The organism is Bacteroides mediterraneensis (genome assembly GCF_900128455.1).
Taxonomy (GTDB): Bacteria; Bacteroidota; Bacteroidia; order Bacteroidales; family Bacteroidaceae; genus Phocaeicola; species Phocaeicola mediterraneensis.
On the sequence record NZ_LT635783.1, the window covers coordinates 3,724,929 to 3,782,599 of the forward strand.

At 43.3% G+C, this 57,671-nt stretch carries 51 protein-coding genes, 2 tRNA genes and 1 rRNA gene (2 of these 54 cut by a window edge); 14 read left to right on the forward strand and 40 right to left on the reverse strand.

What is annotated here, in order from left to right; all coding sequences use genetic code 11:
- Together recO and BQ7480_RS15920 are read right to left on the reverse strand one after the other, a co-directional pair.
- On the reverse strand, positions 1-459 hold the 5' portion of the coding sequence (gene recO / locus BQ7480_RS15915; RefSeq protein WP_072543619.1) for a DNA repair protein RecO. The gene continues 267 nt to the left of window position 1, outside the view; only the first 459 of its 726 coding nucleotides appear in the window; it begins with the start codon at positions 457-459; its stop codon lies off the left edge, out of view.
- A 21-nt stretch (positions 460-480) separates the two neighbouring features.
- Positions 481-1,008: a hypothetical protein gene (locus tag BQ7480_RS15920; protein ID WP_072543620.1), complete on the reverse strand. Its 528-nt coding sequence runs from the start codon at positions 1,006-1,008 to the stop codon at positions 481-483.
- Positions 1,009-1,430: 422 nt separating this feature from the next.
- Between BQ7480_RS15920 and BQ7480_RS15925 the strand changes: the two genes are divergently transcribed.
- The 4 genes from BQ7480_RS15925 to BQ7480_RS15940 all read left to right on the forward strand — a co-directional run bounded on the left by BQ7480_RS15925 (position 1,431) and on the right by BQ7480_RS15940 (position 6,765).
- A tRNA-Glu gene (locus BQ7480_RS15925) sits at positions 1,431-1,502 on the forward strand.
- A gap of 43 nt (positions 1,503-1,545) precedes the next feature.
- Positions 1,546-1,800, forward strand: a complete 255-nt coding sequence (rpsT, locus tag BQ7480_RS15930) for a 30S ribosomal protein S20 (RefSeq protein ID WP_072543621.1) — start codon at positions 1,546-1,548, stop codon at positions 1,798-1,800.
- 163 nt (positions 1,801-1,963) lie between these two features.
- Entirely contained in the window at positions 1,964-3,928 is a 1,965-nt protein-coding gene (gene gyrB / locus BQ7480_RS15935) for a DNA topoisomerase (ATP-hydrolyzing) subunit B (protein ID WP_022354673.1), read from the forward strand.
- A 158-nt stretch (positions 3,929-4,086) separates the two neighbouring features.
- Positions 4,087-6,765, forward strand: a complete 2,679-nt coding sequence (locus BQ7480_RS15940; RefSeq protein ID WP_072543622.1) for a 4-alpha-glucanotransferase — start codon at positions 4,087-4,089, stop codon at positions 6,763-6,765.
- Between the two features lie 79 nt (positions 6,766-6,844).
- On the opposite strand, the gene trxA is transcribed toward BQ7480_RS15940, so the two are convergent.
- The 23 genes from trxA to BQ7480_RS17990 all read right to left on the reverse strand — a co-directional run bounded on the left by trxA (position 6,845) and on the right by BQ7480_RS17990 (position 33,235).
- The gene (gene trxA, locus BQ7480_RS15945; protein WP_072543623.1) at positions 6,845-7,324 is read right to left on the reverse strand and encodes a thioredoxin; all 480 of its coding nucleotides are present in this window, start codon (positions 7,322-7,324) and stop codon (positions 6,845-6,847) included.
- A 456-nt stretch (positions 7,325-7,780) separates the two neighbouring features.
- Positions 7,781-10,156, reverse strand: coding sequence for a phospholipase D-like domain-containing protein (locus tag BQ7480_RS15950; RefSeq protein WP_005675369.1), 2,376 nt, complete (start codon positions 10,154-10,156; stop codon positions 7,781-7,783).
- On the reverse strand, positions 10,143-11,657 hold the full coding sequence (locus tag BQ7480_RS15955; protein ID WP_005675368.1) for a hypothetical protein: 1,515 nt from the start codon (positions 11,655-11,657) through the stop codon (positions 10,143-10,145). The genes BQ7480_RS15950 and BQ7480_RS15955 overlap by 14 nt, the downstream gene beginning before the upstream one ends.
- 23 nt (positions 11,658-11,680) lie before the next feature.
- Complete coding sequence (locus BQ7480_RS15960) at positions 11,681-14,614, reverse strand: type I restriction endonuclease subunit R (protein ID WP_005675367.1); 2,934 nt, start codon at positions 14,612-14,614, stop codon at positions 11,681-11,683.
- 20 nt (positions 14,615-14,634) lie between these two features.
- Positions 14,635-15,726, reverse strand: a complete 1,092-nt coding sequence (locus BQ7480_RS17630) for a restriction endonuclease subunit S (protein WP_083581854.1) — start codon at positions 15,724-15,726, stop codon at positions 14,635-14,637.
- A gap of 1 nt (position 15,727) precedes the next feature.
- The gene (gene xerA, locus BQ7480_RS15975) at positions 15,728-16,714 is read right to left on the reverse strand and encodes a site-specific tyrosine recombinase/integron integrase (protein ID WP_005675365.1); all 987 of its coding nucleotides are present in this window, start codon (positions 16,712-16,714) and stop codon (positions 15,728-15,730) included.
- 102 nt (positions 16,715-16,816) lie between these two features.
- Positions 16,817-18,259, reverse strand: a complete 1,443-nt coding sequence (locus BQ7480_RS15980; RefSeq protein WP_005675364.1) for a Fic family protein — start codon at positions 18,257-18,259, stop codon at positions 16,817-16,819.
- Between the two features lie 11 nt (positions 18,260-18,270).
- The gene (locus tag BQ7480_RS15985) at positions 18,271-19,377 is read right to left on the reverse strand and encodes a restriction endonuclease subunit S (RefSeq protein ID WP_072543624.1); all 1,107 of its coding nucleotides are present in this window, start codon (positions 19,375-19,377) and stop codon (positions 18,271-18,273) included.
- A complete protein-coding gene (locus BQ7480_RS15990) occupies positions 19,374-20,894 on the reverse strand; it encodes a type I restriction-modification system subunit M (RefSeq protein ID WP_005675362.1) in 1,521 nt (506 codons plus the stop codon). Before BQ7480_RS15990 ends, BQ7480_RS15985 begins: the two co-directional genes overlap by 4 nt.
- A 4-nt stretch (positions 20,895-20,898) precedes the next feature.
- Positions 20,899-22,365, reverse strand: a complete 1,467-nt coding sequence (locus BQ7480_RS15995; RefSeq protein WP_117917816.1) for a type I restriction-modification system subunit M — start codon at positions 22,363-22,365, stop codon at positions 20,899-20,901.
- Positions 22,366-22,455: 90 nt separating this feature from the next.
- Entirely contained in the window at positions 22,456-22,656 is a 201-nt protein-coding gene (locus tag BQ7480_RS16000; protein ID WP_005675360.1) for a helix-turn-helix transcriptional regulator, read from the reverse strand.
- Positions 22,657-22,815: 159 nt separating this feature from the next.
- Entirely contained in the window at positions 22,816-24,372 is a 1,557-nt protein-coding gene (gene mobV, locus BQ7480_RS16005; protein ID WP_005675359.1) for a MobV family relaxase, read from the reverse strand.
- 165 nt (positions 24,373-24,537) lie between these two features.
- Positions 24,538-25,587, reverse strand: a complete 1,050-nt coding sequence (locus BQ7480_RS16010) for a DUF6371 domain-containing protein (protein ID WP_005675358.1) — start codon at positions 25,585-25,587, stop codon at positions 24,538-24,540.
- Positions 25,588-25,599: 12 nt separating this feature from the next.
- Complete coding sequence (locus BQ7480_RS16015; RefSeq protein ID WP_005675357.1) at positions 25,600-27,063, reverse strand: DUF3987 domain-containing protein; 1,464 nt, start codon at positions 27,061-27,063, stop codon at positions 25,600-25,602.
- Positions 27,053-27,385, reverse strand: coding sequence for a helix-turn-helix domain-containing protein (locus BQ7480_RS16020; RefSeq protein WP_005675356.1), 333 nt, complete (start codon positions 27,383-27,385; stop codon positions 27,053-27,055). Before BQ7480_RS16020 ends, BQ7480_RS16015 begins: the two co-directional genes overlap by 11 nt.
- A gap of 242 nt (positions 27,386-27,627) precedes the next feature.
- Entirely contained in the window at positions 27,628-28,263 is a 636-nt protein-coding gene (locus tag BQ7480_RS16025; protein WP_005675354.1) for a hypothetical protein, read from the reverse strand.
- A 7-nt stretch (positions 28,264-28,270) separates the two neighbouring features.
- Positions 28,271-29,629 carry a tyrosine-type recombinase/integrase gene (locus BQ7480_RS16030; protein WP_005675352.1) on the reverse strand — a complete coding sequence of 453 codons (1,359 nt, stop codon included), beginning with the start codon at positions 29,627-29,629 and terminating at the stop codon, positions 28,271-28,273.
- Between the two features lie 198 nt (positions 29,630-29,827).
- Complete coding sequence (locus BQ7480_RS16035) at positions 29,828-30,049, reverse strand: DUF2795 domain-containing protein (protein ID WP_002558131.1); 222 nt, start codon at positions 30,047-30,049, stop codon at positions 29,828-29,830.
- A gap of 63 nt (positions 30,050-30,112) precedes the next feature.
- Entirely contained in the window at positions 30,113-30,682 is a 570-nt protein-coding gene (locus BQ7480_RS16040; protein ID WP_072543626.1) for a cob(I)yrinic acid a,c-diamide adenosyltransferase, read from the reverse strand.
- A gap of 28 nt (positions 30,683-30,710) precedes the next feature.
- The gene (locus tag BQ7480_RS16045; RefSeq protein WP_072543627.1) at positions 30,711-31,391 is read right to left on the reverse strand and encodes an O-methyltransferase; all 681 of its coding nucleotides are present in this window, start codon (positions 31,389-31,391) and stop codon (positions 30,711-30,713) included.
- Between the two features lie 158 nt (positions 31,392-31,549).
- Positions 31,550-32,035, reverse strand: a complete 486-nt coding sequence (locus BQ7480_RS16050; protein WP_022354678.1) for a ferritin — start codon at positions 32,033-32,035, stop codon at positions 31,550-31,552.
- Between the two features lie 82 nt (positions 32,036-32,117).
- On the reverse strand, positions 32,118-33,071 hold the full coding sequence (locus BQ7480_RS16055) for an acyltransferase family protein (RefSeq protein ID WP_072543628.1): 954 nt from the start codon (positions 33,069-33,071) through the stop codon (positions 32,118-32,120).
- Positions 33,068-33,235, reverse strand: a complete 168-nt coding sequence (locus BQ7480_RS17990; protein WP_167363327.1) for a hypothetical protein — start codon at positions 33,233-33,235, stop codon at positions 33,068-33,070. Before BQ7480_RS17990 ends, BQ7480_RS16055 begins: the two co-directional genes overlap by 4 nt.
- A 154-nt stretch (positions 33,236-33,389) precedes the next feature.
- On the opposite strand from BQ7480_RS17990, the gene BQ7480_RS16060 reads away from it, so the two are divergent.
- The 7 genes from BQ7480_RS16060 (at position 33,390) to BQ7480_RS16090 (ending at position 41,187) form a co-directional block, all read left to right on the forward strand.
- Positions 33,390-34,616 (forward strand): site-specific integrase, encoded by a 1,227-nt coding sequence (locus BQ7480_RS16060; protein ID WP_072543629.1) that lies wholly within the window; start codon positions 33,390-33,392, stop codon positions 34,614-34,616.
- A 25-nt stretch (positions 34,617-34,641) separates the two neighbouring features.
- Complete coding sequence (locus BQ7480_RS16065) at positions 34,642-35,784, forward strand: PDDEXK nuclease domain-containing protein (RefSeq protein WP_072543630.1); 1,143 nt, start codon at positions 34,642-34,644, stop codon at positions 35,782-35,784.
- Between the two features lie 262 nt (positions 35,785-36,046).
- Complete coding sequence (locus BQ7480_RS16070) at positions 36,047-38,215, forward strand: XAC2610-related protein (RefSeq protein WP_072543631.1); 2,169 nt, start codon at positions 36,047-36,049, stop codon at positions 38,213-38,215.
- Positions 38,216-38,232: 17 nt separating this feature from the next.
- Positions 38,233-39,006: a SecDF P1 head subdomain-containing protein gene (locus BQ7480_RS18045; protein WP_072546318.1), complete on the forward strand. Its 774-nt coding sequence runs from the start codon at positions 38,233-38,235 to the stop codon at positions 39,004-39,006.
- Positions 39,007-39,021: 15 nt separating this feature from the next.
- Complete coding sequence (locus BQ7480_RS16080; RefSeq protein WP_072543633.1) at positions 39,022-39,714, forward strand: SIMPL domain-containing protein; 693 nt, start codon at positions 39,022-39,024, stop codon at positions 39,712-39,714.
- A gap of 170 nt (positions 39,715-39,884) precedes the next feature.
- On the forward strand, positions 39,885-40,478 hold the full coding sequence (locus BQ7480_RS16085; RefSeq protein ID WP_072543634.1) for a DUF4377 domain-containing protein: 594 nt from the start codon (positions 39,885-39,887) through the stop codon (positions 40,476-40,478).
- Positions 40,479-40,494: 16 nt separating this feature from the next.
- Complete coding sequence (locus tag BQ7480_RS16090) at positions 40,495-41,187, forward strand: hypothetical protein (RefSeq protein WP_072543635.1); 693 nt, start codon at positions 40,495-40,497, stop codon at positions 41,185-41,187.
- An 89-nt stretch (positions 41,188-41,276) separates the two neighbouring features.
- Here BQ7480_RS16090 and BQ7480_RS16095 read toward each other — a convergent pair whose 3' ends face one another.
- The 13 genes from BQ7480_RS16095 to BQ7480_RS16160 form a co-directional block, all read right to left on the reverse strand.
- Complete coding sequence (locus BQ7480_RS16095; protein WP_072543636.1) at positions 41,277-41,996, reverse strand: hypothetical protein; 720 nt, start codon at positions 41,994-41,996, stop codon at positions 41,277-41,279.
- A 6-nt stretch (positions 41,997-42,002) separates the two neighbouring features.
- Positions 42,003-42,932 carry a relaxase/mobilization nuclease domain-containing protein gene (locus BQ7480_RS16100; RefSeq protein WP_072543637.1) on the reverse strand — a complete coding sequence of 310 codons (930 nt, stop codon included), beginning with the start codon at positions 42,930-42,932 and terminating at the stop codon, positions 42,003-42,005.
- Complete coding sequence (locus BQ7480_RS16105) at positions 42,898-43,281, reverse strand: MobC family plasmid mobilization relaxosome protein (RefSeq protein WP_072543638.1); 384 nt, start codon at positions 43,279-43,281, stop codon at positions 42,898-42,900. The genes BQ7480_RS16100 and BQ7480_RS16105 overlap by 35 nt, the downstream gene beginning before the upstream one ends.
- A gap of 158 nt (positions 43,282-43,439) precedes the next feature.
- The gene (locus tag BQ7480_RS16110; protein WP_072544091.1) at positions 43,440-44,369 is read right to left on the reverse strand and encodes a toprim domain-containing protein; all 930 of its coding nucleotides are present in this window, start codon (positions 44,367-44,369) and stop codon (positions 43,440-43,442) included.
- 166 nt (positions 44,370-44,535) lie between these two features.
- Positions 44,536-45,609, reverse strand: coding sequence for an AAA family ATPase (locus BQ7480_RS16115; protein WP_072543639.1), 1,074 nt, complete (start codon positions 45,607-45,609; stop codon positions 44,536-44,538).
- A gap of 5 nt (positions 45,610-45,614) precedes the next feature.
- A complete protein-coding gene (locus BQ7480_RS16120; RefSeq protein WP_072543640.1) occupies positions 45,615-45,902 on the reverse strand; it encodes a helix-turn-helix domain-containing protein in 288 nt (95 codons plus the stop codon).
- Positions 45,903-46,135: 233 nt separating this feature from the next.
- Positions 46,136-47,044 carry a hypothetical protein gene (locus BQ7480_RS16130; protein ID WP_072543642.1) on the reverse strand — a complete coding sequence of 303 codons (909 nt, stop codon included), beginning with the start codon at positions 47,042-47,044 and terminating at the stop codon, positions 46,136-46,138.
- Between the two features lie 240 nt (positions 47,045-47,284).
- A tRNA-Leu gene (locus BQ7480_RS16135) sits at positions 47,285-47,368 on the reverse strand.
- 134 nt (positions 47,369-47,502) lie between these two features.
- A complete protein-coding gene (gene der / locus BQ7480_RS16140) occupies positions 47,503-48,816 on the reverse strand; it encodes a ribosome biogenesis GTPase Der (protein WP_022354680.1) in 1,314 nt (437 codons plus the stop codon).
- A 32-nt stretch (positions 48,817-48,848) separates the two neighbouring features.
- The gene (gene era, locus BQ7480_RS16145; protein ID WP_022354681.1) at positions 48,849-49,730 is read right to left on the reverse strand and encodes a GTPase Era; all 882 of its coding nucleotides are present in this window, start codon (positions 49,728-49,730) and stop codon (positions 48,849-48,851) included.
- Positions 49,731-49,805: 75 nt separating this feature from the next.
- A complete protein-coding gene (locus BQ7480_RS16150) occupies positions 49,806-50,807 on the reverse strand; it encodes a beta-ketoacyl-ACP synthase III (RefSeq protein ID WP_072544092.1) in 1,002 nt (333 codons plus the stop codon).
- A gap of 108 nt (positions 50,808-50,915) precedes the next feature.
- A complete protein-coding gene (rpmF, locus tag BQ7480_RS16155) occupies positions 50,916-51,101 on the reverse strand; it encodes a 50S ribosomal protein L32 (RefSeq protein ID WP_007565939.1) in 186 nt (61 codons plus the stop codon).
- A 16-nt stretch (positions 51,102-51,117) separates the two neighbouring features.
- Positions 51,118-51,654: a YceD family protein gene (locus tag BQ7480_RS16160; protein ID WP_072544093.1), complete on the reverse strand. Its 537-nt coding sequence runs from the start codon at positions 51,652-51,654 to the stop codon at positions 51,118-51,120.
- Between the two features lie 381 nt (positions 51,655-52,035).
- Here BQ7480_RS16160 and nagA (BQ7480_RS16165) point away from each other — a divergent pair, with 381 nt between their 5' ends.
- On the forward strand, positions 52,036-53,202 hold the full coding sequence (nagA, locus tag BQ7480_RS16165) for an N-acetylglucosamine-6-phosphate deacetylase (RefSeq protein ID WP_072543643.1): 1,167 nt from the start codon (positions 52,036-52,038) through the stop codon (positions 53,200-53,202).
- A gap of 21 nt (positions 53,203-53,223) precedes the next feature.
- On the forward strand, positions 53,224-54,393 hold the full coding sequence (nagA, locus tag BQ7480_RS16170; RefSeq protein WP_072543644.1) for an N-acetylglucosamine-6-phosphate deacetylase: 1,170 nt from the start codon (positions 53,224-53,226) through the stop codon (positions 54,391-54,393).
- A 374-nt stretch (positions 54,394-54,767) separates the two neighbouring features.
- Here nagA (BQ7480_RS16170) and rrf read toward each other — a convergent pair.
- Positions 54,768-54,878: ribosomal RNA gene (gene rrf / locus BQ7480_RS16175) — 5S ribosomal RNA — on the reverse strand.
- A gap of 532 nt (positions 54,879-55,410) precedes the next feature.
- Between rrf and BQ7480_RS17840 the strand changes: the two genes are divergently transcribed.
- Positions 55,411-55,734: a hypothetical protein gene (locus tag BQ7480_RS17840; protein ID WP_139255802.1), complete on the forward strand. Its 324-nt coding sequence runs from the start codon at positions 55,411-55,413 to the stop codon at positions 55,732-55,734.
- Positions 55,735-56,685: 951 nt separating this feature from the next.
- Here BQ7480_RS17840 and eno read toward each other — a convergent pair.
- A protein-coding gene (eno, locus tag BQ7480_RS16190; protein ID WP_022353034.1) for a phosphopyruvate hydratase crosses the window boundary here: on the reverse strand, positions 56,686-57,671 show its 3' portion. Its footprint extends 295 nt past the window's final position; only the last 986 of its 1,281 coding nucleotides appear in the window; the start codon falls outside the window, past its right edge; it ends in the stop codon at positions 56,686-56,688.

Sequence of the window (57,671 nt, forward strand, 5' to 3'; positions counted from 1 at the left end):
CAAGTTGGGATAAAAGCCCAAGAAACGCGACAACCGAATCAAGAAAACCAGATGAAAATTGGCAAAGTCCGCCCGACAGGCATCCAACCAACGGATAGAAGACGACAAATATGCAAAGAGCGGCTCGTTCTTGCCTTCCTCACGCAAGGCATGTGCCAAGAACTCCGCCAAGAACATGGCGATACCCAATTTATACGGGTCGTATGGCACAGACTCCAGCGGATAAGCCAATCGGGCTTCCTTTACGGAAGGAAGGGCCGTCCGCGAACGCACATCCGCCTCCACCTCCACCAGCGAAAGAGGACGGAACAATACCCCGTTCACCAACGACTTACGCGAACGTACAGCCGGTATCAAGAACGACATACTTCCGTTTTCCCGGGTGTAAATACGCACAATATTCGATTTGTCGCTGTATTTCACCACGTGCAGTACCACACCTTCCAGCTTTTGCAACATATCTTCCAAACTAAACGTTTTTTATCGGCACCCGCACACTTCCCGGAACAACCGAATCACCTTCTCACGATCCTCCCGGCGCACCGTCAAGGTCACCCTTCCCGCTCCTTCCTCCGAAGAAACCATCAACACGGGAATGTCTTTCAGCAACGACACCAGATTCTGCTCCGCTTTCTCACTGTAAGTATCCGCATCCTCCTGTACGCAAATCACCTCTACGTCACGTTCCAACGCCACTTCGGCAAATGAAGAAAGTTCCTTGAAGACCTCTTCCAGGCTGTCATGTTCACCCCCCGTCACTACGGAAAAACTTCCGGCAGAAGAAGCCATGGCAAAAACAGGTATCTCATGCTGGGTCAATACCCCTATCGCGCGCTCCAAAAAACGGAAAGAAGCCACCGCCTCCAATGTCCGCAGACGCATATAAACCAACTCCTTACAGGATTCCAGTACCTCACATGGAACGAATTCCCCACTCTTGCCGTCCAACGACGCCATACAAACCTTTCCGTCGTAAACGCCTACAGACTTCAATTTATAGCCTTTCATTTCTCAATCTACCTTAATATAATATCTTTTAGGGGTGAAAGTTAGAAAAAGTCCTTATACTAAACAAACAAAATCCATAAAGATTTCTCTGTCCCACAGTGTGGGATACAAAAACCACAGTGTGAAATACATATCCCGCAGTGTGGGATACAAATTTCACACTGCCGTACAGAGAATAAAGAATGATGTCCGGGAAAATACACCCTAGAGATTGCATAAATTCTCCCAGACCGAACAAATCACCACAATTTACGGGCCTCTCCCAGCCCCATTCCTTCCCGTTTCGAAGGAAAATCACGTCTGAACCCACAAAAAAAATCAGGAATGTTTTGGAGTTTAGAAAATTCTTCCTACCTTTGCATCCGCAAACGAGAGATAAGTATCCTCGTAAAGAATCAGGAGGTCTTCCTGAGACAAAGGATGGCCCGTTCGTCTATCGGTTAGGACGCAAGATTTTCATTCTTGAAAGGGGGGTTCGATTCCCCCACGGGCTACATAATAAACAGAAATCACGAACAATATTAAAGATTAGTCGAGATGGCAAATCACAAATCATCTATTAAGAGAATCAGACAGGAAGAAAAAAGAAGACTTCACAACAGATATTATGCGAAGACAATGCGTAACGCAGTGAAGAAACTTCGTGCAACTACAGACAAAGCTGAAGCTGTTGCATTGTATCCTAGTGTACAGAAAATGTTGGATAAGCTGGCTAAGCGCAACATTATCCATGCGAACAAGGCTGCTAACTTGAAGTCTAAACTGGCTGCTTATATCAGCAAATTGGCTTAAGTTTACACTTGACGTAAGAAAGATATTAAGGCTGGATGTCATCATCTGGCCTTTTGTCGTATCTACCCGCCTCATGCCTTTTTCACGATTTTTAGAGTGCTGAAAATCGGTTCGTAACAGTTTTTTTAGTATCTTTGAAAGCTTAAAAAAACGAAGAAAAAACATGAGTGAAGAACTGACACAGAACAGCGGAAGCAACTACTCGGCCAGCAGTATCCAGGTACTGGAAGGACTGGAGGCCGTTCGTAAACGCCCCGCCATGTATATCGGCGATATCAGCGAAAAAGGCTTGCATCACCTGGTCTACGAGGTAGTGGACAACTCCATTGACGAAGCCCTTGCCGGTTATTGTACACATATAGAAGTAACCATCAACGAAGACAACTCGATTACCGTACAGGACAACGGTCGCGGTATCCCGGTCGATTTCCACCAGAAAGAAAAAAAATCAGCCCTCGAAGTCGTAATGACAGTCCTCCATGCCGGAGGTAAGTTCGACAAAGGTTCTTACAAGGTATCCGGAGGTTTGCACGGAGTCGGCGTTTCGTGTGTAAACGCCCTGTCTACTCACATGACGACCAACGTATTCCGCAACGGAAAAGTGTACCAGCAGGAATATGCCTGTGGAAAGCCGCTGTATCCCGTGAAGGAAGTCGGCACGACCGACATCACCGGTACCCGTCAGACGTTCTGGCCCGATGCCAGCATCTTCACCGTCACCGAATATAAATACAGCATCCTGCAGGCCCGCATGCGCGAACTGGCCTACCTGAACAAGGGTATCACCATCACGCTGACCGACAAGCGCGTGAAGGAAGAAGACGGTTCCTACAAGCAGGAAGTGTTCCACTCCGAGGAAGGAGTGAAAGAGTTCGTGCGTTTCCTGAACTCCAACAATACTCCGCTCATTGACGACGTCATCTACCTGAACACGGAAAAACAGGGAATTCCCATCGAATGTGCCATCATGTACAACACGGGATTCCGCGAAAACCTACATTCGTATGTGAACAACATCAACACCATCGAAGGAGGTACGCACGAAGCAGGTTTCCGAATGGCCCTGACCCGCGTGCTGAAGAAATACGCCGAAGAAAGCAAGGCGCTTGAAAAAGCCAAAGTGGAAATTTCCGGAGAGGACTTCCGCGAAGGGCTGATTGCCGTGATTTCGGTCAAGGTGGCCGAACCGCAGTTCGAAGGCCAGACCAAGACAAAGCTCGGCAACAACGAAGTGAGCGGTGCCGTAAACCAGGCGGTGGGCGAAGCCCTGACCAACTATCTGGAAGAACATCCGAAAGAAGCTAAAATCATTGTCGATAAAGTGGTACTGGCTGCCACCGCACGTGTGGCTGCCCGCAAGGCCCGCGAATCGGTTCAACGCAAGAGCCCGATGGGCGGCGGCGGACTGCCGGGCAAGCTGGCCGACTGCTCCAGCCGTGTGGCAGAAGAATGTGAACTGTTCCTCGTCGAGGGTGATTCGGCCGGTGGTTCTGCCAAGCAGGGACGAAGCCGTCAGTTTCAGGCCATCCTGCCGCTGCGCGGTAAGATTCTGAACGTAGAAAAAGCCATGTGGCACAAGGCATTTGAAAGCGACGAAGTGAACAACATCATCCAGGCACTGGGGGTACGCTTCGGAGTGGACGGAGAAGAAGACAGCAAGAAAGCCAACATCGACAAGCTGCGCTACCACAAGGTCATCATCATGACCGATGCCGATGTCGATGGTTCTCACATCGACACCCTTATCATGACACTGTTCTACCGCTACATGCCCGAAGTCATCCAAGGCGGGCACCTGTACATCGCCACTCCGCCGTTGTACAAATGCAGCAAAGGAAAAATCAGTGAATACTGCTATACGGACGAAGCCCGTCAGGCCTTCATCCAGAAATACGGAGACGGAAGCGAACAAGGCATCCACACCCAGCGCTACAAAGGTTTGGGTGAAATGAACCCGGAACAGCTGTGGGAAACCACCATGAATCCGGAAACCCGTATCCTGAAACAAGTGAACATTGAAAATGCGGCCGAAGCCGACTACATCTTCTCCATGCTGATGGGCGACGATGTAGGCCCGCGCCGTGAATTTATTGAGAAGAATGCGACGTATGCAAATATCGACGCATGATTCCATTTTTTCTTAATTCATTATTTTAAATCCAGCCTCACATCTTACAGAGGGAAACTCCGGATTCCGAAAGGACATCCGGAGTTTTTTTATTTGCACAACTCCATGAGATTCATTATTTTTGAGCAGAACAAATAGCCACAACTAATACATAAGATATGAAAATTACTTTTCGCATACAATACCGCACGGTCTGGGGAGAAAGCCTTTGCATCTTCCTCAATCAGCAACAGATACAACATACCGTGGAAATGACCACACGTAACGGAGAGGAATGGACGGGTGAAGCGAACTTCGACTTTCTTTCCTCTGAGCCCATCACCTACCGCTATGCCGTCAGCCTGCACGGGAAGGTGGTGCGGAAAGAGTTCGGAGCCATCCCCCACTCTTTTTACCCGGGCAACGTGCAACAACAGCATTATCTCATTGAAGACTGCTGGAGAGACCTGCCACAGAACGCTTATCTCTATACCTCGGCTTTCAACCACACATATACGCTGGAACAACCGTCCAAACTGTCCGACAATGCCGGGCGCTGCATCACTTTCCGGGCGCTCTGCCCGGGACTGCGGAACCGGAAACAACAACTGGGAGTCATCGGAAGCTGTGCCGCTCTGGGTAACTGGGAATATTGCCGCCCGCTGCGGATGAAGGAAGTGCAGCCCAATGTATGGCACCTGACGCTGGATGCGTCCACCCTGCAGTTCCCTTTTGAATACAAGTTCGTGGCACTGCAAGAAGAAACAGGAGCCGTAGAACGATGGGAAACACGTCCCAACCGCACCTTCCCTCTCCAGCCGTTGCAGCGCGGAGAGACTTATCTGCCCATGGAGACGGAAGTATTCTTTGACGACACTCCCCACCGGATTGCCGGCTGCGCCATCCCCGTATTCTCCCTCCGCTCGGAAGGAAGCTGCGGCATGGGTGACTTCGGCGACCTGAAGATGCTGATGGACTGGGCGTACGAGACCAAGCAGAAAGTCATCCAGATTCTTCCCATCAACGATACCACGCTGACGGGAAAGTGGACAGATTCTTATCCCTACAACAGCATCTCCATCTATGCGTTCCACCCGATGTACATTGACCTTCGCCAGCTCCCGCCGCTTCACAACAAGAAAGCGGCCGAAGCCTTCGAAAAGGAACGGCTCAAAGTAAATTCTTTCTCCATGATGGATTATGAACAGTCCACCCAACTGAAGCTGGACTACCTGCACCAGATATACAAACAGGAAGGAAAGAAGACACTCGCCTCGGAAGATTTCCTGGACTTCTTCCGCCACAATGAAGAATGGCTGCGTCCGTACGCCGCCTTCTGTTACCTGCGCGACTTGTACGGCACCCCCGACTTCAACCAGTGGCCGACCTACCGCACCTATCAGGCAGACGAAATAGCGCAACTGTGTACCTCCGGACACAAAGCTTATCCGCAGATAGCTTTCTATTACTACCTGCAATACCTGCTTCACGTTCAACTGCTGGCAGTGAGCACCTACGCGCGCCAGAAAGGCATCCTGCTGAAAGGGGACATCCCCATCGGCATCAGCCGCACCAGCGTGGAAGCATGGGTAGAACCTCATTATTTCCACCTCAACGGACAGGCCGGCGCTCCCCCCGACGATTTCTCGGTCAACGGACAGAACTGGGGATTCCCCACCTACAACTGGGAGGTCATGGAAAAGGACAACTACCGCTGGTGGCGCCGCCGCTTCTCCAAGATGGCCGAGTATTTCACGGCCTACCGCATCGACCACATTCTGGGCTTCTTCCGCATTTGGGAGATTCCCGACCATTCCGTACACGGACTGCTCGGCCAGTTCTCGCCGTCTCTTCCGCTCAGCGTGGACGAAATCAAGAGTTTCGGCCTCAATTTCCAGCCCGACCTCATGACCCATCCGTTCATCGACGATAGCGTATTGGAGAAACTCTTCGGCGCACAAAGCGACATGGTGCGGAACACCTTCCTGGAACCTGTGGCAGAAGGGCGCTATGCCATGCGTCCGGAATTTGACACCCAACGAAAAGTGGAAGCCTGGTTCGGCGACAAGCACGACGAAGAAAGTCTGAAGCTGAAGGAAGGTCTCTACACCCTCATCAGTGACGTGCTCTTCCTCCCCGATCACCACGACCCGGAGAAATACCATCCGCGCATTGCCGTGCAGCATGACTTCGTGTTCCAGCAGCTGAGTTCCAAGGAACAGGAGGCCTTCAATCACCTGTACAACCACTACTATTATCAACGGCACAACGAGTTCTGGTATCAGGAAGCGATGAAGAAATTACCGGTTCTCACGCAGTCCACTCCGATGCTGGTCTGCGGTGAAGACCTCGGCATGGTGCCCGAATGTGTGCCTTGGGTCATGAAACAGCTGCAGATTCTGTCGCTCGAAATACAGCGCATGCCCAAAAAGATGAACGAGGAATTCGGACACACGGAAAACTATCCCTTCCTGTCGGTATGCACCATCGGCACCCACGACATGTCTACCCTGCGTGGCTGGTGGGAAGAAGACCCGGCGCGCACCGAACGCTTCTATCACAACGAAATGCATCACATGGGAGCCATTCCGTCACCTGCTCCCGGATGGCTTTGCAAAGACATCGTATTCAATCACCTGAAAAGTCCGTCCCTGCTTTGCATACTGGCCTGGCAGGATTGGATGAGCATTGACGAACGCCTGCGCAATCCGGAGGTAGAAGCCGAACGTATCAACATTCCGGCCCATCCACGGCATTACTGGCGCTGGCGTATGCATCTCACTCTGGAGGAACTGCTCAAAGAAAAGGAACTCAACCAGACCATCCGCGAACTGATTGAAGACAGCGACAGAGAATAACAGTCCTATCTATAAACGAAGTGTCCCCGAAGCCTTTATGCAGACTTCGGGGACACTTCGTTTTTCCCACACCAGAAATTTATTTCTTGTTTCCCAACAGGAACTCATCGATGGCCTTCTTCAAGGCATCCTTCGGCATGGCACCCTGAGACACCTGCGGCGTGCCTTCTGCCGGAATAAACAGCAAGGTCGGAATGCTGCGGATACCGAAAGCGGCGGAAAGTTCCGGCTCCTTGTCTGTATCGATCTTATACACCACAATCTTGCCTTTGTATTCTCCTGCCAGTTCCTCCAGTATCGGAGCCACCATCTTACAAGGGCCGCACCAAGTGGCATAGAAATCCACGATAGCCGGCAGCTTGCCTTCGTATTTCCATTCCTTAGGATTTTTCTCGTAATTATACACCTTGGTCAGAAACTCGGCTTTAGTCAGGTGAGTCACGTTGCTCTGTTCCGCTGTACTCTCCTGTGCCTTTGACTGAGGGTCTTTTGCGGCGTTACTTCCACAAGCCGGAGTAAGCAAGGCCGCTGTCAAGAGCATCAACAATATTCTTTTCATAAATCACACTAATAATGAGGGTTATTGATTACATACTATTCTCCGTGTGCAAAAATAGCATCTTCTGTAATAAGAACAAATTTTGAATGAAACAAATTAGGAAGGGTAGTCATTTATAACGTTTGTTGAGACAAAAAATCCAGACAATATCCGACTTTCCACATGTCTTTGATATTGTCTGGATTTACAGAAAGTTCTTTCTGGCTATCTTTTGTTTAATATTCTTCCTCGTTGAAGAGTTGTGTCTCATTTGATTATCAATCAATTATATTTCAAAGAATGATTTTTAGCCAAACAAACCACGCCATCTGAGGCTATCAATGGCAAAGATATGTGTTTTTTGACAAACAAATGAAAACAAGCACAACTTTTTGCTATACACAAGGAAAAATCATTGCCCATGTTTTTTCTTTCCCTTATTTAATAGTAGTTTGTTCGTTCCAACGAACGAAATTATCAGCTAAGACTTCTAATCATATTTTCAACATGATTCATGCGAAATACATAGTCATACCTTTCTGATAAAGGTTCAAGCTCTTTTGTCAGAGTTTCAAACGAAGGTTTACCGAATAGCACAGCCAGGCTATCTACTGCTTTTTGCAAGCGTTTACCCAATATGCGTATAGTTTCAATGTGAGAAAGTCTATTAAATAAGGTCCCATATAATATTGCATATTTCATAGAACGAGACGAAACTTTATTGAAATTCTCATCTCTTTGTGCTGGAAGTTTCATTGTATTGCAAAACTTTACAAATTTTTCCAATGAGTCAAGACCAACGTTACTTATGCTCCTTTCCAAACTATCATAAAACTGTTTCTGAGAAAAGTTTCTTGATGAATAGGGTATTTGGTCAAATTTATAACGAAATTTATTAAGATAACATATCTCCATTGCAGCAAACATAGACAGAGAAAAGAAGTTTAAGTCATCTCTAGTTATAACGCCATCACCTGTAGCTTTTACCTGCTCGTATCGCTTACTTATCATCTTCTGATATTTCATTAACAAAGATGTTGATAATTCACCATAACCTTTTAACAGTTGCTTGCTGAGGAAGATATCCTCCTGTTCTTCTATTTCTCTATTATTGCTTGTTTCTGCCGAGCCTTCTTCCTCTTCATCAATGATCGCATCATCTATCGAACGAATCTTTTTTCTAATACTCTCCTCAATACATTCAATCAGTCTTGATGTACGATCTATTTGGAAAATCCTGCTACTCTTTGCATCGTCATTGTCATATTCCGAATTGTATTTTATTTCGGGCAAAGATAAATCAGATTGCCTTTTATCTTCTGATGAAACTTTAATCTTTGGAGAAACTTTTTCACCAGCATCATTAACTAAGTCCCACATTACATCAGATAGCATATCAGCAACCTCCATACCATCATATCCTTCATTCTCAATACGAGAAATGAATCTATTAAGATTACGACTCATTTTCGACGGATTTGTTGTGGCTAAGAACTCAGTCCAATTGACGAACAGCTTATTAGATATAGATTTCTTGTCTTTATCCACTAAATAACATGTATATTGAGTTTTTGCTAACTTTATATCAGTACTATATCTATTGCCTTTATCATGTTTAAGTTCACTTACAAGAGTCTCAATTCCATTGTCGATAGACAGTAGTACTCCATCAGGAATCTCCTCATTGCTATAGACATTTAATTTACCTGATTCGTAATAAGCGGATAATAGTCTTAATCGTCTTCCAGTTTCAGAAGGAGCTTCATTAGAATGTTTGGATCTATTAGTTGGCACATCTATTCTTTTCTTGGTTTTCAGACCAAGTGTAGATAGAAAATCTTGCTTTGTCGAATGATACAAGACTCCAAACTCTTCATTTATGCCTCTGTGAGTTATTGTTCCAAGTCCGGCTAATGTTGCATTTGCACTGCCAACCATACAATATTCAGCATCATTAGTCTTAAAGTGCAAAACCTTTGCATGCAATTGACGTTCATATGTTTTAAAAGCTATTTCACCCCTTTTTGTTTCGCTGAAATCATAAAAATGAATACTACTATTTGGAAGCATTCCGCTTGGTGGCAAAGCACAATCTTGGTGAATCAAAACATTCACCGTTGAGTTCGGACAAAGTTGGGATAATGTAATCAATGATTCTCCACATTCATCAAAATATGGACTGAGAAGTGTTATAGTCTGCACCTCATTTAATGGCACTAAATTTGAAATTTGTTGTAAAATCCCAGACTGAGAATCATTATACAGTAAAGCAGCATTTAACCCTTCTTGTACCTTGCACATACTATGAGGCACAATATTGAAAGAGGAATCTAAAAATGTACAATTTTCAGGAATCTCACGAAGAATTCTATTATGATCATAGTCGTTACATTGCTTTGTAAATCGGCAGAGATACTGCCAACATTCTTCAATGAGAGGACGATGCGTCGTATCAGTCTCATCTATCATAAAACCTGTAAATGCCTCATGATTTTTTCCATGTCCTGTAACTGTTAGATTACCAGTACCAAACACAACCAATACAGCGTCATCTCCTACAAAGAAATTAATCTTAGGATGAAAAGCTCCGACAGCACTTATAGATGTAATGGAGTACTCCTTACCAATATGTCTCATATAAATAGGAGATACATATTCCATAGATTTATCCATTTGATTGGTATCGGCAAACACATTTATGCTACATACTTGCTTACGATGAAGCATGTTCAATAATTGATTATCGAAATGTATCAAATCTATGGCATAAGTAGTCAATACAGCTGAATGATATTTGCCATTTTTGCCGCCGCTAGGAATATCCAATAATATTGCATGCTCATTCTTTTCCATAATTCTCAATGAATTGTGATGCTATCTCAGTTAGTGTATTATCTTCATCAAGATAACCCATGTCTTGTAAAAAATTAAATAGAGAATCAATACGTGGCGATGTTTCAACTGGATACCGCTGCTCTATTAAAACAATCCGTCCATCCTCAAGAATAAACTTTCTTAGGTCTGAATTATTCTTTCCCATTTTAGCAATGGCGACCACAGTATGCTCCTGCATTATTTGCACTATCAGAGATTCTATAAAACCGGATATAGAGAATGACAGATAACGCTCCACATAAGATCTTAACCCTTCACTGAGTATACCTCGCTGACGTTTCAAGTCATTTTCCCCTTCAAACTCCTCTATATCTTTTGTGTTATTCTCAAATTCAGTATAAAGTCTCAACATGAGTCTTATTGCATGTGCTGCTGCAGAAATATAATCTTGTTTACTGACGTAATCCCTTAATTCATCATAGATTATATTTATATTATCACTCACATTTTTCCTCCATTCGTCAAGAGAGTTATAATTCATCTCTTTCTCTATAACCGACAATAAAGATTGTTTAATATCTTGAGAAAGTAGTGCTATTGGAGGATTGTGTAATTCATGAGTTTTGTAGAGTATTAAACAAAAGAGCAAGTCAATACTATAATGCAAACCTTCACATAAATAATAGAAATACCACCCAAATGCGGCCTGTAAATTACCGTCTTCAGTTATATGCAAAAAACGATTCTTTACGAACTCCTGAATCTCTACACCATTTGAAATATCATTTAGGAGCAAATAGATTGTTTCTCTTCGCAAGGAAGAGTCCTCGTCACTTTTCGTAAGCAAATTATTTAAGAACAGCCATTCCTCAGAGCCTACAATTATGCGATGTATTGCTAAAGATTGTAAGTCTTCTATTGCTTCTTCTTTAAGACTTCCATCCAGAATACATTTAAGAAATAATTTCCGGATGTTTTCATCAATACTATTTCTGACAGCATCAGCTAACTCTTTTCCTTTGTTACGAAGATAAAATCTGCCTTCTTCAATTTTTACAAGTTCATAATAAATAAGAGAACCAAGATAGTACTGGCCAAAAGCTCCACTCTTGAATGTCCAGTACTTATCTTTAGATTCATAATCAGCACCATCTGCAATATCATAAATACCATCCTCTATTTGCTTATATCTACCTTGTGAAACAAACAAAGCTCCAACCACAGAACCAACATTCTGTTCCTTCATAATTAGTGCCATTGCCAACTCTGCACGACGTATAAAATTATATTGATGCAGAGATATTTGACCAGCAACTTCAAGTTTGTCATATTCACTAAGTAGCCAACAATAAAGGCTGTAATAGCGGATGTGACGGGTTAGATTGGTGAGCCCAGGTAACAATTTGCTATAGGTTGCAATTGAACTATTCTGGATTCCCAATGGGTCACGCCCACCTTTGAAGCCATCGTTCGATGCCCAAAATACATTTGTGATTTCAGATTGCTTATATTGTGCCATTGTACAACAGATTGAACAAAACACTAATAGTACATCTCAATATATTGGTATGCACGTTCAAATACATCATTGTCTTTTATCTGATACTTAACCCAGAGGATAGCACGTAGTTTCTTTTTGATTTCTCTGCGGGCTGTTACACTTTGGAAAGCATCATTAAATTGACGTACAATGTTAACCACTTCATTATCTATATCATTTACAACTTGTTCAACGATAATAGGTGTGTCTTCGGTCTTTATACTTTGGAAAAGGTCTGTTAAGGCGGCACGAGCTTGAGCACGTTTATCCTGAGGTTCATCCTTTTTCTTTTCTTCTTCAAGCAAGTCTTTTGCTAATGCAAGAAGTTGTTTCAAGAAATCAATACTGCTGATCAGGTTTTGTTCCATTCGTTCTCGGAGTTCATCCAATTTCTCTGCAAATTTCTTGAAGTTAGGATCACCTTTGTGCTCGCCCAATCTCAATCGAAGTATTTTCTCTACTTCAACAATCTTCTTCTCACGTGCTTTTTCATCTTCAAGGACTGCATCTATCACATCGGCATCAACTACCAAATCCTCTAGTGGAGTACCAATGTCAATAGTTTCAATGTTGCGATGTATAATCTCTATGGTCTTAGCTCCAAGCAAAGTCCAGATAAGATTACCACCACTTACAGGACGCACACTTTGATACACTTGAGCCAACCAAGTATAATCATTTTGGTATTCGGCCAAACAAGCATCGGGAGAAACTATCTCCCACGCTTTATTGAGACGGGCAAAGTGGCGGCCAAAGTTTGTCTTCACACCATCATCTTTCAAGCATTGTTGAGCAGCAGTAAGCCCCTCCCATCCACCAATAGTTCTATCAACGCCAGGGAAGAACTCAATACATTGTTGCATGAATGTAGGTATAAGACTTTTGATTTCATCGATATTCTGAACAATGGTCTTAACTGTCTCTTCATCAAAAGCAAGACTCTTTGCAACATCCTCAAATACACCAACAAAATCAACAATCAATCCACATTTCTTATTCTCATTGTAGGTACGATTGGTTCTGCAAATAGCCTGCAACAAAGTATGATTCTTCATTGGTTTGTCCAAATACATACACTGGAGTATAGGTGCGTCAAAACCTGTTAGTAGTTTGCTTGTTACGATCACAAATTTTAGCGGAGACAATGGGTCTCTGAACTGATCAAGCAACTTCTTTTCCTCATCGCGACTACGCTTATATGCCTTATATTCATCTGCTTTATCTCCAGCAGTATGCATTATAATTGTTGTTTGGTCATCTGTGCCAAGAAGAGCATCCAAAGCCTTTTTATATTTGACGCAACATTCTCTATTGTAAACAACAACCTGAGCTTTCATGCCTGTTGGTTCCACATACTCTCTGAAATGAGAGACAATATACTTACAAACGTCATTGATTCTTTTTTCTGCAGTAAAGAATGCATCAACACTTGTTCTTCTTACCAATTCATTCTTGTCTTCTTCGCTAATCTGGTCGGTAAGTTCGTCAAACTCCTTTTGCAATTTAGCATCGTCCAAGTGCATCTCGACTGGAACGGTCTTGAAATTAAGTTCAAGAGTTGCCCCATCTGCTACTGAATTTTGGAATGTATATTTTGATATGTATCCATATTTATCCTCCTCGGCACCAAAACATGCAAATGTATTATGGTCATTACGGTTAATAGGTGTACCAGTTAATCCAAAGAAGAATGCATTTGGCAGTGCTGTGCGCATCTTTTTACCGAGGTCTCCTTCTTGTGTTCTATGAGCTTCGTCCATCAAGAGGATGATATTATCACGTTCATCAATTACCTCACCATCATTCAAATCACCAAACTTAAAGATGGTGGTTATCAAGATCTTTCTTTGATGGATCTTTTCCTCCAGTTCTTGTTTTGATGATATACTATCAATGTTAGGTATCTCTGCACGAGTGAAATCACCAGTAATCTGGTCTTCCAAATCAATTCTATCGTCCACAATCACTACTGTTGGCGCTTTTAGCACTTCCTGACGACGAAGTTTTTGAGCCGCAAATACCATCAACCACGACTTACCAGAACCTTGGAAATGCCAAATCAAACCTTTACGAGGGCCAGAGCCATTTATATATGTTGACAGAACACGTTGAACAATAGCTTCGCCACCCCAATATTGTTGGTAACGACATACAATTTTAATTTTTCTGCCTCCTGAGGTTCCTGTGAAAACAGAATAGAAACGATATATATCCAATAGTCTTTCAGGAGTCATCAATGATACATAGTTATGCTCAACATCCTCCAATGTACCATGCTTACGTTCCTCATCGGCAAACCATGGGCCCCATTTGTCAATAGGGCATCCAATACCAGCATATTGAAGTTCTCTACCTTCACTTGCAAAGGTTAGAATATTCGGAACAAACATTTCAGGGATACTCTTCTGGTAATGCATAATATCAGTAGCACCATCAGCCCATGTTACAGATGCCTTAACAGGAGTCTTTGCTTCACCGATAACCATAGGTATACCATTGATGACATATACAAGGTCTAAACGCTTGCCTCCCTCCTTACTCTTTCTCGGATACTCCCACTGATTAGTTACTATGCAACGATTCTTATATTCATCATCCTTGCCTGCAAAGAAACGAATGTTGATATTATCGCCATTATCACCAAATGGGTATGAGTTTTCTTCAAATAGTAACTTGCGGAACTTATCATTAGCTGTGATTAGTTCATCAGAAGCTCCGCCACTTGTAATACAAGCTCGAAGCTTATATATAACCTGTTCTGCTTGTTCAGGAGTAATAGGATTCAATGCCAGCAGTGCCTCCATGAGCCATTCTACAACAAGAACTTCATCAGGAAGTCTCGGAACAAACTGCGGTTCCACATATATCCAACCGCATTGTCCTGCTGCATTAATGAGCATTTGCTCAACTGTATTTTCTTCGTTAAAGTATGCCATATGTTATTATATTTTTGTTTCTAATTGTAATATTCTGATTTATCGACCTGTTCTGCTATGAAAACGAATTCAAGTTGTTTGTCCATTGGCGGTAAGATACAATCAAAGTTTCTTAACTCAGTGAGCGGCATTCGTGGCATTTTAGTACCTCCAGCTATATCATTTGCATAATTAACGAACTGATTACCCCGCAACAGATGACTCAAAAATACTTTATGCAATTTACTAGGCTCTGGACGTAATGGAACCAGTTCTGTCGTTGCCATTCCAGGCTCATCTGGTATCACAACCTTGTTTAAATAAGGCCTTAATTTTGAGAATAGTACATTCCCTTCATCAAAGGATTGAACAGATAAAGCATTCTCAACATCTTCATAGACCTTCTCTATTATCCTACCAGTATTTGATTCTATCATATCAAGATTCAATAGCCAGATTTTGCCAGATAGTTGCTCTTTAGAAGGCATTTCCGGGGCGACATCTTTAATCTTAGCAGTCTTCCAACCTTTTGTATTCGTAACAGGATTACCAAACATCTCGATAAATTGCGATTTGCAACCAACAAATTCTGATTTATCAGCCTGATTGTAAATGCTGGCAAACTCTTCTTGAGCCTCAATTGGAGGAATAATGATCTTCGCATTTCCAATAGACTCCTTGTTAAGTGTCTGGCCTTTTACTGCTTGCTTTGCACCTAGTAACCAGTTCTTGTTTGCAATAAGAAAATGCAGGAAGTCGATATTGAATTTCTTCTCATCAAAACCAGCAAAAGCCATTATTGCCTCGTTGGTATATAGATCTTCTGAGGTAATAGCAGTTCTTCCTATAGAGAGCTTAAAACTCATTATAATCGTACCTTTGGGCACTGCTTTGATTCCTGAATCAGCTATTGCATAGTCTGTAATGTATTCGCTAGTATCTCCTGTATAACGCGTGTATGAAGACATGTCGGATATAGAAACCCATTTGTGGGTTCCATTATCCCAACACTCAGGATTATTGCGTGCTGGAGTCTTACCCATCGATAGCTTAAATTCATCTTTTACTAATGATTCTGTCCAACCCTTGTCATTAGTATTCTGATTTCCAAACATCTCGATAAATTGCGACATACTAACCAATGAATTTATGATGAGACAATTTCACATTATTCTGATTCACCATTGCATATTGCAATGTCGTATCGAGACTCTGATGACCGAGTAGGTGCTGGACTTGCTCAATAGGCATGCCCTTATCTATTGCCATTGTTGCCAATGTTCTACGGAATTTATGTGGATGCACTTTTGGAATATTCAAATCTTTCCCCATCTGGCGCAGTCTAATCTCCACTCCGCTAATCTGCAATCTATCATAAGGAGCCAGGAGTGAGACAAACAACGCTTCATTGTTGTCAGTACGGCTGTTTATGTATTTCTGCAAATGAATCTTTGTACGAGCATCGAAATATACCTTACGCTGCTTATCACCTTTGCCGGTAACAATACACTCCCTGTTATGGTAGTCTATATCTGAGCGATTGAGCTTAACCAATTCTCCAACACGCATTCCTGTTGATGCCAATAGATCTATCAATGCCAAATCACGCGGATTTGAGCAATGGTCCCGCATCAATTCAAGAGATTCATCAGTATATGTTTCCTTTACGGTTTTACCCACTTTTACTTTATGGATTCTTCGTACAGGACTCTTTACTATATAGTTTTCTTCTTCTAACCAAGAAAAGAAACTGGATAGTATGCGTCGAATATTATCTACCGTTACCTTGCTCGCGCCACTCTCGCTTTGATATGTATTTAAATAATGCCGTAAATCATCAGTAGTTATGTGGATAACCTCTTTACCCAACTTAATCAATGCATTATTTATAGTACTGCGATAATAGGCGATTGAATTAGGAGAACATCCTTCAACTTTCTTGGCTGAGATAAAATTCTCTACCAAAATCTGATTATTACTTTCTGCATTGACAGAATCTTTTTCAGTCACGACAATGTTACGGAAGGTGTAATCAAGCACCTTACGCAACTGGGCCAACTGCTCATTATTCAATGAACCGAGCATAGCCTGTTCTATTTCGTTAATCAAGTTCTTAACCATAATCTTACTATATTATAAAGGTTCGTCAATTAACGCGCGACTAATTATTCATGCACTACAATAATATGAACTTAGTCACTCATGAGTGACCAAGTAAAGTGACTAAGTCAATGCTCGTTTGTATTTTTGGCTCCGACTATTAGGTTTCTCGGGAATAGTCATTACCAAGAATCCTCCCTCTATAAGTGGGTCAATATAGCGATGCTTTACATTATATCTGTGTTTAAGACCAAGATGCTCCATGATTTCAGCCATACTTCGAGGAGTAGAACAAAAATCAATTATATCATTAAGTGTGTCACTTAACTTAGTCACTGACTTAGTCACATTTTCCTCATCGGTGACCAAGTTAAGTGATAAAGAAGGCCTCACTATAACCTCAAAAGCTGTAATCTTATCCACATTGAACACTGGTTCGGGATTTCCATTCTCTTGCAATAAGTTCTTTACACGCTGAATTCCACGATTGAACATGTTAACGTACTTCAATCCACGCATAGCCTCTGCAACAATTGGATTACGATAATCATTTACCGTTGGGAAGTTCTCAGGACGAGCCTCACCATACAATCCTCCAGCATTAAGAATCTCAATACGATCCTCATATTGATAAAGTCGAATTGGCATATTGGACTGGTAATCCCTATGCATACATGCATTCATCAACAACTCTCTAAGAGCCAAGTCAGGATAATTCAACACATTCTTCTCACGCAGCATGCTAATAGGCATAGGGCGAGAAGTCACCACAGCATCCCTAACAAAGTTTTCCAATTGCGGTAGCATTTTACTAAGACTTCCTTTAATCTGTCGTTCATTAACGATTTCACTACCACGGTCTTTACCTGCAAAATGAACGTATTGTACATAGCACCCATGCATATAATACTGAGGGTCTTTACCAAAAAGAATCATTGCAGCATTTGTAGGACATTCATGTGTAAGATCATACAAATGAATTGCCGCCAACTGTTCCTTGATATTACGGCTATCGCTAGCCAATACTTCGTGGTCAATTATCTGAGGAAGATATTCTCTTTTGATGAACTCCGTATCAATATCTTTTATGGTTGCGCCAAAACAAGGAGTGGCATCAAATGTTGCCATATATGAAGTTCTACGTTCAAACAAAATTCGTTCTTCCGCTTCACTGGCAATATCCCTGCGAGGACCAATACGAACAAATGTCCTACCGCGATATCGTACAGGTGGAACCAACGAAGGTGAAACTTCTGCAACAAGCAAATCTCCATCCTCATATTCAAATCTTTCCACCGACATAATAGGAAGAGGCAATATATTACCATTTGAACGTATGGCTGAAATCTTTTTTAGTAAATCATCATCAACTTTCAACCCCGATAAAGTTCCATTATCATACGCACCAAGAATCAGATACCCATTCTTCTTGGAATTAGGTAAATCGTTTGAGAAAGCACATATTGCTTCTTGAAACTTATCCATATCTCCGGTAGATGTGGTACGCTCTATTCTATATGTCTCAGTGCTCTTCAACAGCTCACGTACTTCTTCTTTTGATATCATAGTGATATATATTAGTTGTTTATCAAACTCTTTATTACTTGGTCTATTGCGTCAATCGATTTGCGTAATTCAAATTCTGATTTATCGGCCTGTTGAGCAATGCTTACAAACTTCATCTGTTCATTGTAAGGGGGCAATTCTATTTTCAATTCAGAGAATGAAGTTTGATTCAATGATTTGAATGATGTGCCAGTCCCCATTTTCTTAATGTTGTCTTCTTGATACATTAAAGCATGATAAAGAAACTCTACGTTACATACGTTATCGTGGCACTTTGCTCTACATATAGACTGATTGGTTGCACATTCTATCTTATTGATTGCCATTACTCCGATACTACCTCGACATACATACATCAAGGTATCTACTGGGATAATCTTGCATGTAGCATATCCGGCTTCTGTGACCTTCTCGCAAGTGTCATATACATACTTATTTTTCATGTCCTCTGCAGATACCCATGGCTTATCTCCATTCCAATATTCAAGATTTGCCTTAGAAGGCGTACCTCCAGTGGATACATCAGCAAACGATTTTAGCATTCTCAAAGGATACCCCTTCTCTTTGAACATCTCGATAAATTGCGATTTCACCATTTCTCGAGTAGCATTAAGAAGCTTCTTATATGATTGTTTTAGGCGATAAGCTGACATCACTTTTTGGGCAATTTCTAATTGCTGCTTAATTGGAGGCAACTCGAATTCGTAATCAGCAAGAGTACTCCAGTTTAGAAAGTAATTAACACCACCACTTTTATTTTCTTCACAATAATTCCAAAAATCATCACTTTGCATAATTATTGCTAAATATTCTTGTGTGAGAATACTTTCATCTTTAGTTTCTATTACAAAGGTCTTTTCTGAACAGATTCCATCAAAATCAGCAATACTACACTTCTTTAAATGAGGATTTCGTGTAACAAATAGAATTTGCCCTGCAGTAAAGCCGCAATAGAACATTGGTCCAATTGTTGAACCTTTTATTACACCCTTCTTTGTAACATATAACTCACATGAATCTATATGTTCACCACCTACATAATAGATTTTCTCAGTATTGAATCTATCTTCTCTTGTATATGCTCGGTGTGCAACCTCAGAAAACTTGACTATGCTCATAATAAATCTATTAAATTGGTAAATGACTCGTGTAAAGACTCTGAGTTTGACTTCCAATTTTCTAAAAGTTCAGAAATATCTTCAATATCTTTTGGATCGTTGGATTTTACATAGAATTTTGGTGAAATGCTATACTTGTTATCAGGGATTTCATTATTGTTAATAATCTTTGAACGTCCGTCAATATTGGTATATCGGGTATAAATACTCGTTATTATTGAAATATGCTCATTGGTTAAATAACTTTCAGTATTTTTCCGTTCCACTAAATCGGTAGCCTTTATTAAAAGAATTTTATTTTTCCTATCAGTTGGTTTATTTGATCGACAAATAAGAATACAGGCCTCCATTGGTGAATTAAAAAATAAATTTTTCCCAATACTAATAACGGCATCAATAAGATCGTTCTGAATGAGCTTTTGACGTATATCTTTCTCTATAAGTCTATTAAGAACACCATGAGGCAATAGAATAGCACATCTTCCATGATCATTCATAGATGATAAAATATGCTGTATGAAGGCATAGTCTGCTTTAGACTGAGGCGGTGTTCCTAAGAAATTGCGTCCCCATTTGTCGTTTATAAAAGCCTCACGATCCCATGTCTTTATAGAGTATGGCGGATTTGCTAATACGATATCAAACTTACGCAATTTGCTTCCATCGACAAAGGCGGGGTATGCTAAGGTATCTTCTCTGACAATAGAAAAGTCTTCAACGCCATTTAGATAAAGATTCATTCGAGCAATAGCACTGGTAAGTGCATTAATCTCTTGCCCAAAAACCTTTACTCCTTGCCATGGTTCACCCTTTTTGCGAAGAAAGTCCAAACATTTTACAAGCATACCACCCGAACCACAAGTAGGGTCATAGATGCTTTCGCCCGGACGAGGTTGAAGTATCTCTGCCATCAAATCCACAACGGTACGGTTGGTGTAAAACTCCTGTGCCGTATTACCAGCATCATCGGCAAACTTGCCCACAAGATACTCATATGCCTGTCCCATCTCATCTGCTGGACACGCTTTAAGCGACAAATTGTAACGTGAGAAATCTTCTATCAAAGAGGTGATAATGTGGTCGGGCATCTTGGCTTTATTGGTCCACCCATCTTTAGGGCCAAAGATACCTTCCAGGCCTCCGATAACACGTCCATCGGCATGTTCGCCAGGGTTGGCTTGTTCAATAGCAATAAAGGCTTCGACCAAACGCTGGCCAACATTCTCAGTACACTCACGTACATCACGCCAATGGGCACCATCGGGAATACGAATTACTAATTCTTGAGCTTGAGCATTGGCATACTCTATACCGCCTTCGCAAACATAGCCTTCAAACTGCTCATCGTATACGTCAGAAATTCGTTTGAAGAATAGCAAAGGGAAAATATATTCTTTGTAACCAGCAGCATCAATCTGACCACGAAGGCGAGTGGCTGCTCCCCAAAGGAACGATTTCAAGTCTTCCAATGAAATAGGCTCATCGGGATTTCTATAATATTTTACAGGTTGTTCCATAGGGTTATAAGTTTATCAGTTTTCTAAATTCTTCTTCAAATCTCTTTACCTCCTCGTATGCCGCCTTGAACTCTGCAAGCACTTCTGCATATGGACGGATTTCCTCTTTGTGATATTCCACGTATTTATTAGGAGAAAGGTCATAATCCTTAGCCGCAATATCATCAAGAGTCACCACTTTAGAAAAGTCTTCTACATCCTCGTAATTGGTGTAGAGTTCGTATAAACGATTTACATCTTCTGGAGAAAGTATATTCTGTGCACGCTTTACGGTGAGAATCTTTGTGCCATCAATCATCAGTACTCGCGCACTATGTGCAGCCGGTTTCAAACGTCTTAATATCAAGAAACAGGGAGAAAGAGGTGTGCCATAGAAGAGTTTATCGCCTAATGTCACAACAGCTTCAACCAAATCGCTCTTTACCAATTTCTCGCGAATGCGGCCTTCTTCATTTCCACGAAATAATACACCTTGAGGCATAACAACCGCCATACGACCATTGCCTGATGCCATACTTTTCACCATGTGCTGAATCCAAGCATAATCTCCACACGAATCACTGGGTGTTCCCCAAACATTACGACCATATTTATCTGAAGACCATTCTACTGAACCCCATTTCTCAAGTGAGAAGGGCGGGTTAGCTATAACGCAATCGAACTTGGCAATCTCTCCATTCTGCAAAATCTTGGGTGAACGAAGTGTGTCGCCTTGCATAATATTAAAGTCACTGGCGCCATGTAAGAACAAGTTCATCTTTGCAATGGCCGAGTTGACAACGTTCTTCTCCTGTCCGAATATGCTTCCACAGCAAAGACTTGAGTGATTCATGTGCTGTACCGCCTCAATCAGCATACCGCCACTACCACATGCTGGGTCATACACAGTCTCACCTGGTTTCGGATCGAGAATGCGTACAAGCAAGCTTACGACCGAACGAGGCGTATAGAACTCTCCAGCTTGAGCCTTACTGTCATCCGCAAATTTCTTCAGCAATATCTCATATGCATCACCCATCAAATCAGCTGGGTAATCATTGTTGCCCAATCTACGGGTGGATAGATGCTCTATCAAATCACGAATCTTACCATCAGAAAGGTTTTTCTTATCGGTCCACTTCTGTGCGCTGAACATCGACAACACGCCGTATAGTGTATCAGGATTTGCTAACTCTATACCTCGCATCGCACCAACAATTGCAGCACCAAGATTCTCGGAGCGTTCGCGAATATCACTCCAATGACAACCATCTGGAATTACAAAACGATGTTGTTCAGGCAAGGATGCATACTCCTCATCGCCACCACTTTCTTCAAGCGCAGTTTGAGTCTCTTCGTCATATACATCAGATATACGCTTAAAATAGAGGATTGGTGTTATATAATCTTTGAAGTTATCTTGACTCACAGGACCACGCAATATGTTGCATGCCTCAAACAGAAAGTTGTACAGATTCTGCACACCTTCCATTTTAAGGGTTTTCTCGTCTTTGGGAACCAGAGATTCTTCTTTATTTTTCTTTTTTGCCATAATATATTGCTATCATATGAAGATAGTGAATTATTTTGTAGAGTTAAGAAGCTCTTTTACATCTATATCGAGCACTCGAGCTATTTCTCGGAGTGTTGCCACATCGGGCTGGGATGTATTAGTGCACCATTTAGAAATGGTTGCAGGGTTTTTGCCTAAAACTTCTGCAAGCCATTTGCTAGTTTTCTTCTTTTCTACAAGAACTACTTTTATTCTATTCATGTCGTTCATGACGTAATTTTTATTGCTTTAAACGCAAAGATAATTAAAAGTCCATTAAAACCTGCAATTCCTATAATAATTCTTTTGCAAAAATGTTTTTTCCCCTTATTTGTAAAAATCAAATCGCCGCTACCACCATATTTCTTGGTGATAGCGGTCTTTGAAAAACTATCGGGCGCGTCCCTTATTCTGCTTCACACTGTATTTAGCCATAATGTATTTGACAGCATGTGAGAAGCATCTTCTTTGGAATGCAAAATCAGGTTCGTCAGGTCTGCGACCATCCCAACGTAAGTCTGATTCATTTCCTCCGCCTCCACCCCCTGATGGAACTACATAATCTCCACCTATAAGAGCTGTTGCTACAGCACATAATTCATCACGTAAAGATGGTATCGAAAGGTAGTCAAAAGTCTTCAATGCCAAATTAGACCAGTAATTCATACATTCAGTAAGAGTCTTGTTTTCTGCTTTCAACGTATGGACTTCTTTCATATCCACCAAAATGTTCTGGCGAACAGCTTCAACTTGATTAGCAGCTTCATTTCTATAAAGTTCTTCCAATTTACGCCCCATAGCGGTAAATTGCTTCTCGATAATTGTATTTTGGCGTTCCAGCCACTTATCGGTTCCAAACATTGGCGGTTTTTCTGTAATCTGTGGCGCATTAAACTCAATCTTGTAATTCTTGAACGGTCTATTCACAGAATGAATGTTTTGGATATCTTTCAGTAACGAGTCTAACTCCTGCTGCTTTATCATCAACTTGGTTTCCTTATCATCGAGTCTTTCTTGGCAATCTTGTATCAAATCCTCAATGCACGCTTTCTTGTTTTGATATTCAGCCAATACAACACGTCCTGCAGCCAAATCTTTCTCCAAGATTTTTAATTCATCGGAAAACATTTTCATTTCAGCCTCGATATTATCTTTCATGGTTTGCAATCCTCTGATGGCCTTTTCCATCTTCTTCTGCTCCTTTGCGAGTTTACGGATATAATCTCGCTTATTCAGATGCTGGATATTGCGACCTTCTACGCTGTCCCCCCTCTCCAAACCGTATTTGCTACCAACTTCTTCATAGAGTGAGGTATGCATTTCCTTGAGTATTGAACCATACTCATATTTATTCTTTCCGAATTTTGCAGACCACATCACACATTCACGGCCACTTTTAGGACGTACCCCAACAGGAACAATAAGTGCATGAATATGTGGTGACGTTTCATCAAGATGAACCTGAAAGCCGATGATATTCTCTTTCCCATACCTACGGCAACACCAATTATATACATCCAAAGCCCATTGCTCCACCTCTTTGCATCTATGTATATGGCTATTGTCCGAACCTTTATCCAATTTTAGATCCTGAGTGCCAAATGCCATTCCCAATGTACGCTCTCGATTGCCACCAAAGATGAGACGAGCACAACAATTGGGCTGAATCTTACTATCCGCTTTGAATGGACGCCAACCAAGTTCATTTAGCCGTTCTTGCAAGCGAACATCAAGTCTTTTATCCTGATAGCCCAAAGAGTGAATCTTACCATCGGGGCCAATCTCAAAATTAAGCCTCATTCTGGTTTTGTCGTAGTTATTAATAGAATCGTTGTTCTTAGAATCAATCATCTTATCATCCCATCTTCTTTCGTTTTCATTGGCTTCTGCTGCGCCAAAAGATTTGCATGCATCTAAATGCATGGCTTGTTTAATACTTTCATTCATAGATCTAATGTTTTAAAAGTTACACATTTGAGCTTGCTCATTTAGAGTTGTGTTTGCCAACCACAAATGGGAGTTTCTTGCTGCAAAGCAAAAAGTCCTTATTGTGTTATGGGTTTTATTTTAACTCCTGGAACAAGTTCCTTTACCATTTTAGTTTTGTACAATCTAAGTGGATTCTGTCATCTGCTGAGCATCTATCAACTCCAAGCCTAGAGCGTCAATGAGATTTTGTAAAAGAGGGTTCTTCTCAATCATCATTTGTAGAATCTGGTGTTTGGATGGAGAGAATAGATAGTAGTCAGAAATATCAAGTCCTTTAGATCGTTCTTCTTCGGTTGCTATCTGCTCAAGCATATCCGAGACTACAACTCTGCTACAGATTCTTGTCAGAATTATCGATTTCTCTTTCCACAATTGTGTAGCTCCCAAGTCAGGAATTAGAGTTACATCCCTACCTTTAAGACTATGAACAAATTCTTCTTTGAAGCATCCATTAATGCCGCCAGTTGCCACCCAAACATAGTTCGGGATGAAGTGACTCATGACAATAGCCGTTTTTTCGCTTTCCACCAATATGACCGGTGCATCAGGATATCTTTTCAATAGATGTTCGCCAAATAGACATTGCTTCAGATTGAAATCTTTAAGTTGTAGTTCACGATGCGCCCAGCTTACATAACTGTGGGGTTCTTTAACCCTATGCCCTGTCTCAGAATTATAAAGTATAATCTTACCAGAACGTACCTGCTCATTAGCATCAATTTGCCAAAAAACTGTCGCACCTCCCCATTTAGCCGATGTACCAACATGATATAAATGGAATACCCTTTGGGCTTCAGCTTCACCAAACACCCTGCATAAGTATTTGTATAAGGGATTCTTCTCAAAATGAGCAAGACTCGCATTAAAATACTCTAAGGGAATAAAAGAGGGTGGCACAATAATTTCTTTTTCATGAGTACTTTTCACAGGCTGTACATAATCACTAGACCGTTCTTCCTTGATGTTTGCATTGGGATTATCACGAAAGAAATCACGTGGAGTGTAATGATAACCACAACTGATTTCATGGTCACATTTCCCAACCTCATTGGGAAAACTTACAACTCCCTCTTCATCAACATATTTCACAAAACATCGAGGTCTCTCACAACTAGGGCAAGCAATCTTGCTTCCCAAACTATACTTTTGCAAATGAAATCTATACTTGCTCATGGATAGATAAGTTTATTCGTTTGCACTATGCACTTTTGCACTATGCTTTGTCTGTAATTCCTCAACTTGGGTTGAAAGTGCAATAGTGCAAGATGCATTTGATGTTTGGTGTTGAATTTTTCGATATTCGCCATGCTTGTTTTTTTTCAGAATTGGCTGCTTTGCCTGACAGAGTTTCTTTAATGCATAGAATACGGTTCTTCTGGGTATTTCATATATTTTCGCAGCAGCGATAGCATCGCTTGCTGTGAATGTATTACCCAACTGAGATAACCAGTCTTCTTTTACATCACCGATAGTATTAGACAAAAGTATCTCTTGTATCCTATGGTAAGTATCTTCATAGTAATCAACCATACGAATAGCGGATTTCACAGAAGACAGGCTTACTGGCTGCATATCTCCTTCGCCTACAGCCCATTTCATTATCTGAAATATCAACGATAAACGTCCTGCATGGCCATTAAGTTTCATGCTGCGACTCTCCACATCTGCATCATCATCAATGCTATTAACATTATCAATGATATTGTTATACCAATCATAAAAATACACCTCTGCCTCCTCGGTCATTTCCAAAACTTTTGGTTCTGCAACATTCCTTGTTTCATTAATCGTGCAGGGAATTTCAAGTACTTTGTTGAGAATAGTCGCCCATTGCCCTGCTATATCAGGTTTAGGAACACTATTATCATTTCTTCTCCATCTTGAAATCTTCCTGTCTTTTGGAAAAATGAAGATAAACCTATCAAGGAATCCGTTAGCAATGAACTCTTTTCTGAACACCTCATGTAGCATGTTGGTCTGTACCGTTCCTATTACATTAATACACGGCGTTTTAACACGAATATGACGTGATGAGGACTTGCGTAGAACTTTAATCGTACCACCACTATAAGCTGTTAGCAGAAGTTCAATAAGATTATTATTGCCATTGTATCTCTTTGCGAAATTGAATAGCCCAATTATCTCGTCTACAATTATAGCTATCCCTCGTGGATTGCGCCAATGAGCCTCTACCATTGCTTCTGGTGTGAAGTCAGATATAATATTGGTCAACCACTTGGGCACTTTCAATTTATCATTTCCTCCGTTCGCCTGCTTGGCACACTCATATTTCTCAAGTTCCTCGCTATATTTCTCGTCAAGACGATCGTCCAAATCGTTGATAGGTTTGTAAAGGAAGTTAAGAGGAGGAGTTTTACCTAAACCAGGTCGCCCAATAAGCATCATATAAAGAGATGGACTGTCTTTCCACTCATTCCTGATATTGATTTGGTACGAATTGCCAATGGCAGCCGCCATCGCAGATATAATAATGGATGCCACATACTCAACATTGAAATTTTCATAACGAGAAAGGTTCAGAATAATTTCCTGAATTTTATCAGGGAAAACATCCAACGGCAATCCTCCATCAAGATTATACTCTACCTTTGCTCGGAGCATATTGGTTAAATGCAACTTATCGACCATAACCACCTCCTCTCCGTTGGGGTAGTTCATCACTTGCCGCAAAGGCATCATAGTGAAAATTGCGCAGGAATCGGTCTACATCTTCTTGAGTATACCAATATTTGTCTCCTTGACGTGAATATCCAAGGTAGCCATTATCACGCAATTTCTTCAGATATTTTTCCTTTATACCCAATTTTGCCATCAGTGCCTTATTATCATATAGATGATTTTGGGGCATTTGATGTTGAGCCAAAGCCTTTTCATGCTTCTCTACAGTGTGGAGAATTTTCTCCAGCAATTCCCGTTCACATAGGGACTCTACATTCTTAATTTTAGCCATATACAATTTAAATTATGGCTCAACTGTCCTGATGCGCACTCGGACTTTTAAGCCGGGTTATTTTGCCATGGTACGATTGTGCACATCGTCCATAACCGCAGCGAAAGTATAGAATCCTTAGGAGGTGAAAAGTTAGGATGAATTAGACTAATGCGTTAGGAATAATGTTAGGATTGAGTTATTTTGATATTAGGATTGAAATATAACCACCTGATTATAAACAAAAAAGAGTAGTCAAGTGGCTACTCGAAAAATTTATCAATCTCTGTTGATTTTGTTGGTACTGGAAGATCTTTCCTATTTGAACGTGATTGCCCCAATCCTGAAACATCAAATAAATTATTTAGTTCCGTATCAGGGAAAAAGGCAGTTCTTCCAAATTTCCAAAATTCCCTATCATCAATATTGGAGACCGTTGGTTTATCTCCACAATATATGCGACCACACATATATGCTAAAAGAACTTTAGACTCGTTCCATATATAGTGTGTGCCATCTTCTTTCATATAACCAGCTTCTATGGCCTTTGCAAAAACTTTACGAGCCAATTCTGTATCCAATGTTTCAGAAAGAATAATTTCAGCATCAACAGATACAACTTCTTCCACATTCTTAATATTTTTCTCACGAAGAATTTCTGCACCAATGACTAATGCAGCTGCTGAAATCAGAAACATAATTGTGCCCCAAAACTCTGATGAGCCAGTTTCGTTATCGCTGACAGGGTTTACAACCCCAAGTCCAACGAGTAATAATGTGCCTACGAATAATGTAATTGCACTCGACCATAGAATTACTCTTGCATATTTTTTGAAGACGAAGGCAATTGCCAACAAAATAACGCAAAGACCAATATTAAGAAATATAATCTGCAACATACTTCATTCAAATTATTTCTAGAGTTTTAAATTCATCTTTTAAACGTGCCACCTCGGACGAAAGAGTCTCAGGCAGAAATCTGGCATATACTTTCTCTGTAACATCTGTACTGCCATGCCCTAAAAGGCGACTTACTACAGTCATTGACAACCCTTTGTTTAATGCAAACACTGCAAATGAGTGTCTAGCTACATGCATTGACAAATTAAACGGCAACCCAATCTGTTCGCCCACTACCACAAGTGACTGATTGATGCATTTAGTGGCATTATTGCGAGCTTTATAAAGGGCTTCAGCATCATCTAGGTCTAATTCTTCTTTCACAAGATTGAATACATATTTGCAGCCTTCCCGTTTTTCTTGCCACTGTCTTAAGATAGATATAGCTTGCTCTGTAAGAGGAATAACATGGCGTTTGTTTGTCTTAATCATAATTTTTCTCAACTCTTTCTTCTCAAAGTTGATATGCCCCCATTGCAATGTCATTACATCCACAACACGAAGTCCACAAGCATGGAAAGCAAAGAAAAAAATCTCTAAAAACTCTCTCCTACGTGGTTCAGGACAGGTTTTGTAGTATTCCAATAGAGCAAGTAATTGTTCTTTATTCAGGCTCTTCCCATCAAATTCACTCTCCTCTTCCGACAAAGATACCTTAGTAATAATACGCATATCCTGTATTCTTGCATTAACAGAAGGTTCCAGCATACCCATCTCACATGCGTAAGCACATGCTTTTAATATTGGTGTTAAAGAGTGATTGATTGTTGCATCACTATTCTGCTTTATCTCTCTACGCCACAAAATATATGCATCCAATAATTCAGGAGTGATATCGCCAACATAGATAGAATCGGCACGATATGTACCCTGTTTCGTGGAACGAAGGAAGGTTTGGAATATATTCATTCCGCTTTTACCGTTTTCATATCGACTACGGCCAATCTTGTTTCTTGAGTATTCTGAATAAAGACGCTCCAATGTGAACTCAACAAAATCTTTTCCTTGGTCTGGGCGCGTCAATGGCTTATCTGCAAGGAATCCCGAAATAATGTCAGCAGTGATTTGATTGGGATGCTTTTCATTATACTCTGCAAGCATAGAGTCAATCCGGTCAACACGTGCCAACAACAGTTGATTGAGACGTTTGTACTCAGATCCATAACTGACACGAATTTCTCCACGACCTTGATTGCCGTTCTGATTCCAGTCGGTTTCCTTAACAAAGACATTTGTTGTCTTACGTATAATTTGCCTATTCCAAGTATATTCCAACTCAATAGGGTAGGCTTTATTTTTGTCAGACTCCTTCGGTGTGCGGAGACGATATTTGCCCAACGGATATAATCTCTTCGGTCTTCCCATACGCTTCCTTTTGTTTTAATATTCCTGAGGATGCACAAAGGTAGTGTATTTTAGACAAACAAACTCTGTTTTCAAGAAGAAAAATTGCATTTTAGACAAACAAACCACACCATTTAAGCCTATAAAACACCAGCGGGACAAACAAATTATTTTTGCTTATCCCGCTGATATTAAATCATTTAATTTGATTTTAGCTTCTTAATATTCCTCCTCGTTGAAGAAGAAATCTTCCTTACTAGGATAATCAGGCCAGATATCTTCTATACTTTCATAAATTTCACCTTCATCTTCCATTTCCTGCAAGTTCTCGATGACTTCCAAAGGAGCCCCCGAACGCATTGCATAGTCAATTAACTCGTCTTTAGTTGCTGGCCAAGGAGCATCTTCCAGCTTTGAGGCCAATTCCAATGTCCAATACATAGTATATAATTTTAAACAGTTTTACTTCCGTTATATTGAAACACAAATGTATAACAAATTCTTTCACTCGCAACGCTTATCCCAATAAATTTCGCTTTCTTCTGTTAAATTATTTAACCTCCTTGACAAAACGAACAAATAATCAGATAATCTGTTGATAAAACACTTTACCTGCTCATCCAGTTCATAGGAAAGCGTGTCTTCCAGTGCCTGAATCCGCCGTTCCGCACGACGGCAAACCGTGCGGCAGACATGGCAGACGGAAGCTGGATAACTTCCCCCCGGCAGAATGAAACCGGATAAGGAAGGCAACGAGCTGTTTATCCGGTCGATGGCCTGTTCCAACCGATGCACGTTTTCCTCGGAGATATGACTTTCTACCGGACGGTCCATCTTTTCGATGTCCGTAGCCAGATAAGACCCTAATGAAAAAAGCTTGTGCTGCACATGACGAAGCAGTTCCTCATTTTCCGGATCACCCATCACGGAAACCAGCAATCCGATGGTAGAGTTCAATTCATCCACCGTGCCATACGCTTCCAGACGTACGTCTGATTTGGACACCCGTACTCCTCCCACCAAGGAAGTAGTACCTTTATCTCCCGTCTTCGTATAAATCTTGGTCAGTTTCATATCTTCAAGTTCAAAGGTTTTAGCAAATTCAAAGGAAATTCACGATGCGGTGTTCTTTCACACGTTCCTTATCGAAAAACACCAGTCCTACGTCGTAAAGATCGAATGTCACTCCCGTACGAGGGTCTGCAATCACTTCTTTCCACCATTTTTTCTTGTCCGGCGTGGCATAGGGTGTACCAATCACGAAGCACGTATGTTTATCGGCCAGTGGAAGCAGTTGCTCATACGCTTCTTTGTAAGCAGTGGTATGGGCGATATGCACGATTTCCGGTTTCACCCCTTCCGCAACCAGTTTCTTCATCTCCGTGCAACAGTCGCCAGTCCGGTAATCAATGGAAGGTTTTCCCGAAAGAATTCGTTTCACGGCATCTTCCGGCTCTGCTGAAAACGTATAGACCTGCATGTCGGCATGGGCTTCGGCCATATAACGGGTACTCATGCCGCTTCCCGTACCGATTTCCCACATTACGGACGGCCGCAGATAGTTGACCAGCCGAAACAGGAACTTATCTACCTTTTCCCGGTAATGAGGCAAAAAAGCTACCACTCTGCGCAAGTGATGCAACGGCCCATAGGCATAGAACGGCAAGCGCTCGTACACTACGAACGTGATAAAAAAGAAATCGGAAGGAGAATGCACTCCATATCCACGACGATGCCGGAAGCGGCGGCACCAGTTCCACCCCCTTAGTATTATATCCCCCATTTTGCTCGGATTCAATATTTATTTAACGAGGCAAAGATAAAATTTATAGTGGAAAAACAAAAAGGATAGGGAAATTATGATACAAAATATCCTGAATGAAAACCTAAATTTCATCAGGTCTTCACCCAAGATAAATATTTCATGAAGAACGCGTGCGATTATTTGCGTTGTCCCAGCTTGTCGTCCAAGTAAAGAATGCCGGCTGCATCACCGCATTTCTTAATCTTTTCAAGGATGTTCTGAGCAGTAGCTTCCTCTTCTACCTGCTCACGTACATACCCCCACAAGAAATCCTGTGAAGCCTTATCTTTTACTTCAGAAGCTACGTTTACCAGCTCATCAATCAATTCAGATACGTGGCATTCGTGCTGGTACACATGTTCAAAGACTTCCTGTACGCTTCCCCAGCCTTGCGGAACGACATCAATCTTGTCTACCTTTGCGGCTCCCCCACGTTTAGCCAAGTAATCAGCCAAATCGTATGCATGTTGCAACTCTTCCTGTGATTGCTGTCTCAGCCAAGAAGCGAAACCGTCGAAACCTTCTTTCTTCAGATAGAAAGACATAGACAAATACAAGTTAGAAGACCACATCTCGGCAGTAATCTGCTCGTTGATGGCATTTTGTAATTTTTCTGAAATCATAGTTTTATGTATTTGGTTAAGTAATTCAACATCTGCTAGATAAAGAACAAATTCAATGCCAGAAAACAGGTGTGTCAAAATGTCATCGGTTCATGTCCAATGACTGGAGCATACGGGGTTTCCCCCAGAAAAAACGGGATATCCGCAGTCTGTCCATACACCAGGCTATCGCAAAGGAGCCCATTACGCAAATACAAAGTGAGACACACAGAAAAATCATTCCGCTCCCGTCGAAGGCAAACACCTTCACCAACGGCTTCACCGCCATTGTAAAGACCGGAGAAAAGACCAGCAAGATGAATGTATGCGAACCGACATAACCCAGCGGATGTTTCACTCCCCTCGGAAGATACCGGAACACGGCCAGCAGCAGACTCATTACCAAGTAGGTCAAAGCGACTCCGGCCAGTGAAGACTTATCCAAATTCACTTCCTCGGAAGCCAGCCAGACAATGGGGAGAATTGCCCAAAAGGAAGGAGCAAAAAAGGTACGGAAATCCACGGTCGTCCGTTTCAATGCCACACCCGCCATGAAATAAAGTGCATTGATCAGGGACAGTACACCTAAAGCTGACAATACGGCATAGCACAATGCCAGCAGAATCAGTACAGACACCGTACGGTTCCATCGCCCGGCCAGTTTATCCACTCCCCAATACGTCAGTCCGCACAGCATCAGGGTATGCAGATACCAGTAAGGCCCCAGCGGATGAAGGAACAACTTATCGAGCCATAACGACACGCTCAAATGTCCCACTGATTCCCGGACGGGAAGTATGGAGGACATCACGACGTAGCTGGTTTCCATCACCGCATAAGGGACAAAAATCCACCCCATGCTCCGAAGAAACAGACGGCCTTCCTTGGCGATGTTCATTACATAACCGGAGATAATAAGAAACGCAGGCATGTGGAAAGTGTAAACCAACGACTTGGCATAGGGATACTTGTCACCGATATAAACCAGGTGAAAGACAATCATCAGCAAAATGAATATGGCTTTCAAGTAATCAAGCTCTGCGATACGATTCTTCATGGGAGCGAAAGATTGGTTTGTATATAAAAAAAGGCTGACTTGATTAAGTCAACCTCTTCGTACCCAGACCCGGTACAGCCCATAGAAACCATAGGAAAATAAAAGAATTTATCTTCCTTATTATCAATGACTTGCGTGTTTCTTATTTTCTCCATTTTTGCCATATTTTGCCCATTTTCTGTTATTCAGTACACTTTTAGTACGCTTTGAAATTCCGATTTCTTTTGTACCTTTGCAACATCGGAAAACAAAAGGAAATCAATTATTTAGTGTAATCTCCCGGTTATGGTATCTGAATCGGGATAAAACCTCTAAGCAATGGCAAAGTTAGAAAATAAAACGAAAGAAAACCCCAAATTGGAGCAAAATAAACTTTCGGATGGCAGAATCAGCCTTTATCTGGAGTATTATTTGGGCAGGGAGGAAAAGCCTGTGCTGGACGAAAACGGCAATCAGGTGTACTACGATAGCGGGAAGATGCAAGGAAAGCCAAAATTCGCAGTCAAACATCATAGGCGAAAAGAAAACCTTAGCCTGTATCTGATAGACAAGCCCCGTACCCCTGCGGAACGCCAGCAGAACAAGGAAACATTGGAGCTTGCCGTAAGGATACGCGCGGAACGTGAACAGGAGTTCAAGGAAAGCATGTTGGGGTATCGCCTGAAAAAAGACCGGAACGTGAATTTCTTGGATTATTTTCAAGCCTATATCAATGACTACACCAAGAAGGACATTCGGATGGTGCAAATCGCGCTCAGCCGATTCAAGGATTTTTTGCATGAGCATTATCCGATGTATGAGTTCAGCATCAAGCCCGAACTTATCACAAAGGACATGATGGAGCAGTTTGTGGCTTATTTGCAATCGCGAAGTGTGGGCGAAGGAGCCAAAAGCATCTTCCAGCGTTTCAAGAAGGTAATCCATTATGCGATTGACCATGATGTGATGTTGAAAGACCCGTGCAAGGGCGTTACCTGCAAGGTGGACAGCCAGATATTGCGCAAAGACGTGCTTTCGCCGGAGGAAATCCAACGGTTGATAGCGTGTCATTATGAGAACGAGACCCCCAACGTAAGACGCGCGTTCATCTTCTGTCTGTATTGCGGTTTGCGCTTCTGTGATGTGAAAGACCTTACTTACCGGAATATCGACTATTCCAACAAGAAGTTGCAGTTCGAGCAGACCAAAACCAAAGGACATTCAGCCAACAGCGGAGTGGTCATTCCGCTCAATGACGGGATTCTTTCGCTTGTGGGGACACCGCCAGATGGCAACAAGGACGCTCTCATTTTCAATTTGCCTTCTTATGAAAGTTGCTGCAAATCGGTCAAGCGTTGGGTGAAAAGAGCCGGGATAGACAAGCACATCAGCTGGCATTGCGCCCGCCACTCGTTTGCCGTGAACATCCTCAACAATGGTGCGAACATCAAGACGGTTGCCAGCCTTTTAGGGCATAGCGGACTGAAACATACGGAGAAATACACCCGTGCGGTGGATAAATTGAAGGAGGAAGCGATAAACAGCCTGCCGGAATTAAAGTTTTAACCACAAAAGACTTATCTTTGCAACTATGAACTTTGAAGCATTAGTAAAACATATCAGCACGATACAAAGCACGTTGCAGGCGCAAGCCGCACACGCTGTAAATCTTGCCCTGACCGCCCGCAACTGGCTCATGGGCTGCTACATCGTAGAGTTTGAACAGAACGGGGAAGACCGTGCCGCATACGGCGAACAACTGTTGAAGAAGCTGGAACAGCGGCTGAACGTCAAGGGGCTGAACGAGCGCAGGTTTCGTGAGTTCCGGCGATTGTACCTTGTTTACCCGCAACTGAAAGAGCCTATTGCACAATACATTGTTTCGCAAAGCCAAATTCGGCACACACTGAGTGCCGAATTCATGGAACCAATTCGGCGGTTGCCGTCCGCCGAATCTGCGACAAACATTCGGCGGATGCCGTCCGCCGAATTGAATGACGCAAAAAGATGGATGATTTCGGCTGACAGGCTCTTTAACAGGCTCACATATTCTAATCTGATGCTTATATCCACGATTGACAACCCGGTAAAAAGAGCCTTTTATGAAATGGAAACCATTCGTGGATGCTGGTCGTATAAGGAATTGGAACGCCAAATCAACTCCCTCTATTACGAGCGCAGCGGATTGTCAAGGAACAAGGAAGCCCTATCCGCCTTGGTGCAACAGCAAGCCGCGCCGTTGCAGCCCAAAGACGTTATCAACACGCCTGTCACATTGGAGTTCTTGGGATTGAACGACCGTGCTTTGGTAACGGAGAGCGACTTGGAACAATCCATACTTGACAACCTGCAACGCTTCCTCTTGGAAATGGGACACGGCTTCTGCTTCGAAGCCCGCCAAAAGCGAATCCTGATAGACGGGGATTATTTCTTTGCCGACCTCGTGTTCTACCACCGCATCCTGAAATGCCACGTCATCGTAGAATTGAAGATAGACAAGTTCCGCCACGAGTATGCCTCACAACTGAACCTGTACCTCAACTACTTCAAGGCGGAAGTGATGCAGCCCGACGACAATCCGCCCGTCGGCATCCTGCTCTGCACCGAAAAGGGCGATACGATGGTGAAGTACGCCACCGCCGGATTAGACCCCAACATCTTTGTGCGGAAATATATGATAGAACTGCCGTCGGAGGAAGAAATCAAGAAGTTTATCTCGGCTGCAAACTATTAGCAATAAAAGTACTACTGGCGAAAAGAGAAGAAATATCCATCCTTTTCTCTTTTCGCCAGCACGTTTATTACTGCCTACAAGAATAGGTTTAGGTTGGTTTGGGTATATAGACAAAGGAACAAACTAAACTTGTAGATATTTTTAAGGTGCCTATTTTCACCATAAGAGTTAATTTGCTTAAACCTAACGGGAAAGGAATTGTCTAATAATTGATTAGATTATTCCTTTTCGCTATCTTTGAGTGCTATTAAGATGATAGGTTATGAAGAAACTTCTGTTCATATGGCTTGCATGGGTTGTAATAGGCGGACTTTCTGCCCAAAACAATAAATGTGCAGATATGTCCGCATTGCTGGAAAACAAAGTATGGAAAGTGCAATTACCCCCAAACAAGCAATATGCTATGGAAATGGAATTTCGTGATGCGGGGTGGAGAAACGTCTTTTTGTATGATGGAAAAAGGAAAGAAACTTTTTATTCTTATTCTTTATACGGAGATACAATCAAAGCCTTTGAATCGAGGGAAAATTACATTATCCAAGAGCTGACTGACAGTATATTAGTCTTTCAATACCTGCCCGATACGCTGACTGTTGGTGTCGGTCCTGTCATATGTACAACAGATAATAGCTTACAAGGACAACGGAAGAATGAAAATCGCTTGGACAGCATTTGGCGTGCGGAAATCAGTTGGAACTTGGGTACTTTGGATATGTCAGGGAAACCTTTCAAAGACCTGTCAGCCATAGAGCCGCCCCGATGGGCGAAATGGAATTACGACTTGGAAAAGTATTTCGCTTCCCAAATGGTTTATCCCGAAAAATTGTTGAAGAAAAACCAAGCAGGATATTCCGTAGTGATGTTCTCTATCGACACATTGGGGCTACCGCGCGGAATCAATGTGTTGACATCCAAACATAAAGAATTTGACAAAGAAGTTGTCCGGCTGATAAAAGAATTGCCGCATTGTCTGCCGTGCAGGGACAAGAACGGCAAGCGGATGAAATGTTTCTATGCGGTATATGTTCCTTTCTTGCCCCAACATTACAGGGACAAGGTGAAAGCGGATAGCATCACGGAAGAAGAATTGAAGCATTGCTTCGTTGAATGGGAAACCGTTTCTTATTTTCAAGACGGGAAGCCGTGGTCTGCGCAAAATTACATCACCCAACACTTAAAGTATGAACCTAATTTATTGGGTGATAAACAACAAGCGAGAGGCATCTATACAGTGCGGATTAACTCGTATGGAGAAGTATATGATGCGAAAGTGGTGCAAAGCTGCGGTATTGAAGATTGGGACAACCAAGTATTGGAAATCATCAGAAAGATGCCCCGCTGGACACCCACTATCAATTATTACGGCAAAGGAGAATTTCAGAAATCTGTGTGGACTATACCCGTAATTTTTAAGAGGAACGAGAGCTTGATTGCCCATACAACAGAAAAACATCTTGAAGTCGGTGTCCCTGTATGCTACTTGAATGAACGTGGTGATACCATTGTACCATACGGTAAGTATAAATTCTGCCAAACAGATACTATACGGCACATCGGTTTTGTGTATGAGAACAAGCAGGACGCACGGATTGTTTGCATAGACAATCAAGGCAAAGAATTGTTTTATGTGTTCAAATGCGATAGCAGTCCCGACCATATCCGTGAAGGACTTTTCCGCATCATGGATGATAACGGACTGGTTGGCTTTGCCGATTCATTGGGCAATGTGGTCATTAAGCCTCAATTCAAGTTTGCCACACCGTTTGAAAACGGGAAAGCTCAAACGACAACAAGCGGAAAAGCGCATGATGACGGAGAACATTCTTTTTGGGCATCTGACGAATGGGAGCTCGTTGGGCATAATGGAACTAAAATGATGAGATATACGGCTGTCAGGAACGGTACGAACTTGAAAGGATTGCGAATCGCCCTATTTGATAAGCAGGGAAAAACAGCCCAGGAAATATCTTATTCCTATCCGTCCGACATTGAGTTTGCCGATAATCTTAATATTGGGGTTAATTTACAAGATGTCAATTTTGACGGTAAGGACGATATACTTGTCAACCTTGGTCGGTATGGTAATCAGATGATACAGTATTATGATTGCTTTGTATGGGACGAAACGAAGAAGCAATATCGTAAAGATGAGAGCTTTAAGCAGATAGAAAATCCACAAATAAACAACGAGAAACAATGCGTATTTTCTTCATCACGCATTTCGGCTGCATCTTACTGCTATAAGCGTTTTGAGTTTATTGACGGGCGTTTTATGGAAACAGCAGCTTTGACCCAAACTTTCAGGGCTTCCAAACAACCGCCTTTATTCACGGAAAAGCAATATGTAAAAAGCAAAGGCTTGGTAACATTGCACAAAGATGTTTCAGTGGACAAGATAGACCGTGATTGGCTATCAATCATAATGAAGTAACACTAAAAACAAGAGGAATGAAAGCGAGGATGCATTTTAAGTACATAGCACTTGTACACATATTTCTGTCAGTAACTGTAACAGTCATCATTTGTTGTTTTGTTTCTTGCGGAACGACAAATATGACCACATACCGTAATGGTTATATTGTGGATGCAAAAGGAAAAGTTGTGGGCTATTATGCCAATGGATACATTTTTGATAATGAAAGAAAAGTCAAAGGGAATTATTCCAACGGATATGTCTATGATGAGAACAAAGAAATAATCGCAACTTATGCAAATGGATATATAAAGTCAGCCAAGCATAGGGAGAACGGTTGGTACCGCATCATAGACGGACAAAAAGACAGCATAGCTTCCCGACCAATTGTTACTGTAAAGGAATTTGCCAGCTTACGGCTGGACAACGACTTCTTCGGAAAAGCGGTAATAACAGGAAGTGTAAGCAAGCATAAATTGCAGGCATGGGCAGATTCGACGGAACAGCTCATAGGCAAGCGGATAGGATTTGTATTCAATGATTCCGTGATTACCGCGCCACGAATAAACATGAGGTTAGAAAGTGGGAATTTCCAAATATCGAATCCACATAATTATGACATGTTATCTTTATATAAAAGCTTGTTAAAAGAAAAGAAGGATTCTTTGGATGCTTTGTTCGAAGCCAACGGATGGGAAAATGATACGCTCTTTTTTAATCGGTTAAGCCAAGAAAAACAGGACTCAATTATAAACACATTGGACTATATTGATGCCTGTTCCATTGTAAAAGGATTTGAGAACAAATAAATAAAACCAGAAGAAATGAGAATAAAATTATTTGCATTGACAATCAGCCTATTGACCACTATTTCGTTACAAGCACAGACAAATGAGTGCTACATCGAAGTGACGGGTACATCGGAAATAGAAATCGTACCCGACAAAATCCATTATCTGATTGAAATCCGTGAATACTTCGAGGAAGAATTCGACGGCAAATCGAAGCCCGAAGAATACCATACCAAAGTGCCTTTGTCAGAGATAGAGCAAGGATTGAGAGAAGCTCTTGATAAGGCAGGTATTCCGCAAAATGCTATCCGGACACAAGAAATCGGTGACTATTGGCGGCAGCAAGGGCAAGACTTTTTGGTCTCTAAAAAATTCGACATTACCTTGACAGACTTCAATCAGATTAATGAAATCGTCAAACGCATCGACACGAAAGGCATCCACACCATGCGCATCGGCGAATTGGAGAACAAAGATATGCTTGCCTATCACCAAAAGGGGAAGATTGAAGCATTGAAAGCCGCCCAACGGAAAGCTACTTATTTGGTGGAGGCATTAGGCAAGAAATTGGGCAACGTGATACGCATTGTGGAAGAAGGGAGCAGCAATGCTTTTCCATTTGCGCAAAGCAACGTTCTGGCATCCGATGCCGCTTCATTCGACAACTTCCGTACCATTAAGAAGAACTATTCCATGCTGGTGCGCTTTGAGATTGCAGATAGATAATAAAATCTGGAGTTTAGTGAGCTAAATATTCTTAAAACGGATAAATTCCATATAGTAAGATATCTATCAGAAGGGGAATTATATACCTTTGTCAGCAGTAAAACCACAAAAGTGCGATTATGAAAAGAAATGGTGTATTATTTTTACTGTTATGTTCAATCTGTTTCCTGATGGCAGGTTGTATGGATGACGATACGCCGAAAGACAAAGTGGAAACGATGGATGCTGAGGTTTCTCCCATGACCTATATTGACAGTCCTGTCATGTCAAGTTACCCGATTGAAGGCATGTGGGTAAAGGTTGGAAATGCTGATTTCGAATATATGGACTTCAACGAAATAGCCGGATTTAAGTATGACCGTGGATACGCCTATAAGTTACAGATAGAGCGGACAACCTTGGGAAATCCTCCGGCAGATGGCAGCGGATATACTTATAAGCTGGTGAAAGAACTGTCAAAAGAAGAGGCTGAAAGTACACGTGACACCATCAGTCTGTTTGTATCGGCAAAAGAAGGAATATATGATTGGAATGATTGGGGTAACAGTGACCTTCAAGCACCTTGTATGAAAATACGTGAATCTGAAAAGGATGCATGGACGAATGTTCCGTTCAATAAAATAGAAGGTTTTACTTACGAAAAAGGATATGATTATGAGCTGCGAGTAGAGAAAATAGTCCTCTCAGCCCATCCTAAAGATACAAGGTGTCAGACAACACAATATGTACTGCAAGAAATCATTTCTCAAACAAATGGTGAATAAAAATCGTTGAATTGTCATGGCTGATTTTTTAGTAGAAAAGTTTTCCTTGTTTTCCTTTTTCAGATGCGTGTTATGTATATGTATTTTCGCTTTCTTTTGTGTGAAGGCGAAAGCGCAAGAAGATAATCCGCACCATAATGTAGGTTTGACCGCAGCCTTGACTTCCGGTGACACGTGGCAGCTTGAAGCTTCTTATCACTGGTTGCCTGTACCTTATGTGGGAATTGGTAGTGGCATTGGCTTTTGGAAACAATTCAGTTCTGCTTGCGTTCCAAGTGGCAAATATTGGAAAGTCAATGAAGATTATCAGGAACTCTCAGACTTATACTTTCATCCGTCGATACTCTTGATTTCGCCTACAATCATCAAAAAAGAAGATTTTTCAGTCCACATGACTGCAGAAACAGGATTGATAATGAATATTCCATATGATAAGGCTTGCATCGACATTTGCAAAGACGAGTATTACATTCCTTATGAGCAAAAGTATATCAGTAATAAGAGAGGGAATTGGTGCTTTTATGATATTAGGGTAGGCATTGCTATAAAAATCGATCCGCTAATGATAACTGTCGGTTACATATTTTCCAATTTAGACGTTTTTGCCATGCGCAGGAATATGAAATATGACAATACATTATTGGGGTATTTTTATCCCAAAGCAGAGAAAATACACGGTAGCTACGTGACAATCTCATTTGCATTTTAGATGTTATAATGGAGCAATCTATAAGAAAAAAGGATGAAAAGTCGGAATATGAATTGAATCTTCTTACTCCGACTTTTCTCTTTTTATTTTTATGGATTAGCAATCTTGTCAGCTTCCCTTTTCAATTGCTTTGCCTGTTCATTGAGCAACCTTGCCCGTTCCAAGGCTTCCGCCTGCTTGCGGCAACGTTCTTCAAAGTTTAACACCGAATCCGTCAGGCTGCGGATGAAACGCCCGTCCCGCTGCCACTTGAATTTTTTCTCCAGCCATTCAAGGGTGGTGCCGTCTGCCTGCCCCTGCATTAGCAGGAAGCGGTATTTCATGTCGTTGTCCTGCAACTGTCCCATCCGTTCTGCCAGACGGACATTCAGGTACAGGGAAGCGGCGCAGACAATCAGACCTGCCGAAAAGAGGAACAGTCTTGGACGTACCCACGAAGCGACCCTGTTGTAAATCCGCCGGTAAAACGGTAAAGGAGCGGCTTCCTCCCTCTCCGTCCTGTAAGCGTTCAGGGTCTTGACCATTACATTGAAGCAACGGTAGGTTTCCAACGCTATTCTCTTGGTGTCCTCAATGTGCTTCTGCTGACCTTGCATCTCGTCCCTTATGTTGTCAAGTCGGCTTTGGACTGCCTGTAACTCTTTTTCGGGAATCGCCGGGTTCCTGCGTAACTCCGACAATGTCCGTTCGATGACATCCAGCCTTTCGAGCGTTTCTTCCCGACTGGCTGGCGTTACCTGCGCTTCCTGCTTCTCCTTCAGTTCCGTGACCATGGAGAGAAGCCCCTCTAAAATCAAATTTTCTTCCATATCCGTTTACAGTTTAAGTTGTCTTTTCTTTTTCTTCTTCTTTTTTCTCAGATTCCAGTCAATTTCTTCGTCCGATGGAGCAGACGGCGAAACATCAAACAGGCTGAACAAGCCGCCCATTGAAGGGCTGTCGTTCCTTTGCGGTGTTTGCTCAGGCTCCAAAATAGGTGCGGAAAATATCTGCTGCCGACTATTTTCTGTGGTATCCATTCCTGCGTTCCCGAAATGCTTATCCAGCTTGGAGAAGCTGAAGCTGCGGTCTATCTCCGAACCCTTGAACGTGTATCCGCCTTTGGAAAAGGAAATGCCCTGTATCTCGCCCGTCTGCCCTTTGCATTTGAACCGGATGGTGATTCCCTTTTCCGCCAGCCGCTCCTGCAACTGCTTCCAGTTCCGGGATTTGCCGATTTCATTTTTCACAGCCGTGTAAATCTCGTACTTCGACTTGTCCGGCTCCTTCAACCTATGCTGCTTCACCCGCTCTTTCCCCTTGGCGAAATAAAGCCCGTGTTTGGCTTTCAGCTTCTTGCACACCTGCTCGTTACGGTACATGTCGTTCCGGTCAGAAATGGTCTTGCCGTCGTTGCCTACGCGGTTGAACACGATATGCACGTGCGGATGTTCCCTGTCCTGGTGGCGCACGATGATGTACTGCGTGTCGGTGATTTTCATCTCACGCATGTATTCCTGCGCCAGTTGCACCATCTTCTCGTCCGTCAGCCGGGGCGCGTCCGCTGCCGAATAGCTCAGCGCGATATGCCCGACGGGTTTGCCCAAGCGCGGGTTCATGGAGGCTTGCGCGAGGAAGCTGCGGACGATGTCCTGCCTGCTTTCCGCCAGCACCCCGTCCGCATGGAGCAGCACCGCCTGCTGCTTGCCCAGCACATAGTCCACACAGCCCTTAAACCCGCTTCCTTTCCTTATTTTTCCAATCATCCGACAAATGGCTTATGATTTCTACTATCTTGTTCTTGAGCTTCACCAGTTCAACCGCCACCAGCGCGAAGCCCCCGGTATTTGCCCGGTGCGCCAGTTGGTTGATGTTGTTGGCTTCGCCCGCCAGCTTGCGGAGGGTGTCCGCGTCCTGCCTGTTCAGCCGGGGCGTCACCTGCGCCGCCACGACCGCCTGCCGCACGTATTCGCTGACACGCATCCCGGCTTCGCCCGCCCGTTTCCTGACAGCGTAATACTGCAATTCGGTCAGCTTCGTGCTGACCACCCTTCTCTGCTTGTCTATCCGGCTCTTTGCCGGACGACCGCCCGGTTTGTTCCTTGTATCTGTCATACACTCTTGTCTTTAGAAGTTGTCTTGAAAATTGCGACCGACGGGAGCGGTTTCCCCTTTGCCGGGGCAAAGCAAGGCAGTTTCGGTCTACCGAAACATAACCTTGCTTCCCCAGAAAACCGATGCACCGCCGGAAGCCTCGCCTCACTCCGCAGGGCTTAGATTCCCCTGCCTTTCTTCCGCTCCCGCGCCGGATTCTGTCCGTTTTTCTGCTCCTGCTTCCTGCCGCACAAGTAGTCGTTCAAGTCGGAATATCCCCGGTAGTTGTGCGAGAAATCACGCACCCGCCAAGTATATTCCGCAGCGATGGCTTGCGTTGCCCGGAAGCCTGCCGCATCGTTGTCGAGCAGGCAGTGGATGCGCTCATACAGCCCCAATGCGTCAATGGCTTTCGGCACGTTGGCGGTGGAGTTGAGTATGATGTAGTCCTGCCTGTCAAGGTTGGGCATGACGGGGCAGTTCTTCACCCGGAGCGTGAGGAACGAGAGGTAGTCCATGAACCCCTCGAACACCAGGCATTTTTCCCTCTGTTCCCCTTGTTGCCGGATGTGGGTGATGTCCTTCGGCGCGATGCAGCCCTTGAAGAAGGAGTTGCGCACCTCATAACCACCCGCCACATTCGGGAAACCGATGGCGAAGTAGGGCTTGCCGTTGTGGGTGAAGCGCAGTTCCCTGCATTCTCTTTTCGCCAGTTCGGTGTCGATGCCTCGCCCCTGCAAGTAACGGAGCAATGCCGGATGGGTGAGGTCGCGGACTTCCAACTGCCGGAAGCTCGGCTCTGACCTTTGCTGCCGAAAAGAGAAACTGACCGGGCGGACGAGCGGAGCCTGTTCCCCCATCCGTTCCAAGAGGTACGGCACATGGTCGGAGCCGTAGAGTTCCCCTGCCAGCGCAATGATGTTGCCGCCCTTGCCCAGCCCGAAATCATACCATTTATTAAGGTCGGTATTGACCTTGAAGGACGCTTCGGTTTCCTCCCGTAGCGGTGACTTGTACCAAAGGTTTGCCCCCTGCCGCTTGACGGGGGAACAGCCTAAGCTGTGCAGATAGTCTGCAATGGATATTTTCTTTGCTTCTTCGATGTTCATACCATAGTCTTTTAGAGTGTCCGTTGAAGGAATCATTGAAAAGTGGCAGTCCCGTTTAGTCCGTCATATATATGCCCGTACCATACCAAACCTGCCTGCTGCCGATACCGGGAAACAAGCAGTCCGTTCCGCTTATATATATGCCCGGACTAAACCGGACCTGCGCTTAATAGTGGAAGTCGGGATTATAGCGGTAGCCCTTGCCCTCCTTCACAATCATGCGCTTTTTTACAAGGAATTGGTTCAGCGACACGAGGACATTGCGCCCGCGCTCATAGCCGATGCTCGCGTAACCCTGCTTCAATGCCGCTATGACATTGGCATAGCCCTGCACGGTGCGTTTGCCGAAAGCGTTCTCCAACGCCGTGCGGTGCTGCTGCTCGGTCAGTTCCGTTAGCGGGAAAGTTTTGTCCGGCTTGGACTGCTGGAACACATAGCCCTCCACGACTTCGGGCAGTGCGCTGTCGTTGATGCGGAAGGCAAACGGCTCGAAGTCACGGTCGCGGATGTGCATCGCCTTCACTTCGCTGATGTTGCTGTCCTGTGCGCTCTTGGTGACTTGCAGGACGGTTTCCGCCTTGTTGTTCAGTTCCGTGCCGATATGTCCTCTCACATTATCATCCCCTTTGTTCAGGTGCAGCACGGTATGGATGTGCAGGTTGTACCCGCTTGACCAGCGCATGAGCAGGTTTATCAGGTCGGTCGATTCGCCCGGGCTGTTGATGTCGTACATCAGGTCGCGGATGCCGTCAATGATGAGCAGCCCCACGTCGGGCATGTTCTCCAGCATGTAGCCGATAATCCGCTTCCGCATGTCGGGTGTCTGTTCCCGGAGCACGATGAATACAAAATCGTCCCGGTCTTGGTCGGTAGGCAGTCCGGCAAGCCGCAGGATGCGTTCCATCACCTTGTGGCAGTGGTATTTGCTCTGCTCGGTGTCCACGTAGAGTATCTTCCGTTTGTTCGGCGGCAGGCACGCCGAGTAGTGCAGCACCTCGTCGTTGGTCAGTGCCGCCGCTACGATGGCGGAAATGTTGAACGTCTTCTTGCTCTTGGCTTTGCCTGTGGACGCGCTGAAATTGCCCAGCGTCCCAATGGTGGAGCCATTCACCCAAAGGATTTCGGGCGGCACGTCGTAGGTGTCCGTCACTTTCAGGTGGATGCTCTTCCAAAGGGCTGCGAAGTCCTCCTTCTTCATGGCGGAGGGCTGCATGGCTTCTGTCTTTCTTGTACCTTCCATAACCGTTATTTCTTTAATGGACGGTTAAGGACATACTTCTGCGCTTCCTGTTCTATCTGCCCCTTGGTCTTTACCGGGTTTTGGCGTAGCCATGCCTCCAGTTCGGACTTCTCGAAATAGAGCATCTTCCCCTGCGGCTTGTAGTGGGGAATCAGGTTGCCCGAAGTCAGCTTGTAGAGATAGCTTTTCGACAGGCAGAGGAATGCGCTCGCTTCGTCGAAGCTAAGCACATTCTTGGTCATAAACAACATTCTTTCGAGTTCTTCCACTCGCATTTCCAAAGTCTTTTCCATATTGTCTTTAACTTTTCGGTGATACAATATGAAGGTGCGCACCCTCGTTTCTTTTTTGATGGGGCAAAAATCGGCATCTTCCAAAACTTCAACACACAAGTTACGGGTAACTCACGTGAAATATTTTCTGTTTTGACCTATGCAGACGTACCGCATCGTTTTGTTAACGGGGGCAAAGTTAAGGGCTTGGAAATGAAGACTAATTGAGCTTTGTTTGACCGCTCAGACTATGCTCAACCTTTTTGCAGTTGCTTGATGTACTTGTCTATGATTTCGTATCCTTTCGGGTAGATGCACTTCACGTTGTCTGTCGCGCTCGACAAGTCGCTGCGTGTGAGGTGCTTGTCCTTTATCTTGGCAAGTACCAGCCTGTTGTTGGCAATGACGGACTGCCATTCGTAAGCGATGTAGTTGTAGCAGCTAAGCTGCATCATCAGATAAGCCAGCAGGCGGTTGTTGTTGGACTTCAAGACCCCGTTCAGCTTGCAGGCGAAGAAGTCTGAAAGGATTTTCTGTGTGACAGTTGTCGTGAATATATGCGCTTCGTTGGCGCATTCGACCAGCAGCTTGATTTGTTTCGGGGTGAGGACGGATTTGAAAGGATTGGATTTCCCCACTATTTTAATCGGCTCGGATTGTGCCTGTGCTTCTTCCTTAGGCTGTCCTTCCTGTTCGGTCGAAGGTACGGATGTTGCGGCATACTTGTTTTCTAACTGTTGGAGGTACTCCAAATATTGGGTTTGCACGACAAAGCGCACAAGGGAGGAAAAGAACGGAAGCTGTTCATCGTAACATGTAGGTGATTGCAGGTATTCATCTATATTGAAAGAGGAGCATTGAAAGGATATGTACTTTTTCCGCCCTTCAAAGGGGAGGTTTTCAAAGAATCCGCTTTCCCACAGGAAATCGGGCATCTGAATGTCGGAGCGGATATTGTGCAAAGCCCGGTTCTGTTGACATAGGGACACAATGCTTTCCGTAGCATTGAAAATCTCCTGACGGATGTGGTCTCTCATTTGTTCTTCCGTCAGGTATTCGCGTTTTAGGGCAAGCGCACTGGTTTTCATCCCATATTCATGCGCAACACATCGGTCAAGTATCTGTTGTATCTTTCTGAAATTGGCTTCTCTTATATCTTCCATACTCATTTGTGCATTAAAATCGGTTCAGGTCGCAAAGATAAGGCTTGAATACCGTTTTCAGCGCAAACAAAAGCAGGAGAAAGGAAGAAATATGCAGCATATTCGTTAAGAAAACATAAATAAGGAGTGCCAAAACCACGAAAGTACACGTTTCCTTTCTTTTCGTCAGGAAGTACGCTTTTAGTACGCCCTGGGAAAACAAATAAGGCTGATAATCAGTCGATTATCAGCCTTTCTATGTACCCAGACCCGGGGTCGAACCGGGATGGATGTTACTCCACTGGTGTTTGAGACCAGCGCGTCTACCGATTCCGCCATCTGGGCATTTGTTTTTGTTTGCGTGTGCAAAGGTAAACACATTTTTCCGAACCCACAAGCAAAAAGACATTTTTTTATTAAAAAATCCCCGGTTATCCATTCTTTCGAACTGATAACCGGGGATTTCAATCTGTTTTCATTTATTTCTGACGGATAAAAATGTTAATCGGGGTTCCCGACAATTTCCATCGTTCACGAATCTTGTTTTCCAGGAAACGGCGATAAGGTTCTTTCACATACTGAGGCAGATTGGCAAAGAACACGAACGACGGTACCTGCGTATTCGGCAGCTGGGTAATATATTTGATTTTGATATATTTCCCCTTATTTGAAGGAGGCGGATAGGCCTCAATCAAAGGCAACAGTTCTTCATTCAGGCGGGCTGTCGGAATACGGGTCGTACGTGCCTGATAAACTTCCTTCGCAGCCTCCAGCACCTTCAGAATACGTTGCTTGGTCAATGCAGAAGTAAAGATAATCGGGAAGTCCGTAAAAGGAGCCAAGCGGTTGCGGATAGCATCTTCATATCCTTTCATCACCTTAGCTGTCTTTTCTTCTATCAGGTCCCATTTGTTTACTACCACTACCAGTCCCTTCTGGTTGCGTTGTACCAGTGAGAAGATATTCAAATCCTGCCCTTCAATACCGCGGGTCGCATCCAGCATCAGAATACATACATCCGAATTTTCAATGGAACGGATGGAGCGAATCACCGAATAATATTCCAAGTCTTCACTCACCTTGTTTTTCTTACGGATACCCGCTGTATCTACCAGGTAAAAGTCGAATCCAAACTTATTATAACGAGTATAAATAGAATCGCGTGTAGTTCCGGCGATTTCGGTGACAATATTCCGGTCTTCTCCGATAAATGCATTGATGATAGATGATTTTCCGGCATTCGGACGTCCTACCACCGCAAAACGCGGAATATCTTCATCCAGAATTTCCGGCGTATCTTTCTTGAACTTGCTCAACACCAAGTCCAGCAAATCGCCTGTACCACTTCCACTCAATGCCGAAACGCAATAGGGATCTCCCAAGCCTAACGAATAAAACTCGGCCGCATTGTATTGCAAGTCATTATTATCCGTTTTGTTGGCCACCAGCAGCACCGGTGTCTTCGAACGGCGCAAGATTTCTGCCACTTCCATATCCAAGTCGGTGACGCCGTTCATCACGTCCACCACAAACAGAATGACATCTGCTTCCTCAATGGCCAGCATCACCTGCTTACGGATTTCTTCCTCGAACACATCATCCGAGTTCACTACCCATCCACCGGTATCTACCACTGAGAATTCTTTTCCCAGCCATTCCGACTTTCCATACTGTCGGTCGCGGGTTGTACCGGCCTGTTCATTCACAATCGCCTGACGCGTCTTGGTCAAACGGTTAAACAGTGTCGACTTTCCCACATTGGGACGTCCTACAATCGCAACTAAATTTCCCATAATTATCTTTATTTACGGCTTCGCAGCCGATATTAATCCAATTGATAACCAAAATTCTTCAATTCCTTATCCGAGCTTCTCCAGTCTTTGTCCACCTTTACAAAAGTTTCCAGGTAAATGGATTTCTGGAAGAAATGCTCCAGTGTCTTACGGGCTTCGGTAGCCACTTTCTTCAGGGCTTTTCCCTGACGCCCGATAATGATGCCTTTCTGCGACTCACGTTCCACATAAATCACGGCATTGATATGAATACTCTTTGCATCTTCCTTGAACTGTTCCACGACCACTTCCACTGAATAAGGAATCTCCTTGTCGTAATACAACAGGATTTTCTCACGAATAATTTCTGTCACAAAAAAACGTGCAGGCTTATCCGTCCACTGGTCCTTTCCAAAATAAGGAGGAGAATCGGGCAGCAGTTCCTTGATGCGTTTCATCACCACATCGACATTAAATTTCGCCATGGCCGAAATCGGGATAATCTCTGCCTGAGGCAACATTTCATGCCACTCATCCACTAATTTCACCAGATTTTCCTGATTGGTCAAGTCAATCTTATTGATCAGCAACAAAACAGGTACTTTCAAGGCACGTACCTTTTCCATGAACTCCGCATTCTTATCCGGTTTCTCAATCGTATCGGTGACATACAACAACACGTCCGCATCCACCAGCGCCGATTCCGAGAAATTAAGCATGGACTCCTGAAGCTTGTAATTAGGCTTCAACACTCCCGGAGTGTCAGAGAAGACAATCTGCATATCGTCCGTATTGAGGATTCCCATAATACGGTGACGCGTTGTCTGAGCTTTGAAAGTCGCGATGGAGATACGTTCCCCCACCAGCAAGTTCATCAATGTAGACTTTCCGACATTCGGATTGCCCACAATATTCACAAATCCGGCTTTGTGCATAAGTAAATATTCGTTCACAGACAAAAAAACGCATCGATTGGGATGCGTTTTTTATCTGTAGTGTTAATTCTTTCTTTATTTATTTCCATCATAACCCCACTTCACGTAGCTGGCACCCCAGGTAAATCCTGCGCCAAACGCAGTGAAGATGATATTGTCACCCTTCTTTAATTGCTTTTCATAATCCCACAAGCAGAGTGGCAACGTTCCGGCGCTGGTATTACCATAACGCTGGATGTTAATCATCACCTTGTCCAATGGAACTTCCAGACGAGAAGCTACCGCATCAATGATGCGCAGATTTGCCTGATGAGGAACAATCCAATCGATGTTGTCCTTGTTCAGGCCATTTCTTTCCGCAATCTGAGCTGTTACGTCAGACATGTTAGATACGGCATATTTGAACACCGTTCTACCTTCTTGATACAAATAATGCATCTTGTTGTCAATGGTGAAGTAAGAAGGAGGACACACCGAACCACCCGCTTTCATGTGCAGGAACGGAAGTCCCTTGCCATCCGTACGCAGGATAGAGTCCATGATACCATAGTCTTCCGTAGTGGCTTCCACCATACAAGCCGCAGCCCCATCCCCAAAAATTGGGCAAGTAGCACGGTCTGAATAGTTCACCATAGAAGACATCTTGTCTGCGCCTACAATAATAATTTTCTTGTGACGGCCTGACTGAATCATGCTGGCAGCTGTTTCCATCGCATACAAAAAACCGCTGCAGGCAGCCTGCAAGTCGAATGCATACGCATTCTTCAACCCTAATTTGTCACAAAGAATAGAAGCAGTAGAAGGGAAATGATAGTCAGGAGTTGTCGTAGCTACAATTACACAGTCAATAGAAGCCGGATCCGAATCCGTTTTCTGCATCAACTGTTTAGCGGCCTTACGAGCCAAATATGAAGTTCCCAAACCCTCTTCGTTCAGGATACGTCGTTCTTTCACCCCGATACGAGTCATAATCCACTCATCGTTGGTGTCAACCATTCTTGACAATTCTTCGTTTGTCAGGACATAATCAGGTACATACCCACCGACTCCGGTAATTACTGCATTTATTTTTTCCATCATTTCTTAATTTCGTGGCCTATAAAAAAACAGCCGGGGAGCCGAAATGGCTCTCCGGCTTTAATTTCCCTAGAACATGCAAAAGATGTTCAACAAAGCGTCAAGTTATTAAAGAGCAGCTTCTTTTTCGATAGCCAACTTACCTCTGTAATAACCACAAGCCCCACATACTGTGTGATAAACATGCCATGCGCCGCAGTTCGGGCAAATAGCCAACGTAGGAGCAACTGCCTTGTCATGAGTTCTTCTCTTCGCAGTTCTCGTTTTTGATTGTCTTCTTTTAGGATGTGCCATTTTTCTAAACTTTTATTTAATTATTATCTAATATTTTCTTCAATTCGTTCCATCTCGGATCTATCTCATGTGCTTCGGACAATTCATCTTCCAGTTCCTCGTCATCCAATCCAAAATCATCCGTTTCTTCCTCATCGGCCGAAGTACGTAAATGTTTGTTCAGTGCCCCCATCATGCTTTTATTGCATTTACCTGGAGCATGCACATGTTTCATCGGTAAACTCAATGCGATAAACTCGTACATAAACCAAGCCACATTAATGTAGCCGTCTTCTTCAGGCACAATTACCATATCCTCTTCGTCCGAAAAAGTTTCTCCCAATTTTACCTTTAAAGTATCATCGGTCACTACCGGCAATTCCATATCGTCCAGACAACGGTCACACGGCACGATTACAGAACCCTCGATATGAAAAGTGAGGACATAAACACCCATTGTCTTTCTTACGTTCAACTGCACCTGCAGTTTTCCTTTTTGAATTTCCGGGGCGTCGATATCCGTAAAGAACTGATTTGTCAAAAGGAACTCATAATCAGCTGAGCTTTCCGTCATGTTCTTTAATTCTATCTTATATGTACCAAGTTTTCCCAAGTCGCAATACCATATAAATCGGGCGACAAAGATACAAATAATAATTCATTTTATCTAGTCTTTCCGCTTTTTATTTATTAAAAATGCTTGTTTAACATACGCTATACATACCGAACCCTATTCCTCATTTTATTAAAAAAGACATCCCCCAAACCACATGCTTACGTTTTTAATCTCCACAACCCCAATAATTTGTTTCATTTTATTACATAAATACAAAAAGGATAGACTTTTAATTTAATTAACCCTTAAATCATAAATAAATATATTATTGATAAAACATTTAATTAGCAAATTAATTAAATTTGCAGCACATATAAAAGAAATCAAACCTTATTCAATATGTTAACTCAAATAATTAATGCCCGTATTTTAACTCCACAAGGCTGGTTGAAAGACGGTTCCGTACTCATCAGAGACAATAAAATCCTGGAAGTAACCAACTGCGACTTGGCCATCGTAGGTGCCACACTGATAGATGCCAAAGGAATGTACATTGTTCCGGGAGGAGTTGAAATCCATGTACACGGAGGAGGCGGCCGCGACTTTATGGAAGGCAGTGAAGACGCTTTCCGCACAGCAGTCAAAGCACACATGCAACATGGGACGACCAGCATCTTCCCCACCCTTTCCTCTTCTACCATCCCCATGATTCGCGCTGCTGCAGCCACTACGGAAAAATTAATGAGTGAGCCCGACAGCCCGGTTCTCGGACTTCATCTGGAAGGACATTATTTTAATATGAAAATGGCAGGCGGACAGATGCCGGAAAACATCAAGAATCCCGATCCGGAAGAATACATTCCACTGTTGGAAGAAACCCACTGCATCAAACGTTGGGATGCAGCACCTGAACTCCCCGGAGCCATGCAATTTGGTAAATACATCACTTCAAAAGGTGTTTTGGCGGCAGTAGGACATACACAAGCTGAGTTTGAAGACATCTATACCGGATTCTATGCCGGCTATACACACGCCACCCATTTCTACAACGCCATGCCAGGCTTCCACAAACGCCGGGAATACAAATACGAAGGTACCGTAGAAAGTATCTACCTGATGGATGACATGACCGTAGAAGTAGTTGCCGACGGTATCCATGTGCCTCCCACAATCCTCCGCCTGGTACACAAGATTAAAGGAGTAGAAAAGACCGCCTTGATTACCGATGCGCTGGCCTGTGCCGCAAGCGACAGCAAAGAAGCTTTCGACCCCCGTGTCATCATTGAAGACGGTGTATGCAAACTGGCCGACCGCTCCGCACTGGCTGGCAGTATCGCCACCATGGACCGCCTGATTCGTACCATGGTCCAGAAAGCTGAAATCCCATTGGAAGATGCCGTAAGAATGGCTTCGGAGACTCCGGCCCGCATTATGGGAGTCCTCGACCGCAAAGGAACCTTGGAAAAAGGAAAGGATGCCGACATCATGGCACTCGACCGTGACCTCAATGTACGTGCCGTATGGGCCATGGGTAAACTGGTAGAAGGTACCAACACTCTTTTTTAACCACTAAAACATTCGACAATTATGCTGACACAAATCATAAATGGTCATATTCTCACTCCACAAGGATGGATGAAAGACGGCTCCGTACTCATCAGTGACGGAAAGATTCTAGAAGTAACCAACAGTGACTTGGCTGTCATCGGGGCCACAGTCATCGATGCCAAAGGAATGTACATCGTACCGGGCTTCGTAAGCATGCATGCCCACGGAGGTGGTGGACACGATTTCACAGAAGGAACTGCCGAAGCATTCCGGGAAGCCACACAGGCACACCTTAAACATGGAGCGACTTCTATCTTCCCGACGCTTTCTTCCACCAGCTTCGAAAACATCCGACAAGCAGTGAATACGTGTGAAGAATTAATGAAAGAAGCAGGGAGTACCATTCAAGGATTGCACATTGAAGGTCCCTACCTGAACAAGAAAATGGCGGGTTCGCAATGGGAAGAGTTCTTGAAAGATCCCGATCCGGATGAATATATTCCTCTGCTGGAAAGCACACAATGCGTCAAGCGTTGGGATATCAGTCCTGAACTTCCGGGAGCACATGATTTCGCTCGGTATACGACCTCAAAAGGTATTCTGACTGCCATTACGCATACCGAAGCCGAATACCCAGAAATTAAGGCCGCTTTCGAAGCCGGATTTACGCATGCTGCACATTTCTACAATGCCATGCCGGGCTTCCACAAACGTCGGGAATACAAATACGAAGGTACCGTGGAAAGTGTGTACCTGACCGACGGCATGAGTGTAGAAGTGATAGCCGATGGCATTCACCTACCAGCCACCATTCTGAAACTGGTGTACAAATTGAAAGGCGTAGAGCAGACCTGCTTAGTAACTGATGCCCTGAAATATGCCGCATATACAGGAAATCCTATCAACGACCCAAGATACATCATTGAAAACGGGGTATGTAAACTGGCCGACCATTCTTCTTTGGCCGGAAGCTTGGCTACCATGGATACACTGATTCAAACCATGGTGAAAAAAGCAGCCATACCTTTAGCTGATGCCGTACGAATGGCTTCTGAAACTCCAGCCAACCTGATTGGTATTGGTGCACATAAAGGTACACTTCAGAAAGGTAAAGATGCGGATATCGTAATCTTAGACAAAGACATCAACGTCAGATGTGTGTTCTCTGGTGGAAAAGTCGTAGAAGATACAAATACAATGATTCACTAACCTAACCTAATTATATTATAGAAATCAATCGTAAAAAACTCTGGGCTGTGAAGTCCGGAGTTTTTTTATCTCTGAACTAAAAAATCTTTTTCAGGAACTTCAATCCGTCAGCAACAATTCATGCCTGAGCGGCATACCGATAGCATCTGACTTATTCCAGTACACAGAAAGCGGACGCACTCAACAATCCCCCGAGGCAAATGGCTCTCTATTTTCCAAAGATACGAAAACCACTCACTGGGACAAACAGAAATACAGATTTTCTGATTCGACACTCCCCAAAGCAGATGCCAATTTATTTAAAAGTATTATTCCCCGTTCCCTTACGGGCACAAAAAAAGCCCCGAGATATTGCTATCTCGAGGCTCTCTGTAAAACGGCGACTACCTACTCTCCCACTTGTACGCAGTACCATCGGCGTGGCGAAGCTTAACTTCTCTGTTCGGAATGGGAAGAGGTGGAACCTTCGCGCCATAGTTTCTTGTTTCATCCCATATATACATTATATATAAGACTACTTCTTGTACTACATCTTCGTTTGTTTATCTAAAGTCTTTCAAAGAACTATCTTTCTTTCGTGCTCCCGTTTCAGCGGGAAAGCGTTTGCAAAGGTAAGGCGTTTTTTCTTTCCCTCCAAATTTTTCCGAAAGTTTTTTTCGAAAAAGTTTCTCGGGATGACCTCGCGGGGCTTATCCGTTTCTCGCTCCCTTGCCGTCTTGCAAGGTAAGATACTCGGGTGCAGCGCCTTTGAAAGTCTGCCTCTCTTTACCAGTCTGTCATTCTCAGCGGCTCTCCCTCTCGAAAGCGGTTGCAAAGGTACGCACTTTTTCCGCTTCCGCAACTTTTACGCAATACTTTTTTTCAAATATTTTTGAAGATTTTTATAAATAGCTGAAACAGAATGTGTTGCAGGACATGTTTTTCCGACGCCTCCGGAAACGGATGGGAACATAGCTACATTATATATTTCGCGCGGGCGCGAGCGAGCGCACATACATGTACACGAAAAAGAAGAACATGTACGCGCAGAACTTGCAGCTGCACACACGAAGAAACCGGCTGAACAACCGTCATGCAACGGGAAAAACCGGTGGAGACACAGAAAAATCTATCCATACTTGGGCTGTATTTTTTCAAAGGGCGGAGAAAAAACTGAAAAGAATTCGTTTCTGCCCCCCCCAAAAAATCCATGGTCTTCCGGATCTGCTTCCCGGAAACAGTCATTTTTATGCCAGCAGGAGAACAGAAACTTCCCAGGAACTGCCAATTTTATGTCATCCAAAGGACATAAATTTCCCGGATATGACCATTTTCATGCCAATCGGAAGACGAAAAAAATAAATCTGACAACCTTTTTCTTCGCCCCGCTGGGAAATCCCGACCGGAATTCCTTTCCAGAAAGGCAGAAAATCCGAAAAAAATTTCCTGAAAAACTGGAAACGGAGCTACAGCTCCAGAACCGGTTTTTTCCATGTGGCAAGGCAAATGGCACTACGGAAATCTCCCACCGCAAGGACATTTTTGCACAGGAAGACCCGCATTTTTTATGTTTCCTTACCAGGTAATACTGACGGAAGTTTTTATTCCGCCAAAAAAATCAGAAAAGACTTCCGATAAAACAGAAAACAAAGACAGTAAAGCCTGTCCCAAAATTGTGATTTTTCCATGCAGCACAACCTGAATCACCTCGACAATTTAAAACTACAGGCACATTCTTTCCCAAGACTCATGATAGTTTTTATGTTTTTCTACCGGGAAACATACGTTTTCCCCGTCGGAAACCTACGTTTCACGGCAGGAAAACGTACGGCTCCCCTACCGTAAACATGGAAAACATAAAGGCAGCGAAAGGTTATCCTACCGACATTACTAGAATACAGCACGCATAAAGGGAAAACAAACGGACCGCTTACAAGGTACAAGGAAAGAACGGAAAGGCCGCTCATGGGAAAAACTGAAGAAACGGCTTACAAAAAACATTCAGGAAAACAGACAGATAAAGACTGTTCAAGCATCAGAAAAAAGGAAACCTCACATAAGGACATAAAAAAAGGAGTTCCGCTGAACTCCAACCTTTGTTAACCTTAAATCTAATACTATGAAAAACACAGTGCAAAAGTAAACATTCCGGTTGAAACCACAAAAGAAACAGCTGAAAAGTTATGTTTTACAACACACATTAACCATCTGACTTACTCCGATTAAATCCCTTAACAAAAGTATTAAACAAAAAGAATACAGAACCGCCTGCGGCAGTCCTGTATTTTTTTCATGGCTAAATGAATCTTTAAATTACTTGATACGCTTATAACCGTACACAGCCAAATCACCCAATTCCTCTTCAATACGCAGTAATTGATTATATTTTGCCATACGGTCGGAACGACTCAATGAGCCAGTTTTAATCTGGCCACTGTTCGTAGCCACCGCTATATCCGCAATAGTCGCATCTTCTGTTTCTCCCGAACGATGAGACGTCACCGTGGTGTATCCATGACGGTGAGCCATTTCAATGGCATCCAGTGTTTCACTCAGCGACCCAATCTGATTTACCTTAATTAAAATAGAATTGGCACATCCCATTGCAATTCCCTTCGAAAGGAATTCCACATTTGTCACAAACAAATCGTCTCCTACCAACTGGCAACGGCTTCCAATCCGCTCCGTCAGTTTTTTCCATCCTTCCCAATCATTTTCACTCATTCCATCTTCAATGGAGTCGATTGGATATTTATTGATTAATTCTTCCAAATAAGCAATCTGTTCGTCCGAAGTACGTTTTTTTCCGTTTTCACCTTCAAAAACAGTGTAATCATACACTCCATCCTTATAAAACTCGGAAGAAGCACAGTCCATTCCAATCATCACATCCTTTCCTGGCACATATCCAGCTTGCCGGATGGCTGCCAAAATAGACTCCAATGCATCTTCCGTACCTTTCAATGCTGGAGCAAATCCACCTTCATCTCCCACCGCCGTACTCAATCCGCGATCGTGCAACACTTTTTTCAGGGCATGAAACACTTCCGCTCCCATGCGCAAGCCTTCCCGGAAAGAAGGTGCCCCTACCGGACGAATCATAAATTCCTGGAAAGCGATGGGAGCATCGCTGTGTGAACCTCCGTTGATGATATTCATCATCGGAACCGGCATCACAAACGTATTGACTCCTCCGATATACCGGTACAAAGGTATCTGCAAATAAGCAGCAGCAGCTTTAGCCACTGCCAGAGACACACCCAGAATGGCATTGGCTCCCAGTTTAGATTTGGTTGACG

What these genes read in the sequence shown, in the direction of transcription:
- BQ7480_RS17990 (WP_167363327.1), bottom strand. Translation starts at nt 33,235, where the DNA reads ATGGCAAAAATGGAGAAAATAAGAAACACGCAAGTCATTGATAATAAG.
- BQ7480_RS16045 (WP_072543627.1), bottom strand. Translation starts at nt 31,391, where the DNA reads ATGGGGGATATAATACTAAGGGGGTGGAACTGGTGCCGCCGCTTCCGG.
- rpsT (WP_072543621.1), top strand. Translation starts at nt 1,546, where the DNA reads ATGGCAAATCACAAATCATCTATTAAGAGAATCAGACAGGAAGAAAAA.
- BQ7480_RS16130 (WP_072543642.1), bottom strand. Translation starts at nt 47,044, where the DNA reads ATGGAAGATATAAGAGAAGCCAATTTCAGAAAGATACAACAGATACTT.
- era (WP_022354681.1), bottom strand. Translation starts at nt 49,730, where the DNA reads ATGCACAAAGCCGGATTTGTGAATATTGTGGGCAATCCGAATGTCGGA.
- BQ7480_RS16105 (WP_072543638.1), bottom strand. Translation starts at nt 43,281, where the DNA reads ATGACAGATACAAGGAACAAACCGGGCGGTCGTCCGGCAAAGAGCCGG.
- BQ7480_RS15990 (WP_005675362.1), bottom strand. Translation starts at nt 20,894, where the DNA reads ATGGAACAACCTGTAAAATATTATAGAAATCCCGATGAGCCTATTTCA.
- der (WP_022354680.1), bottom strand. Translation starts at nt 48,816, where the DNA reads ATGGGAAATTTAGTTGCGATTGTAGGACGTCCCAATGTGGGAAAGTCG.
- rpmF (WP_007565939.1), bottom strand. Translation starts at nt 51,101, where the DNA reads ATGGCACATCCTAAAAGAAGACAATCAAAAACGAGAACTGCGAAGAGA.
- BQ7480_RS16055 (WP_072543628.1), bottom strand. Translation starts at nt 33,071, where the DNA reads ATGAAGAATCGTATCGCAGAGCTTGATTACTTGAAAGCCATATTCATT.
- BQ7480_RS16085 (WP_072543634.1), top strand. Translation starts at nt 39,885, where the DNA reads ATGGCAGGTTGTATGGATGACGATACGCCGAAAGACAAAGTGGAAACG.
- BQ7480_RS16000 (WP_005675360.1), bottom strand. Translation starts at nt 22,656, where the DNA reads ATGAACGACATGAATAGAATAAAAGTAGTTCTTGTAGAAAAGAAGAAA.
- BQ7480_RS16010 (WP_005675358.1), bottom strand. Translation starts at nt 25,587, where the DNA reads ATGAGCAAGTATAGATTTCATTTGCAAAAGTATAGTTTGGGAAGCAAG.
- BQ7480_RS16160 (WP_072544093.1), bottom strand. Translation starts at nt 51,654, where the DNA reads ATGACGGAAAGCTCAGCTGATTATGAGTTCCTTTTGACAAATCAGTTC.
- BQ7480_RS16095 (WP_072543636.1), bottom strand. Translation starts at nt 41,996, where the DNA reads ATGGAAGAAAATTTGATTTTAGAGGGGCTTCTCTCCATGGTCACGGAA.
- BQ7480_RS15995 (WP_117917816.1), bottom strand. Translation starts at nt 22,365, where the DNA reads ATGGAAGGTGTGCAGAATCTGTACAACTTTCTGTTTGAGGCATGCAAC.
- BQ7480_RS18045 (WP_072546318.1), top strand. Translation starts at nt 38,233, where the DNA reads ATGAAAGCGAGGATGCATTTTAAGTACATAGCACTTGTACACATATTT.
- BQ7480_RS16070 (WP_072543631.1), top strand. Translation starts at nt 36,047, where the DNA reads ATGAAGAAACTTCTGTTCATATGGCTTGCATGGGTTGTAATAGGCGGA.
- BQ7480_RS16090 (WP_072543635.1), top strand. Translation starts at nt 40,495, where the DNA reads ATGGCTGATTTTTTAGTAGAAAAGTTTTCCTTGTTTTCCTTTTTCAGA.
- BQ7480_RS17840 (WP_139255802.1), top strand. Translation starts at nt 55,411, where the DNA reads ATGTACGCGCAGAACTTGCAGCTGCACACACGAAGAAACCGGCTGAAC.
- BQ7480_RS17630 (WP_083581854.1), bottom strand. Translation starts at nt 15,726, where the DNA reads ATGTCGCAATTTATCGAGATGTTTGGAAATCAGAATACTAATGACAAG.
- mobV (WP_005675359.1), bottom strand. Translation starts at nt 24,372, where the DNA reads ATGAATGAAAGTATTAAACAAGCCATGCATTTAGATGCATGCAAATCT.
- BQ7480_RS15985 (WP_072543624.1), bottom strand. Translation starts at nt 19,377, where the DNA reads ATGAGCATAGTCAAGTTTTCTGAGGTTGCACACCGAGCATATACAAGA.
- BQ7480_RS16030 (WP_005675352.1), bottom strand. Translation starts at nt 29,629, where the DNA reads ATGGGAAGACCGAAGAGATTATATCCGTTGGGCAAATATCGTCTCCGC.
- BQ7480_RS16100 (WP_072543637.1), bottom strand. Translation starts at nt 42,932, where the DNA reads ATGATTGGAAAAATAAGGAAAGGAAGCGGGTTTAAGGGCTGTGTGGAC.
- BQ7480_RS15960 (WP_005675367.1), bottom strand. Translation starts at nt 14,614, where the DNA reads ATGGCATACTTTAACGAAGAAAATACAGTTGAGCAAATGCTCATTAAT.
- nagA (WP_072543644.1), top strand. Translation starts at nt 53,224, where the DNA reads ATGCTGACACAAATCATAAATGGTCATATTCTCACTCCACAAGGATGG.
- gyrB (WP_022354673.1), top strand. Translation starts at nt 1,964, where the DNA reads ATGAGTGAAGAACTGACACAGAACAGCGGAAGCAACTACTCGGCCAGC.
- BQ7480_RS15980 (WP_005675364.1), bottom strand. Translation starts at nt 18,259, where the DNA reads ATGATATCAAAAGAAGAAGTACGTGAGCTGTTGAAGAGCACTGAGACA.
- xerA (WP_005675365.1), bottom strand. Translation starts at nt 16,714, where the DNA reads ATGGTTAAGAACTTGATTAACGAAATAGAACAGGCTATGCTCGGTTCA.
- BQ7480_RS16080 (WP_072543633.1), top strand. Translation starts at nt 39,022, where the DNA reads ATGAGAATAAAATTATTTGCATTGACAATCAGCCTATTGACCACTATT.
- BQ7480_RS15950 (WP_005675369.1), bottom strand. Translation starts at nt 10,156, where the DNA reads ATGGAAAAGAATGAGCATGCAATATTATTGGATATTCCTAGCGGCGGC.
- nagA (WP_072543643.1), top strand. Translation starts at nt 52,036, where the DNA reads ATGTTAACTCAAATAATTAATGCCCGTATTTTAACTCCACAAGGCTGG.
- BQ7480_RS16065 (WP_072543630.1), top strand. Translation starts at nt 34,642, where the DNA reads ATGAACTTTGAAGCATTAGTAAAACATATCAGCACGATACAAAGCACG.
- BQ7480_RS16040 (WP_072543626.1), bottom strand. Translation starts at nt 30,682, where the DNA reads ATGAAACTGACCAAGATTTATACGAAGACGGGAGATAAAGGTACTACT.
- BQ7480_RS16150 (WP_072544092.1), bottom strand. Translation starts at nt 50,807, where the DNA reads ATGGAAAAAATAAATGCAGTAATTACCGGAGTCGGTGGGTATGTACCT.
- BQ7480_RS15955 (WP_005675368.1), bottom strand. Translation starts at nt 11,657, where the DNA reads ATGGCACAATATAAGCAATCTGAAATCACAAATGTATTTTGGGCATCG.
- BQ7480_RS16115 (WP_072543639.1), bottom strand. Translation starts at nt 45,609, where the DNA reads ATGGAAGGTACAAGAAAGACAGAAGCCATGCAGCCCTCCGCCATGAAG.
- BQ7480_RS16015 (WP_005675357.1), bottom strand. Translation starts at nt 27,063, where the DNA reads ATGGTCGATAAGTTGCATTTAACCAATATGCTCCGAGCAAAGGTAGAG.
- BQ7480_RS15940 (WP_072543622.1), top strand. Translation starts at nt 4,087, where the DNA reads ATGAAAATTACTTTTCGCATACAATACCGCACGGTCTGGGGAGAAAGC.
- BQ7480_RS16035 (WP_002558131.1), bottom strand. Translation starts at nt 30,049, where the DNA reads ATGTATTGGACATTGGAATTGGCCTCAAAGCTGGAAGATGCTCCTTGG.
- BQ7480_RS16025 (WP_005675354.1), bottom strand. Translation starts at nt 28,263, where the DNA reads ATGTTGCAGATTATATTTCTTAATATTGGTCTTTGCGTTATTTTGTTG.
- BQ7480_RS16120 (WP_072543640.1), bottom strand. Translation starts at nt 45,902, where the DNA reads ATGGAAAAGACTTTGGAAATGCGAGTGGAAGAACTCGAAAGAATGTTG.
- BQ7480_RS16060 (WP_072543629.1), top strand. Translation starts at nt 33,390, where the DNA reads ATGGCAAAGTTAGAAAATAAAACGAAAGAAAACCCCAAATTGGAGCAA.
- BQ7480_RS16050 (WP_022354678.1), bottom strand. Translation starts at nt 32,035, where the DNA reads ATGATTTCAGAAAAATTACAAAATGCCATCAACGAGCAGATTACTGCC.
- trxA (WP_072543623.1), bottom strand. Translation starts at nt 7,324, where the DNA reads ATGAAAAGAATATTGTTGATGCTCTTGACAGCGGCCTTGCTTACTCCG.
- BQ7480_RS16020 (WP_005675356.1), bottom strand. Translation starts at nt 27,385, where the DNA reads ATGGCTAAAATTAAGAATGTAGAGTCCCTATGTGAACGGGAATTGCTG.
- BQ7480_RS15920 (WP_072543620.1), bottom strand. Translation starts at nt 1,008, where the DNA reads ATGAAAGGCTATAAATTGAAGTCTGTAGGCGTTTACGACGGAAAGGTT.
- BQ7480_RS16110 (WP_072544091.1), bottom strand. Translation starts at nt 44,369, where the DNA reads ATGAACATCGAAGAAGCAAAGAAAATATCCATTGCAGACTATCTGCAC.